Source organism: Bacteriovorax sp. HI3, assembly GCF_059738875.1.
In genome coordinates this window covers 747,804-805,474 of record NZ_AP026946.1, presented here as the reverse complement: position 1 = coordinate 805,474, position 57,671 = coordinate 747,804, and the positions used below count along the sequence as shown (strand labels likewise).

Here is a 57,671-nt window from a genome sequence, read left to right as displayed (position 1 = left end):
AAAGTCCATAGACTTTAAAACTTCTTTGATGATTTCTACATTGTATTTATCAAGCGTGCCGTTTTTAAAAACATCCAACAGGATTTCATAGCTGTCAGAGTTTAACTGCATTCTTTCTTGAATGTTTGAAACGCGCTTAAAACGATCGAGGAAGAATCCACTTAAAATTTCATTGGCCGCTTTATAGTCTTCCTGAGCAACATAAAGCTCTCTTCCCCCACGAACCAGCAGGCGGTCAATATCTGCGCGGGTGACTTTTGTTCCGCCAGCAATCTTAACGTTGTATTCAAACCCTTCCCCTTTTTTTACACGCGAGTATAAATTGAAATCCATCTTCGTCTCTGGGAGAGCGAGGAAGTATTTCATACTGATACCAATGTAAACAGGAGAGCCTGTTGGATCGCCGGTTTTTCTAACTGTGGGTGGTTTTTTTTCCAGGAAAGGAGATCTAAAGACGGTCGTTTTATCGCTGTTATCTTCTTCGCCGTTATCTGGAATTTCTTCTTTCGCTTCTACAGGTGCAGGCATCGGTGTTGGCGCCGCAGGTGGTGGTGCCTGGGGCTCCTCTTCAAAGCTCTGAGGGGAATTTTCTTTTCCCATCACAAACCCTAAGTGAGCAATGACTTTCTGAAAGTTCGCTTTATTGGGAATAAAAGAAACGTGTGGATACTTGCTTTCTAGTTCTCCAAGAACTACGACCTTTACTTCACTTTCAAAATTTTCTTTATTCTTGATCAGGTAATCAAAAATTCTTGGTGCGAGTTTATCGCGGCAAACAATCATTTCAATCGCCGGAAGAATATCGAGCATGGAGATGGCTTCACTCACCCCATTGCGCACGAGAACTTCGGTGCCATATTTTTCGAACAGGCCGTTTTGAATTACACTATTAACTTTTTGGTCTTCAGTAAGAACGAGTATCTGGGTCATGCATTTATAGTAGCATGGAGCGGACTTTTGGAATAAAAAAAGCCCCTTACGGGGCCCTTTCTATTGAAAATTACTTTCAATTAAATAATTTTTAGATGGCTTTATTAGTTGGCAACTTCCATTCCTCTTGCCCCTTCCACCACAGTAAGACTTGGTGTAACGGCCTGAAGGAATTTTTCTGGATTCGTAAGATCAAGGGCTACTTTTAGAACTTGATCTACGTGCTCACATGGATGGATGTCAAGGCCTGCCTGGATTTCTTCAGGTACCTCAGCAAGATCTTTTACGTTTCTAGCTGGGATAATAACCGTCTTCACACCTGCATGTTTAGCAGCAAGAAGTTTTTCTTTTAATCCACCGATTGGAAGAACGCGTCCTCTGATTGTCACCTCTCCAGTCATTGCTACGTTCTGGTGAACTGCAATTCCTGTGATCGCTGATGTCAGTGCCGTTACCATTGTTACACCCGCAGATGGACCGTCTTTTGGAGTCGCTCCTTCTGGTACGTGGATATGGATGTCGTTCTTTGTATACCACTCAGCACTGATTCCAAGTTTTGGTGAGATTGCTCTTACGTAAGACAGAGCTGCTTTCGCCGACTCTTGCATTACTTCACCAAGTTTACCTGTAATCTGGATTTTTCCATTTCCTTCTACTGTCACAACTTCAATGTGAAGTAGCTCACCACCAACCGAAGTCCATGCCAGACCGTTTACCAGTCCAACTTGTGCTCCTGCTTCAATATCTGTGTTATCGAATCTTCTCGGCCCAAGATATTTAGAAAGTTGTTTCGAAGTGACATTGAATTTCTTCCCTGCCGGTACTTCTTTAGTAACAACTTCAGTAGCGATTTTTCTTACAACAGTGTTAACTAGTCTTTCGAACTCACGAACACCTGCTTCTTTTGACCATCCACGTACAATGTCGATCATACATGAATCGCCAATTTGAACTTCGTGCTCTGTTAACCCGTTAGCTTTAACAGCTTTTTTCAGAAGGTAGCGCTTCCCGATTTCCAGTTTCTCTTGTGGAGTGTAACCAGAAAGGTGGATGATTTCCATACGGTCTCTTAATGGACCAGGAATCTTCCCTAGATCGTTAGCTGTCATAACGAACATAACTTTCGATAGATCGTATTCAACTTCGATATAGTGGTCAGCGAAATTCTTGTTTTGTTCAGGGTCTAGTACTTCAAGCATTGCAGCTGAAGGATCGCCACGCATATCAGATGACATTTTATCGATCTCATCTAATAGGATCAGAGGGTTTGATGTTCCGGCCTTTTTCATGGCCATCATGATCTTACCTGGCATAGCTCCTACGTATGTTCTTCTGTGTCCACGGATTTCAGATTCATCACGAACACCACCAAGAGCGATTCTTTGGAAACTACGTCCTAAAGACTCCGCTAATGACTTCGCGATTGACGTCTTACCAACTCCCGGAGGACCTGAAAGACATAGGATTGTTCCTTTACCTTCTTCTTTAAGAAGTGAACGAACCGCTAGGTACTCTACAATTCTTTCTTTTACATCTTTCATTCCGTAGTGGTGGTCATCTAAGATCTCTTTTGCTCTCGCAACAGAGTTGTTATCTGTAGTGTACTCATCCCATGGAAGTGAAAGCATCCAGTCTACATAGTTTCTCACAACAGCTGATTCAGCTGACATTGGGGACATTGACTTAAGCTTCTTAAGTTCTTTAGCCGTTTTCTCACGAGCTTCTTCTGGCATTTTCTTAGCAGCAAGCTTCTCTTCCATTTCCTGGATATCAGTCTTACCGTCGTCTTTCTGGCCAAGCTCTTTTTGAATCGCGTTCATTTGCTCGTTCAGGTAGTACTCTTTTTGAGACTTCTCCATCTGAGTTTTAACACGAGTTCTGATACGTCTTTCAACGTTGATGATTTCGATTTCACCTTGCATCTTTTCAAGTAGAAGCTCTAGTCTTCTTCCTACTTCAACAGCTTCAAGGATTTCTTGCTTCTCAGCGATCTTCATAGTTAAGTGAGCAACCATGATATCAGCTAAACGAGAAGGGTCCGTAATCGAAGAAATGCTCATCAGAAGTTCAGGCGGAATTCTCTTATTAAGCTTCACATACTGTTCAAAGATTCCTTTGATGCTTCTGATGGTAGCTTCAAGAGTAACTGGGTCTTTTGTTTCTGATACGCATTTCTCGACTTCAGCAAAGTAGCCTTCGCTACCTGATTCAAATTTTTTGATGCGTGCACGGTACTTCCCTTCGATCAATACTTTTACTGTATTGTCTGGAAGACGAAGCATTTGGATAATGTTTACCACCACACCCACGTCGTAAATATCTTCGCGGTCTGGGTTTAAAACACTAGCGTCTTTCTGTGTAACAAGAAAGATTTCATTGTTGTTTCTTTGTGCTTCTTCAAGAGCAGAGATTGATTTTTCTCTTCCGACGAAGAGAGGTACTACCATGTGTGGGAAAATAATCATGTCCCTTAGCGGTAATAACGGGAACTTTTTAGACTCTGACCAACCTTGCGACATAGTACCTCCTGCACTATTTGTTACTTCTCCCCAATCCCTAGGTATCACTTCTTGATTTCCGTAGAGGACTTGGAAGGGTCTAATAAAATCATGACATGAAATTCGATTCTTTTGCAAAATAAAAGAAATGGTATAAATTGCTTTTTTTCTTAAACAAACTCCCACTATGGGGGAAAAATTTTATAGGGTATTTCGTGTCACCAAGACCTAACTCTAAGTATTTCCAAGAAACATTCGTAGGGGCACTTTGTAAGGAAGTGTAAGTTGAAAAAAATTCAGCAGGATAGGTGCAAAAATGCACCTATATCCGAGTGAATCTTTCGGATTATTTTTTAGATTTTTCTTCGTTTGTAGTGTGAAAAAATCACCAGCTCGACCTGAATAAAGAACCTAAAGGCAATATTAAATCTCTTTTTAGTGAGCGAATATTTTTGACCTCTCATCGCCAGTAAAACTATTATCTCTTCAGTTAAGTTTTTATTTGGCAATTGGCCTCTTGTGATTGCAATCCATGTGGAATCTGAAATGAACCTGGTATTATCCGTTCTTCTTCTCTTCTCCTCTGCCCTCTCGGCAAAAACGCTAAAAGTAGCTTTTGGAGAAAACCACCCCCCTTATGTTTTTTCAGAAAACGGTGAAGTCAAAGGCATTGAAGTTGACGTCGTCAAAGAAGCCCTTCTGCAATCAGGACATACTATAGAATTCTCTACTCTCCCGGCCAAACGCCTGGAGATGGCCAACAATAAAATGCCCTTCGATATTGCCGTAGGCGTTTTAGAACAAAGGCCCAATCTTTTCTACTCTACAGATTACTTGCAAATGAAGTACTACGCTGTGGCCAAACTCAGCAAAGAAGTCCGCCTGGAGAGAATCAATGACCTGCAAAAGTATAGCGTCGGTGCCTGGCCTTTTGCCTGGAAATACTGTGGCGATGAATACCGCAGGCTTTATACTCCCAAGGCCGATGGCTCTTTTGCCTTCAACTACACTGAACCTGTTAGCAGCGAATCGCAGAATAAAATGTTCTGGCTCAACCGCTTTGACGTTAGCATCACCAACAAGGTGACCTTTAACTATTATAAAAAAATACTTTCATCGGCCTATGACACTTCAGTCGATATCAGCTACTATGACATCATCCCAGAAGAAGTGAAATTCTCCGTGGCCTTCAAGGACGAACAAATCAAAAAAGATTTTGAAGCTGGTCTCAGTCAACTAAAACGCAATAAACGCTTTCGCAGAATTTTCGATAGCTACATAAGATAATGGAGACCGTGTGAAAACCCTGATTGCTCTTTGCCTTTTAATATTAAGCTCGCAGGCCCTGGCAGCTCCCAAAAAAGAACTGCTGATTGGTGGAGCTTATTACAAGAAAATCATCCGTACAAAGGATCTCATTGCCGACATCATGCCTCCGCCGGCCTTTATCATTGAATCCTATCTCACGACACTTCTGCTCTTAAACGAAACAGAAATGGCGATGAAGGACAAAAAGATTGACCCATTGGAACTAAGAAAAATCAAAAATATGATCGAAGAGCTTAGGATGCTAAAAGAAGGCATCAGTGGCAGTGATGAAATCGAAGGTTACTTTGAGAGAATTAAAATCTGGAAAAAGGATTTGCCTGAATCTCGCTTAAAAGAGCTGATTGTTGTTCACTCCGCTCAGGAAGCAAAGAACTTCTACTCCATCGCTGAAAATAAGTTCATTCCCCTGCTTCTAAAAGGCAATGTCCGCGAAGCCAAAGTTATTCTAGGTGAACTAGGCAGTGCCTATAACATGCATAAGACAATTGTCGAAGATGCCGTTCAGCTGGCCCGTAAAGACATTGAAGAACTGGAAAAAGAAACACTCAAATCTAAAAATCAAAAAGACAAAATGATTAAGAGTGACGCCTATACAAAAATTCTTCTTTTAAAAGACTTAATCTCAGACATCCTTCCTCCACCTGCCTTTATCATTGAGTCCTACCTCAATGATCTGGAGATGATTTATAAAGTCGAAAGAAATGGCGGCCCTGGAAAAGAGTTTGAGGGGCTTAAGAGAAAAAGCGAAGAATTGGAAAAGACCTATGTGACTCGTTTTGATTACTGGAAAAAAAATCTGGATGACAAAAAATTAAAAGACACCTTCGTTTCTGGAAATATGTCAGTCTTTTTTAACATCCAAAAGAATACCTTCCTTAAGGCCTTGAATAAAAATGACCTGGTCGAAGCCAAAAAAATTTTTAACAGTGAGCTCTCGCCTCTGTATGAGCTGCACAGGCAAAACATCGACTCAATAGTGATCCTGGCCGATGAACAAATGCTGGTCCTGGAAACTGAAATCGTTTCCAAACTTTCAAAATAAAAAAGGCCCTTTTCAGGGCCTTTTTATTTAAGCAACTCTTCCTTCAATCGTGTATTTTAAATCAAGCACCAGCCCATTGAGCTTTCGTGCCTGTCCAGAGAGCTCTTCCGAAGAAAGGGCCATCTGTCTTGAAGAATCTGCATTGATCTGAGTGGCCTGATCCAGCTGCCCCATCGCGCGGGAAATCTCACTGATCCCCTTACTCTGCTCTTCCGAAGCGACTGTGATATCAGAGACCATTCCGTCGACATCCCCAACGTGAGTAACAATTTGATCCAGAATTTCATTGCATTCATGGGCCACACTAATACCACGCTCCACCTTACTCTTTCCTTCAACCATAAGAACGCCAACTTCTTCTTTGGTTTTATTAACGATGCTCTCAACTTTAGCTGTGCTTGCTGTGAGCATGTCTGAAATTTCCTGAGCGGCATTTCCACTCATCGTTGCCAGGTTTCCAACCTCTTCGGCCACCACGGCAAAGCCCTTTCCTTGCTCCCCTGCTCTGGCCGCTTCAACTGAAGCATTAAAAGAAAGGAGTTTTGTCTGAAAAACGATCTCGTTAATGACTTTCGTTTTATTAGAAATCTCATGGATTACTTTAATAATCTCTTCGATATTTGCGTTGTTGTTATCGACTGTTGTCATCATCTTTTGGTTTGAGTGATGAATGTCTTCAATCGCCTGGATCATCTGCTCAACCGAGCGCTTCCCGACCTGTGCAGACTGGGCACTCTTTTTTGAAACAGCATTTGATTGCTGAGCGTTTTCTTGATTCTTTTTAACCATCGCCGAAAGCTCTTCCGTTGAAGCCGTCGTCTCTTGAATAGCTGCGGCCTGCTCATTTACACTTGAAGAAAGCTCCTCGCTCGATTGAGCGATATTATCTGAAGCTTTGGCCACGACATCGGCCCCTTCAGAAAGACTAACCGTCAGCTCTCTTAATTGAGTCGTAAGTCCAGTAGAGATGAAATACGCGATAAAGGCCCCAAAAATGAACCCAAGGCCAACTGTTACCATGGTTATCATATCCGCCATATTAGAGGTTTTAGCGGCCATATCCGCCCATTTATGAGACTCATTCACCTGGAACTCTGTCAGAGTGTCCAAGGCCTTAAAAAAGCCATCTCTTGAAGCTTTTAGTTCAGTTCGGTAGATATTCCCAAACTTCACCTTATCTTCCATTTTTGAAGAGCGGGCATACTGAGGCATCTCTCTAAAAAAAGGCTGCATCTTAAGCCAATTTGAGTTCACCTCTTCGTAAAGGGCCGCTTCCCCTTCCACAAAAGGAACAGCTTCATACTTCTTTCTGTATGTTTCATATTCTTCGAGGTGCTTTTTAATAGAATCATCAATACGGGCCATATCTTCCGGAGTATTCCCTTCAATCGTATATTGAAGCATTCGTCTTAAAATCTCTCTGGAGCTTGAATCCAGGTGTTTTAAGATAATCGAGTTCTCCAGGTTGATCTTGGCCACGTGATCGTATTGAGAAGTCGTTTTATTCAATAAATGAATATTCACGCCACCAACAAAAAGTAAAAGAACAATAAGCGCTCCAAATGAGGCCCTTAATTTGAAATTGAGACTTCTAGATTTAAACATGCATTCCCTCGCTGTTAAACCTATTATCGAGAATAATTAAGCAGAATCTAACTTAATTGATTCTTAATTTAAAACCATGCTTATCAGAATAAAAAAGGCCACCCGAAGGTGGCCTTTCATTTGTTAGAAATGTGTTAGAAAAATTAAGCCGACTCTACCGTTTTTTTCGTAGCAACAGTCGCTGTTCCTGTAGCTGGCGCCGGAACTTTTCTTGGACCTTCCACTACTTTTGGAGACCCTTTTCCAGAAACGGAATCAACTGTTACAATAACCTTACAAACCTTTTCGTTTGCCGGTACATCATACATTACGTCAAGCATAGACTGCTCAAGGATCGCGCGAAGACCGCGGGCCCCTGTTCTTCTATCAAGCGCCTGGCGAGCAACTTCTTTAAGAGCATCTGGTTCGAACTCAAGTTCGATTCCTTCGTATTCAAAAAGTTTTGCATACTGTTTTGTAAGAGCGTTTTTTGGCTCTGTTAAAATTGAAACTAATGCCGCTTCATCAAGTTCAGTCAGCATAGCGTTTACCGGAAGACGTCCGATGAACTCAGGGATAAGACCGAATTTTGTTAAATCCTCAGGCTCGATCCCTCCAAGCTTTTCAATCATTGATTGCTCAGCTTCTTGTTTTTCTGCCATTAGACCCATTGGTCTTTTTGTCATTCTCTTCTCGATGATTTTATCCAGACCTACGAAAGCACCGGCACAGATGAAAAGAATGTTTTTTGTATCAACTTGAATGAATTCTTGTTGAGGGTGCTTGCGTCCACCTTTTGGTGGAACTGAAGCGATTGTCCCTTCTACGATTTTTAGAAGTGCCTGCTGAACACCTTCACCCGAAACGTCGCGAGTGATAGATGGGTTTTCAGACTTTCTGGCAATCTTATCGATCTCATCGATATACACGATTCCGCGTTGAGCGCGCTCAACATCGAAGTCACAGTTTTGAAGAAGGTTCAGGATGATGTTTTCAACGTCTTCCCCTACGTACCCTGCTTCCGTTAATGAAGTTGCATCAGCGATTGCGAATGGAACGTTCAAAAATTTCGCCAGAGACTGGGCAATTAACGTCTTACCAGATCCCGTTGGACCCGCTAAAAGAATGTTTGATTTAGCTAGTTCTACAACATCACCCTTGCGAGTGTCGCCCGACTTGTGAGCAATTCTCTTGTAGTGGTTGTGAACGGCAACCGAGATAATTTTTTTCGCTCTATCCTGTCCGATAACATAGTTATCCAAGTGAGCTTTAATCTCGTGAGGCTTAGGCACATTATCAACAACGGCCTTTGCATTATTTTTTTGTGAGTCTTCAAAGATAATATCGTTACAAAGCTCGATACACTCGTCACAGATATAACATCCAGGACCAGCAATCAGTTTCTTCACTTCTTTTTGTGACTTTCCACAGAAGTTACAGTGAAGAGCACTTCCGAAATTCGCTTTTTCTTTTGTCATTTTGATTTCCTTTCTCTAAATCCACTGACCTATATTTTATTAACTATTTTTTTAGTTTTCTTCCGCTCTTATCAATAACAACGTCGATTAACCCAAGCTCAATGGCCTTGTGTGGGTTTAGATAATTATCACGGTCAGTTTCTTTTTCAATACGCTCCATAGTCATACCAGCGCTTGAGTGGCGAACATAGATCCCGTTTAGTTGTTTTTTTAGGTCCTGAATCTCGTTAGCTTGGATCTGAATATCAGAGGCCTGTCCACGAGCACCACCCAATGGTTGGTGAATCATAATGCGCGAGTGTGGCATTGAGTGTCTGAACCCTGCTGCTCCCGCCGTTAAAAGAAGAGATCCCATTGATGCCGCCATCCCCACACAGTATGTGTACACTGGGCAAGAAATGTGTTGCATAATATCGTAAATCCCAAGACCAGCGTAAACCGATCCCCCTGGGCTATTAATGTAAAAGTGAATTGGAGCGTCTGCATCAGACTGCTCTAGGAAAAGCATTTGCGCAATCAGTAGGTTTGCTACTGTATCGTTAACTTCTGTCCCTAAAAACACAATACGATCTAGAAGAAGTCTTGAATAAATATCGTACTGTCTCTCCCCTCTCGCTGTTTGTTCAATAACAATAGGGTTAGGGATATAGGCTTTTGGATCCATCTTTCTCTCCATAAGAAGTTGATTCGTTTAATACATTTCGTCTCTTTATCGGCTCGAAGGCCTTAAATCTTTAACTATTTAGCTTACTCTTAAAGCAAAAAAGAACAAGGCATAAGTGTGCGTTATTTTTGGTTTTTGTCAGGTTTTTTAACCTTGATCTCTGAGCTTTATCCATTTAAAGTTAGCCTATATTTTTTTATTACCACCAACCTAACTATTTTTTATGGAGGCTCACATGTCTAGATTAGTTGGAAAAATTGCTCCGGATTTCACTGCAGAAGCTGTTGCTAACGGCGAAATCAAAAAACTTTCTCTTCACAAAGACTTTGCAGGTAAGTGGAAAGTTCTTTACTTCTACCCGCTAGATTTCACGTTCGTTTGCCCTACAGAAATCACAGCATTCGAAGACAACCTTGCAAGATTCAAAGAACTAAACTGTGAAGTTATCGGTTGTTCTGTAGACTCTGCTTTCTCACACCTTGCTTGGACTCAAATTGAGCGCAACAAAGGTGGCCTTGGAAAGATGGCCCACCCTCTTCTATCTGACCTTACAAAGACAATTGCACGCGATTACGACGTTCTTGCTGACGACGCTGTAGCTCTTCGTGGAGTATTCGTTATCGACGATAAAAACGTTATCCAAACATGCACAGTAAACAACCTGTCAGTTGGACGTAACGTTGAAGAAGTTCTACGCACAGTTGAAGCTTACCAATACACAGCTAAGCACGGTGAAGTTTGCCCTGCTGGTTGGACTAAAGGTTCTAAGACAATGAAGGCAGATCCAAAGGGATCTCAAGAGTATTTCGCTACGCTAAAGTAATATTTTCATAGGGCGGGGGTCCAAATCCCGCCTTTTTTCTCTGCTTTTTATTTATCTCCACCTGAATTAATTACATCCCCTCACAATAAATTTGAAAAGTCGTGTTTAGTGCCTTAAAACGCTCAAAATCTTTGGGGGATGGGAAAAATGAATATCGACGGTGAGAATCTAGTCAGTCTAGATCAATGGAAAACGCAAAAGAGAGAAGGAAACTTCTCTGATTACCTTAAAGTTTTAAGCTTCAATGATCTTATGAATGAATCAGACAGCCTGATGGATCAGTTGAAGAGAAGCGAAGAAATGGATGACCTTTTCTCAAAAACGCGCGTGATGATGAATGAATTCACGAACCGTCTGGAAAAAGAATCAAAGCATTTAGCAGACTCTGTAAAAGACCTTAAAAAACAGATCGAAGACAAGCTTCACTAGCATGAAAATTCTCTTCTCTTGAGATGGCCTAAGAGAAGAGAATTTCAATTATCCTAAAACACAAATCTCGTCTTAATTAAGTTAAACTCAAATCCAAAAGTATTTCCAACACCACCAAAAATATTTGTCCCAGAAGACTTAATATCTCCAGAGAATCGTCTATAGCTAAACTCTCCGCCAAATCCAATTAACAGCTTAGGATTAACCTTAAAAAGGACATCTAGTGACGGCTGGAAAACAAAGGCAAAGCCTTCGACACTGGCAGTTCCCGACTCTGATTTTTCATAACTTCCACCGATCTTATTTGACTGCTCCATAATTAACTTGTCATCATTGACTAGTTCAAAAGAAGCGTAGAAGTAAGGATAAATAATAGTGCTTCTTATTTCCTCTTTAGCGATCTGAACGTTATTGCTCTTAGCTGTCGCCTCAGCGTCTGTTACGTTCAACCCCAGTCCTCCTCCAAACTTGTGTCCGTTTACTTTTGCATACACAGCAAGCTCAGAACTCTCTTCTCCATCTTCAATCTCAACTTCAGCAAAGCTTCCCCACCCTTCATTCTCAAAGCCAAATTTAAAGTCGAGTGGCATAAGTTTTAATTTAAATTCACTTCCCTCAAGCTCCAGCTCCGGGTTATTTTGCATTGTATTTTGGTTAGATTCAAAATCCACGTAAGTCCCGGTCATTCTCAGAGGATTGATTTCCAGGAAGAACTTTGAGCCTTTAATCTCATGGTAGATTTTATCTACTTTAGCCACCGACACCTCCACTGCTGACTTTGGCAAAGGCTCTCTTTGGGCAGGAAGGGCAACATCCATTTCAAGGGGGGCCGGAGAAATAACGGCCGCAGGCGCTTCATTTTTTTCTGGTGTGGGTGGGGGCTGAATCACTACAGACTCCTGCGCGGTAACTGATGCAGAAAAAAGTAGAGATAAAACGAGGGTCGTTTTCATAATCATTCCTTGATAAAACTCTTGATAAATTATCTAGTTAGTTTGACTTACAACCCGATTTAAATCAATTAAATATTCTTTCAAGAATAATCCCGCATATTTTCGTCTAGTTTTTTTACACCCCTGGAGTTTTTTACAAAACCCCCCATTTTAACCATTAGCTAATCCATAATAAGGAAATTAATAAACTCACGTGCTGACTATTGTATGACAGAAAAAATACAGCAGTCTCATGCCTCGATTGAAGTCCATCCAGCTTTAATCTATTTTGTAGGAAATGGAGAAAACTATGAAACTAACAAAATTTGTAATTCCTATGATGATGACTGCTCTACTACTAGGGCAAAACCTAAAAGCAGCTGAAGAAATCACTCTTCCTGTTATTACGAAGCCGGCCATCCTGGATGAAGGGACACAAAGAGTGCTTTCACCTGATCAAATTGCAGAGCTTCTTCCATGGGCAAAAGATTCAAAACTATTTTTAACTGATGCGCTTAATGATCTAGACAGCATTCCGATGTCTCTAAAGGTTGAAAGACTCCTGCAATCAATTAAGCAAGTCGTTCAAGACAGTGGTTCAAAAAACTCTGAACTATTTATGAGATACATTCTAAATCGTGGTCTGGCAGTTAACGATATCCTAAGTAAAGAAGTGGATATGGATGCTATCGGTAGTATTGATGCCCAATTCAGAATCCTGAGACAGACAGTTGAGATGGCCATTAAGTATTACGACATCGATATGACTATCATTAACAAAAAAGGAACGGCTCCTTTTAAGGATTTTGGGGTTGAGTATTTTAACTTCCTGACAAGTCTTAATAACTCAATCTTCGATGCTTCTGCTCAATACAATATTCAAAGAACGGCACTTGAGTTTTTACAGTGGGACCTTTACCGCGACTTAAACAACAAGTCGTTTGCTCCTCAGATTGTAAAAATCAATAATAACTTAAAATTTTTCCCGGTAAGAAAGATGCGTGATGCTGAGTCGATCGCTCTTATCCGTCAGATGAAAAAAGTGACAGTGGGAATGGAGCTTGGGATTCGCAAAGAAGAGCGCTCTAATGAAGACACATACAAACGCCCAGAGGGATCGACATCAACAGAAACAAGAATTGATGATAACTTAAAAATCGGTGACTCTGTTTTAGTTAGCGGCTACCCTGGCTCAATCGTTGCTGTCCGTGCTGATGGCTCTATTATGGTTAGAAAAACAAGCGGAGAAGTAGTCACTACAACAACGTCTGCAATTGGGTACGTAAAAGGATGTGTTGATGGTTTTTGCGTTGGCGAAAGAGTCCTGGAAGGTGGATATGATGCTGTCATCACAGGAGTAAAGAAAAATAAAGAGATCCTGATTTACAGGTCTGGATGGTCATACTCTGAAAGCAGAACATCGGCCAACCTTGGAAAAAAAGATGGCTGTAACAATGAAAAATTTTGTGTCGGGCAAAGTGTTATTGATAACACAGGTTACCCTGTGACAATCACAGGTATCAGAAAAGACAATAAGCTTTTTGTTTTCCAAAAAGGCTGGTCTTACTCTGAAATCCGCGACTCTTCATCTTTAGCTAGAACTTCAGGATGTGCCGGACGTAATGTTTGTGTAAAGGATGCTGTTTATCTTTCTAACGGACAATTAGCAACAGTAACAGGAATCGTAAATGCGACAACTGTACGAGTGATTGTTTCTGGATGGAGCTACTCAGAACTACGCACTGTAGAATCATTAGGGCTTACAAAATAATTGTATTATAAACTTTCGAGAGACTGATAGTCATGGAGGACTTTCGCTCTTAAAAGAGGAATTTTCATTCGGCGGTCATAACCCAATAAGTGTGCCACTGTCCTCAATGTCTCAAGCTGCTCAGTCCTGTTTCCAAGCGATTCAAACAAACTCAAAAGATAAACAGTATTTTTCGCGAACGTCTCAACGTATTGGAAGATTGTCAGCTTAAAATCAGCTGGTGGATTATAAAACTCACACCCAATGAAATTGATAAAAACACGGTCAACATTAGACTGGTTTTCAAACGATCTCACCATGCGCACTTTAGTTTTTAAAATCACACGCGGGAAATCTTCGACCGAAAGCTGCTTTAATTCATCCAGCGGCATCCCGTGAAAACGCGGATACTGAATAACATTTAAAGCAATTGGAAGAGAATTGATTTCGGGAATATGAGGGAGTTCCGATAAAAGAACTCCCCCTTCTGAAATGTTTAAAATGCGGGCCTTGAAAACGTGCTCATCGTCGACATAAAGAGCTTGCGACTTTAATGGGGCACGTAAGTATTTTCTCTGCAGTCTAGGATCGGCCATTTTCTACTCGATCACCTATAAAAGTTTTGAAGCCACTTCTGAAAGTGGAGATCTCTCACCAACTTTTAGAGTTGTGTGAGCGATGATTTCTTCAGTTTTTAAACGCTCTACTACATAAGCAAGACCGTTATTAGTCTCATCTAAGTAGGGCGAGTCAATCTGCTGAGGGTCCCCTGTTAAAACGATTTTTGTGCCTTCCCCTGCTCTCGTAACGATTGTTTTGACTTCGTGTGGAGAAAGGTTTTGCGCTTCATCGACAATCAGGTATTGACCAGGAATTGAACGACCACGGATATAAGTTAACGGTTCAACGTGTAACATCCCTTGGTTGATCAGCTCTTCATAAGAAGTTCCGGCCTGTTTTCTATTTTGGTTAAAAAGGAAATCCATGTTATCGAAGATCGGCTGCATCCATGGAGCAAGTTTTTCGTTTACGTCACCAGGTAAGAATCCCAGGTCGCGTCCCATCGGTTGAATTGGACGAGAAACTAATAAACGAGAGTATTTTCCTTGAACGATCGCCTTCTCTAATCCGGCCGCGATAGCTAGAAGAGTCTTTCCTGTTCCGGCCTTACCAACCAGGGAAACCAGTGCCACTTCATCATTTAATAAAGCATCTAGAGCAAACTGCTGCTCGATATTTTTTGGGTAGATTCCCCAAATCCCTTCTCTTAGTGAGATCAGAGGGACAATTCCTTTTTTACCACCGTGGTATCTTCCCAGAAGTCTTCTTCTTGGGTTGTGGAATTCCTGAAGAATAAAATATTCGTTCGGGAAAACTCCCATCTGCTCTTCTTCATCAAAAGCAAGGAAGCGGTTAGCTTCATACTCTTTTAATCTTTCGCCAGAAATTTCGTGAACACGTTGACCAGCATAAAGCTCTTCAAGTGTAACATCGACCTGACCGTAATCTTCGGCCTTAATTCCCAGCATGTCTGCTTTAAGGCGAAGGTTGATATCTTTAGTAACCAGGAAAACATCATCACCTTTTTGCTTTAAGGCCAAAGCAGAAGAAAGAATCAGGTTGTCGTTTAATGTAACGTCGATCGGAAGGGCCTTGTTGTCGACAAAAAGGTCAACAGAGATAATAAGCGTTCCGCCGCTTTCAAGTACAACACCTTCTGCAAGTGAGCCCTGAGTTCTTAGGTCATCAATGAAGCGTGAAAAGTTTCTGGCATTTCGTCCGTTTTCGTTTTGGTCTTTCTTAAAACGGTCAATCTCTTCGATTACAATAAGAGGAATAAAGACTGTGTTCTTACCGAATTTTCTAAAAGCGCTTGGGTCAAAAAGAAGAATGTTAGTGTCCAGGACAAAAGTCTTTTTCAACAATACCTCCGTGTATTAAAGACAGAGCGAAATAGTCGGATTTCCCTTATTGGTATTCGATGTCTCTTGATAAAAATTGTAGAGAATTAGATATCAAAAGAAAAGTCGAAAAGACTTAAATAGACGACGAATCTCTTAGCTTCTTGTTCGCGGAATTTAGAACCCACTTCGACGCCGTAGAATCCGGCAGTGAGTTTAACTGGCCATAACTTAAGTGAGCCACCATAAGAAAGATACCCTTCACTCCAACCAGCGTTAAGCGATAGCAATGGGAGTGAAAGTTCTGTTCCAAAGTGGAATTTGCGTGAAATATCAATTGTACTGGTTAAAGGACGAATATCGGCAGATAAAGTGTAATCAAAAAGACCAAAGTCCTGCTTGTAGGCCACACCGGTATTAACCGTCATATCCTGATCTGGAACTTCTCCAACCCCTTCTGTTTTTGTAAAACGAGTTGTCCCGACATCTAAGATAGAAACGCCGGCCGTAAAAAGACTGCGGCCTGAAGAATACGCATACTCCGCTCCTAAATCTACTCCCCAAGCTTTACCTTTAGAATAACCGAGAGCTTTTTTAAGATCGTTAATATCTGTGTTTCCCGAGTTAATTTTATTTAAAAGTGTCGTCCCAAAAAGATCGTATTGATCCGCCATCCCTTCGCGACCGACGTGTTTGACAGCGATCCCGATCGAGAGACGTTTACCTGAATTGATTTTTGTTTTAGAAGATCTTTTATTGATGCGTGAAGAGTAGGCTCCACTTCCAACGTTGTAAGCAAAACCAGCGATAAAACCGCGGTCATAGCGATAATCTACATCGAGAATGGGGTGAATCGCATTTCTTAACACCATATTGGTTTTTGAACTGGCAAAGAGGTTAAAACCAAACGTGGCCATTTTCAGCCCAGGAAAAGTCGAGGCCTGAACAGAAACCGGGTAATTGAGAATTCTATTGGCGATAGCGGCCGGATCACTTTTGGGGAAGTCTTTAAATTTATCCGGGTCATCAATAACATTTGACCCGCCAAGGTTAAAGGCAAGCGGAGTAAAACTCACTCCCTTATTTCGTCCAAGAGCGGCCGGATTGTAAAATAGTGTGTACTCGTCATCAGCAATGGCCGTGTAAGCGTCACCCATGAGTTGAGCGCGAGGGCTTCTGCCGATATAACCTACTTCCTGAGCAAATGCACTCAGGGAGATTAAGGCGATGAATAGGCTAAAAAACCTTTTACTCATTTAACTAAAGACTCAAAAAAGATTGCATAATATGAAGAAAGAGTAACTTCAGTGATATCTGTCGAAGTTTCACAGTTGGTTTGACTCAAAACATTCATTGTCGCTGTGTAGCTTGAGTCCATAGACGCTAATTCATCTTTTTTCTCTTGAATATCATTGGTCATATCTTTAATTGCATCTAGGTCTCCCCCACCGGCTGTTGCCACAATATTTGGCAAGAGATCCAAAATAGCATTCAACAGGACAACCCCCTCACACAATCTTTTTCTACGACCGCTTACCCCCAGAGCGAGCTGTGGATGTGATGAATTGGCAGAAGTGCAGGCACCTGTTTCTCCCAATCCTAAATAAGCTTGCACAGTAGAAGCATCTGTCGTCGTATAATCAGTAAAGCAGTTATTCGATCCAGAACCTCCTCCCTTTACACCAGAAGAATTTGCATCAGAATAAACTTTCATTAATTTGCCAGTTTGAACTAAAACCATAAACGCAAGTTGAGTGTTGATATCTCCTGCTTGGTTTACAGAGAAATATTTTAATCTTTCTGCTGAACTTGGCTCTACTGTAGAAGCAATTCCACCAGCATATGCAAGAATATCAATTGCTGTCTGTAGATCTCTAAACTTAGAATCATCTGTTAAAGGTGAAGTTGCGGTGACCTGTGAAGTCGAATAAAGGGTCATTCCCCCGAGAGGAGCTGGCGAAGCCGTTTTAGAAATATCATCAGCAAAAAAAGTGATGGTCGAATACCCTGCTCTACAAGCATAGGCACTCGATAAGGCCTTCAGGTAATTCGCATTTTTATTTTGTCTTCCCATGCCTTCTAAAAGATCAATGGCCGGCTGACACTCTTTTCTTGAAAGAAGAATGTTGGCGCTTAAAACAGCGTCCTTCACTTCCTCTTCCGTGCTTTTTCCACACGCCACAAAAAGCGTGCAGGCAAGAATGAAAAGAGAGTTGTTAATGAGAGATCTGAGCATGGTAAAATTCCCCTATCTAAAATTATGCCTTTTTGAGGTATAAGATGATATCAGGGGCAATTTTTGTCGCTCTTATCCGTGCAGGAACTTAACGATTTTTTCAATGGCCTCAGAAAACACTTCTTTATGCAGTACCAGACTTATTCGGGCGGAATTACTCATTCCAAAATCAGTCCCTGGAACAATCACCACTCCCAAATTGTTAAGCATGTCTTCGCAAATTTGGATGGCGTAGTCCGTGGTGTCTGTTTTGTCTTTTTGGTATTTTTTAAAGACCGGAGTCTGAGTGAAATCGATCATAAAATAAAAAGCAGAAACTGGTTGATACCAGCACTTCATCAAATCATTTTCTCTTAATTTCTCTCTGATAATCGTCGCATTATCGCGCAGGTGGTTTTTAACGGGTGTTAAAAATTGAGCAGAGTTGGCGAAGTTGTAATTCATCATCGCTCTCTGCACCAGCGAGTTTGCACTGCTGGTTAACTGTCCCTGAAGATTCTCAATCCCCTTACAAATATTTTTTGGGGCCACACAATAACCAATGCGAAGACCTGTTGAAGCGAAGGCCTTTGAAATACCATCAACAATAATTGTGCGCTTTAAAAGTTCAGGTTTCTTCTGGTAAAAATAAGTTGGTTTTGGATCGTAATAACATACTTCAAAATAAATTTCGTCACTGATAACTGCAATTCCCGGATGCTCTAAAAGCAAATCTGCAAACTCACTCATCCACTCATCTGAGTAATGAACTCCCGCCGGGTTATTTGGACTATTGATAATAATCGCTTTTGTTTTTTCTGAAATCGCCTTCCTGATTTCTGCAAGCGGTGGAGTGAAAACATCGAAGATTGACGACTTGACTTCAACCGGAACCCCACGGCAGAACTTGATCATTTCAGGGTAAGAAATCCAGTAAGGAGAAATGATGATCACTTCATCTCCCGGGTTAATTAAAGCTCCCAGGATATTTGAGATCGAGTGTTTTGCACCGTTAGAAATCACACAATCAAAATCAACACCATCTAAAACGTCAGCAGAAAAATTAATTCCTCTGGTCTCTTCAATGTGCTGGATAATTTTTTGTCTAAGATCGACAAATCCGCCAACCGGCGAGTATTGATATGATTTTAAAAAATCGAGTTCACTTCTAATAGCATCGATAAAATCTTGTGGTGGTCTGAAAGGAAGTTGTCCCGCTGTCAGGTTGTAGACTTGTTGACCTTTTTCAGCAAGCTCCACTGCTTTTGAGTTAAGCTTCAAGGTCACACTTTCGGCCATGCCTTTTACACGCGAACTAAGTTCCATAGCAAATCCTTCGACAAATCTTTTGTCTTAATGAGTACTATTTAATTAGAGCATACTTTAAGGAAGTTGGGGAAAATTCGTGACAAAGATATAGCTGTCGCCCTGCTCGTAAATCTTCTCTGCTTTGAGTCCCATATCACTCAGGGCCTCTTTAGGAATCCCTTTTTTCGGATCGGACTCGACCCAAAGTTGACCAAAAAACCATGGCTCTGCCTGGAGGTATTTGATGACGTCGATATAAATATTTTTTTCTGAATAAGGTGGATCGAGAAAAATCACCGTCTCTTCTTTTTGAGCATCAGTAAGTTTTTCATAATCAACTCTAAATTGTTTAATGAGTTTTTCCGCAGGGAAATGGCTGCAGAGGATCTCACCATTTTTTTTATGGTGATTGCGGACCAGTAAATTTTCGCGGTTTTCTTCCAGCGTTTTTAAAACGTGGCGGTTGACTTCATTGAGATAAATGCGAAAAGCACCTCTCGACCATGCTTCAAAACCCATCGCTCCTGAACCAGCACAAAGATCGACAAACGTCACACCATCCATGTCTTGATAGAAGTCGTAAATTCTACGTCTGAGCATGACAGAAGTTGGTCTGATTAAATCGCCTTTGGGTACAGCAAGAACTTGTCCGCGGGCAAAACCGCCCAGGATTTTTAGGCTCAAAAAAGCATCTCCACTTGTAAGAGTTAAGCTGCTTTCTTTTTAAGCGAATTTGTTTGTGTCGACAAAGGAATTGTGAACTTCATTCCATTTTCCATCGAAACTGTGCATCCAGAATCTTCGCTGATACAAAGTTCCACTCCGGAAACTGTCACGACCAATCCTTTGACAGGGTCAATCGTAAGTTTTGCGCTCTCTTCCCCGACTTTGAAATCAAGGTTAAGGGCCATTGAACCCTGCGCCTGGAAAGACACACCAGACGTCGAAGTTGTCGTCGTCGTTGTGGCCACAGGTGCTGGTGTTGTTGGTTTTTCAAATGATAAAACTTGCGCTACTGGTGCCACCTCTTCGACTGCGGCCACAGCTTCCATCACGTCCATAGCTTCAACTTCTACTGCCGCTTCAGCGACTGAAGTCTCAGGTGTCGTTTCTTCAAATGATCCCATCTCCATTTCCATCGCAAGCTCTGCTTCGATTTTATCTTGAAGACTCATGACCTTCTCTTCTTGCGTAAATTCTTTTTCGAGGTCTTCAATTTCAGACATGATGTCCTGAAGTTCAGACTCGTTGAAGTTCTTATCTTCTTCAAGACCCTCTTCTGCGGCTAGAATTGCATCAACATCATCAAAAATATCACTGGCCATAGACGCCCCTCGTAAAAACAAAATAAACGCTAATGAAACTACGCAATTAACGCGACTTTCATGGTTTCTTATCGACTTTAGGGATTAATATCTTTAGATGTTTCTCATATCCCAGTATTTTCGGTAGGTTCCATTAAAAAAAACTATAAAAAAACTGCACTTTTTCCATGACTTCCTGTGGGGTGTTTGTCACTATTTTATGCCAAAAACAAATTGAATTGGTTGGTTATTTTTTAGGATTAAAAAGTTGGATCACAACAGTAGACCACAACAGTCTTGGATGAAAGACAGTTTCTCATCGTCAGTAATTGACGAGACGGCGTCGCCTACCCAATTTAATCCTTCTGAATTTTTTATCCCGGGCTGGAAAGGCGAAGGCCTGATTACGGCTTCGGCCATCGTTATCAAAAATACTCTAAGCAATCTTTCAATCGACGCTCAAGCACTGTTCAAAAAATCGTGCTCAGTCAACAAGTCGATGAAGCTTCAGACGTACCACGAATTCATGCACTTTGCTGAATACGCTAAATTAGACAAGTCTCTTCTGGGACAGCACCAGGATTTCTGGCTGCACTTTCAGGATGAGTCTTCTCCCTTAAAAAAACACATCGACGACTTTTTAAAAGTTCACTGCTTCAGAGCTGTTGCTATTTATCTTTTCCGTATCAAGTTCATCATGGACCTGGCAAAGGAACAAAGACTAGTAGTGACAGAAGACGTTCTGATGAACCCACTTTCTTTCCTGGGAAAGATCTTCGTAAAAGACAGCTCGACTGAGCTTTTATGTGACTCACTTCAGATTAACCAGTACAGCTGGTACCGTCCAACTCTCGAGTACAAAGACTCTCTGTTAAAACTAAAAGTCGCTTTTGAAAACGTGACACTGACAGAGCTGATTAAACTGATCTCAACTCCAAAAGATGACAAGATCTACTCTATCAGAAATTACTCTCACTCACTGTCTCACTTAACGTTTGGTCTATTGGTTAATGAACTTTTAATCAAGTTCCCAACCTGGCTAAAACCAGAAAGCAAAAAGAAAACATTTGCTGGCGAAAAAGTATGCATCCTTCCTAAAACGATCAACACTCGTTTCGTTGGAAACCATGTTTCTTCAATGGCCCTGTCTCACTGGCTAGCTCAAGAGACAAACGTAAAAATCTCTCAATGGAATAACCTGATTTGTCCGGAGTTTGAAGGCTCTGAATTTATCGATGGCCAATTCCTTAAAATCTGCCAGGAGCTTCAATTCCTAAGCTTCCTGACAAGAATTGCCGCTGAACACAGGTATGAAATTGTCCCTTTCATCTGCAAGATCATGCGCGAGAAATACAAGCAAGATCCAGTCGATGGCCTGGGCCAGGCTTCGTTCTTTAACTTAGGCGAGCTTCCAAGCGGCGATACACTTTATAACCGTATTGTTTTAAATTTAACTGAGCTTCCCAAGACTAACCCACACCACTTCCTGGTTCAGCAAATCCTTGCTCAAAAAGCGATGCTGAAAAAAGATGCGATGGTGTATGTCTTTACGAACCAGAAACTTTTCGTTCCAAGCCAAAGCGAGCGCGTAGAGCAACTTTTAAAAGATTTTAAAGTTGAAGCTGCTATCAATATGGAAGAGCTAAAAGGAAAAGGTGAAATCGCTCACTTTGCTTATATCCTGACGAGAAGAACTGCAGAGCCTGTGGCCAATAAGCACTTATTCGAAGTCAGCCGCAAAACAAAAGAGTCTTGTCTTTCATTCGAATTTAAAGGAAACCTAACTCGCTTTAACAAGTTCAACAAACTAGTTGAAGAACTACAAAGTTTTATTAAGCACAAGAACCCGATTACGACGCCGATTTTTGTCAGCGAAGTAGAAAAAGATATTTTCTTTGAGTTTCACCAGGATGCCATTATTGGTGGAAAACTTGTATCTTCAGTATCAAACAAAGAATCAGGGCATCTTCCTCACCCAAGCTTCTTTAAAAACCTGACGAAGAGTTCAACATCGCTTGATACATTCTTTGCTATTGAGCCGATTGTTCCAGAAGACTTCACTCAAGGGAAAAGAAGCCTTTCAAGTGAACTGCTAGGTCTGAAATTTGGACCTGAAAAACAATTCCCTCTTCTTCTGATCGTTAACCAAAATGATCCAATGGACATCAGAATCGAATTAACACCGATTGATGCTTACCGTGGGAAGCTAGAACAATACGGGACGGCCTTCTACCATTACTTTGGTCTAACACCGAAACACCCGGCCATTAACCTGAACGTTTTTAGAGAATACTTCTCTTCAATGCTTGGTCACCAGATTATTCAGCTTCAGCTCTCTGATGGACCGACAAAATTAAAAGCAAAACTAAGATCACTGCTTGTTCCAAGTTTCTTTGCAAAAGCGCACTTCATGCCGGAAAGAACAAAACATGCCTTCAGTCTTCTGGACCTAGATGCACGCGAGATCAAAAATCTTCACCCGCTTGATTTAAAGCAAAGATTTGAAGTTTTAAAAGGCCAGCTAGCACGCGAGGCTGCAGAGTACCCTTGGCACCTGTTAAGCCTTCTGTCGCACTTTAAACTGCAAATGAAGTCTCTGGTTGAAGAACTGGAAGACGGCAAACCGCAAAGCTTTAACTTTGGAAACTCTCTGATTTCAAGCGAGCTGGTAAAACTTAAAACATACGCCATTTATCCTAAGAATGACGATGTGTACGTTGAGTACAAAATTAAGAGCAACCAGGACCTTCAACTTCCTCTGTCTTCTCTGCATATCAAGACAACAGACGATTCGACTGTCCTGATTTTCAAATTCCAGGATAAGGATATTATTCACCTTCACGCCAATGCGCCGATGATCCACTTTATTAAGTTCATCCTTCAAGGCGCTGTCGGAATTAAGATTGCTGATATTCTTTTAAATCTAAGAATCCCAAGCTCTCACGACCTGGAAATGGCGACGAATAAATTTGAAGAATTGAAATCAACCAAGATCGCCCTTCTGAAAGATACAGAAGAGCTGATCGCTGGCATTTTAAGAACTGAAGTGAGTCGTTAGTTTATTTGGCCGTTTCCTGCAGCAAATCCCGCAAGAATTTCTTTTTTACTTCCCACTTTAAGGTCAACAAGTTTCCCTTGAGTAGAAGAAGCAACTTGAACTGCTGTTCCCGCTTTAAAGATGATTTTCACTCGTCCACCAATCACGTTTCCGTTTTGGTCCATCTTATTATCCAGCTGAACTTTTGCCTGGATTTCACTTAGAAGTGACTGACAAATTTGTAGATCCAGATCCAGGTTCCCGTTTCCGTCACTTAGTCCCGATCTCTGCTTCAAGATGGCCTCATCAAAGCCGGCCCCAGAGTGGATCAGGTCAAAGGCAACCACGTCACCTAGTTTATGAGCGAAAACAGAAATGTTCTTTTCGCCGTTTTCTGATTGAGTTGAATTAATCGCATAAGCAAACAGGTGATAAAGAGTCTGCTCCATATCTTCCTGGCGCCCTTTAATCATCAGGTTCTCAGGAATGTTAATATCGATCTGTACACCTTGAGAGAAAAGTTTTTCAGTTAAAAGATCTACAACAGAAGAGCTCAGTTGCTCCAGGTTAATATCATTAAGTTGCGTATTCATAGTGCTATCGGCAGAAACTCCAATCGAATCGTCTTCCCAAATTTGGTCAATATTTTTAACTGAAGTAGAGGCCACTGCTTTTGTCATTGGAGTGACAAGTGTCTCAAGTGACATCTTGTTTTTCCCTTTTTCCAGTGTCGTGTAAGCATGGAAATTAGCAAAAAGCTTCGAGCAATTGATCAAGTCGTTTTGCTCTAAAGCTACGCGGATAATCTCCCCTACTTTTACGCTGGTCGCCCCTCCGTTATCCAGAAGTTCGGCCTGCGCTTCTTTCTCACGTGCATTGTTTGAAAGACGACGGCGAGTCAGACTCATGTATTCAGCTAACATTAGAATAACTAAAAGAGTCGCTGAAATATAGAAAATATTTTTCTGTTGGTTTAAAGAATTTGTAATTTCTGCTTTAAATGAGTTTGTCGATTCTAGGATCTCATCTTTAGTCGTTTCGATTTTTTCAAAACGAGTTCCTACATCTCTCGACTCACCATTGGTGGCCATCGACTTCGCCCCATTAGGAGCAAGAATATCTTCATGGAACCAGTGAACGTTTGAAGCGAGGTTAGAAAGTTGTTTTGCTGCTCCTGAAAGCTCTTTTGAAAAAGAGTTTTCAACAGTCAAAATCCCCTCTGCTAAACATTCTTCTGTTAGATTTTGGAAATTCTGTGTCAGGTAAGTTGATCCTGTGTCACCTAGAAGGTTCGCTGTGTATGTTTGGTTCACACGCGTAAAACACGTTTGAATTCCACTTTCAAAGTTTGTTAAGCGCTTGATCTGTCCCGAATTTTCCTGAATTCTATATGTTGTGAAAATCAGTCCTGCCAGAAGGCAAAGCCCGGCGATACTTCTTTTGCTTTCGAGAACGTTGGCTAGCTTTTTCATGAAATTGCAATCCTTGCAAAGTTTTGAGATCCAGGGCACTCTTGCCCAATATAATTTTACTCCGTGACGGATCAGGGTCAACATATAGGATAAAAATACCTGTGTTTTCCTAGGGAGAAGTTGTAAGATATCGAAATGATCAGGAATAAGGATTCAAAGTCCAAATATCTCATCTCTTTTCTCGCCGCTATCGTCCTGCATGCGGCAATTCTTGCCTTTGTGAAAGGCGATCTACAGAATATTGAGTTCTTAAACCAGCTTTCGCAAACGACAAAAAACTTAAAGACTCCACTAAGGCTTGATCAAATTAAGATCATGAAACCTGAAGAGGTCGAGCCCTTTAGAAGAGTGGGAGTCAAAGATGGTAAGAAAAAAGATTACCGCCCTGATCTTTCTTTTCAAACAAAGGCCCAAAGGCAGACTTCTCCAACTCCACAACCTCCTACAAAGCCGACACAAGGGGCCCCTGGAGCTCCTCAAAACCAGCTATCAATGGCCAACCTTGCTCCCGATCTTCCAGGGCCTAAAGCTTCTGGAAATCAGAAACCAAGTTTTTCTGCGAGTGATCTGATCAAGGCCCCTACACCTTCTGTTAACGACAGCGGAAATCACTTTTACTTCAATCCAAAAAAGCAGTCTTATATTCCTAAATCGAATGAGCAGGAAATTATTAAAAGGGAAGCGGCCAGAAACTACACACCTCCACCCAATAGACCTACACAAAGAATTTCTAACCTAGAAATCAGATCTGAGCGTCCTGAAGGAATTTCAGAAGATGAACTCAACTCTGATGAGAAGGCCAATTACAGCTTCTATGTGAGAATGTATACGTCATACGCTTCTAAAATCGAAGCGACCTTCGACAAGATCGCCATTGAGCGCCCAGGCATCATGCGCGCTTTTGATAAAAAAGATTTTCTATTGGGAAAAGTTGATTACGATGAAGAAGGAAACATTATGGTGGTCAAGATTCTTAAATCTTCAACCAACGATGACCTTCACTACTTTTTTGAAGAAACTCTAAAACAACTCAACCTTCCCAACCCTCCTAAAAGTTATAAGAAGGGAAAGAAATTTTCCATTTTTTACCAGATCAATATTAATTAAAAAATTGTCTCAGAATAACAAAGAGAACTGCGCCTAGAGCGTAGGTCTTTAGCATATTTTTTGAGCCCAGATTTTTAACAAAATCCAATCCGGCCATGTCGATTTTTTTGAAGTTTGATTTGATCTTTTTTCTCAAACGAGTTTTTTCATTGAGATCAAAAGTTTTAAAAAGCTCGTGCACCTCACTCTCAAAAACCATTTTTGTCTCCGAATCAATTTGCGGCTTCGGAATAAAAACTTTGATTTCCAGATTCTTTTGCTCGAATTTTCTAAAAGCACTTTCACAAACCGGACAAGTGTCCATGTGCTTTTTGATCTTATGAAAGCTTTCCTCTTCTTCTGTTAAATCTAAAAGAGAGAAAACATTTTTTGCATGAATACAGTTGTCACTTGCAGGTCTTAAAACTGGTGCTGATACAATTACATTGCGCCTACTACTGTCCAATTAATAATCCTTAGTTGTGGCCTCGTGGGCCTTGAACGAACGCCGTTTGCACCGAAGTCAATTCTGAGACCATGGCGATACGGGCTGAATATAAATGAGCGAGAACTTCCGTTTTGGTTTTCCCAAGGATGAACTCCATAATTTCCATAGAAAAATCAGTTCTTTCTTGCAGGAATAGAACCGCTTTATCGTCAAACTCCAGGGCAAAAAAGCCAGAGTTGTCCTCTACATTCTTAAAACTCATGCGTAACTGGTGATAGCGTTTTTTCGACATCTCATACATCAACTTATAAAGTTGAATCTTGATATCTTCTGTACTGGCCAGCAGATGCGATTCACCTTTTTTAGTCAGGCTCTCAATCAAATCCTTTTTTTGGATCATAAAAGCACTCACTGAATCAATCATCAGCTGTGTGGCCTGCAGGTCATCGGGGATTAAAATAAAAGCGAAGCTGTAGAGGTCAGTGCTTAAATTTTGAATGTATTTTTCTAGGTCTAAAGTTTTCATCTTGATTCTTACGCCAAAACCATCCATAGGTTTGGGTCTTTCTATTCTACCCTTCCCCTAAACTGTTTACAACTGGGCTGCCGATGTGGAATCAATGACTTAAGTTCAATGAAAGGATGTTTTGGCCCAAGATTTATATAATTTTCAAGAAATTTACCAAACCAGTCGAATAGACAATGGAGAAACTTAAAAACCCAGGGTTTTTTTATGATGAATATGAAAAAAGTGTCCTTCCTTGTATTACTCCTTTCGACCGTTGCGGTTACAGGCTGTGGTCAGAAGACGACAGGGAAATCAGTGACAAATAACTATATTACCAATCCTTCGACTGACAATGGCTCAGGAACAAGTACGGGAACGGGATCATCTGGGACAACTTATACATTTAGCACTGCTCTTCCAGATCTAACAATTCAAGGTCCGGGAACAAATAGCTTGTATTGGTCATCGGCCAACAATCTTCCTTCTTATATTGATCCTAATTCGTTTCAAGCTGATGCAAGATTTGCAGTAAGAATCAAGGCCTTTAGAGTTACTGGTGGAACAGCACTGGCCAATCCATCACATGCGGCAAAGGCTTGTTCAACATTTACCACTAACAATTTCTCTAAAATGCAAGTTAAGCTGATGTTGAGAAAATCTGGATCAAGCTTAGGTGAAACACAAACTCTGGTTGCTGATGCTTCAACAAGTGCATACTCTTCTGTCGCTGAATTTACTGTTCCAAGCGGAAGCTCTAGCCCATTTATCCTGGAAGTTGTCGAAGTGCTTACGGATCACAGATGTAAAGCATCTAGTGGAAAACTATATTGTCCATATGCAGACATTCCATACAACTCAGGTGGACCAACTGAGTGTGTTGGATTAAAAGTTGAGTACGCTACATTATAAAAAAACTGATATCAAAAAAATAAAAAAGGAGAGGTTCACCTCTCCTTTTTTTTTGCCTTTTCCATGCAAGTAAAAATCTGCTTAGAATAAAACAAATAAAACTATTGACCTTATGCTTACCTAACAACTTAATTTTTGCTTCATTATGCATTTTTAGCTCTCAAACTCAACAGTTTTTCCGTATTCGATTCGATATATAAGCACACATTTGATCTCAACCCAAATAGGAGCACACATGAAATTTTTTCTGAGCTTAATGTTGTCGACTTTTCTTATGGCCGGTGCATTTGCAGAAGCACTAACACCAGAACAAACAGCTGCGCTTAACAAGCAAGTTGAAGAAATGAAAAAACTGGCAAGCGATCCGAAAGTAGTCGATGCTGTAAAAGCAGTTAATGCTACAGCACTGGCAGACTACAAAGACATGACTCAAGACAAGTGGAAAGACCTTCCAGTTCTTGACCCAAAAGTTCGTTACTTCTCTAAGAACCCTGCTGGTGAATATTTAAAAACAAAAAAGAACGACATGGTTACTGAAATTTTCGTAAATGCTGCTGATGGGACAAAAGTGGCTTTCCTTTCAAAGACATCAAACTGGTCACACAAAGGAAAACCAAAGCACGATGACCCAATGGCCGGAAAAACTTGGCAAGGATCAATTGAAATGGATGAGTCGACTGGACTAAAGTCTATTCAAGTTGCAGTGCCGGTTATGGATGGTGGTAAGCCAATCGGTTCAATGACTGTTGGTTACTCAATCACAAAATTAAAATAATTCGTTAATAACAGTAAAGAAGAGAGAGAATATCAATGCTAAAGAAACTAGGATTACAAAAATACCTTCTAACCGTGGTCTTTGGGGTCGTGGTGATCAGCTTCTTATCCTCTCTCTTTACTGTGACGAGTATTCAAAAAAACATGGGGAGCTTACTGAAAGCTTCTCAGGAAAGTGCAGCTTCAAGCAACAGCATCATTGCCCTTTCGATTGATATCTCTTCTATCCAATCAGGAATTTCTCCACTTATTACGGAGAAAGATCCGGATAATCTTGAAGCTGGTATTACCAAGCTTAAAGATAAAATGAAGGAAGTTCAAAAAGATATTCAAGAGTGTAAGTTCGACTGCCAAAAAATTTCTGAAATTGATAAAAGCTACGAAGAAAAAGTAAATCATCTCGTAGATAAGATGATTCTTCTGGGAAAAACATCAGAAGCTATCGAGTATTTTATCGGCGATGTCAGCCCCATCTATCTTCAGGCACTGCAAGAACTGGAAACTCAGGGTGATGGTGTTAGACAAAAAACTCAAACTTTTATTCAGGAATCAGAAGCCCAGGCCGTCAAGCTGAAGTACTCTGTGATCGCCGCAAGTGTTTTAATGATTCTTGTTATCATTATTGGAGGATTAAGTTTCCGCAAGGGGCTTGTTCAGGTCTTAAAACAAATTTCAGAGCAATTGAACTTAAGCACGGTCACTCTTAATGAAACATCAGCAAAAGTAGCGACAACCAGCGACTTCTTGTCAGAATCATCGACAGAGCAAAACGCAACAATCCAGGCGACCTCTCAGGCCGTTCAGGAAATTTCTCAAATGACGGACATCAACCGCAACAATGTCCAGATCTCTACTAAAAATGCAAAAGACAGCCAGGTCAAGATTGCAGAAGGAAAAGAGGCCATCGCCCAGATGCTTGCTTCAATCAATCAGATCAGCCTGTCAAATAAACAAATGGTCGATCAGATCACTAAAAACGACAAAGAGTTCGCTGAAGTGGTCAACGTCATTCAAAATATTGATGAAAAGACAAAAATCATTAATGATATCGTTTTCCAAACAAAACTTCTTTCTTTTAACGCTTCAGTAGAAGCGGCCCGCGCCGGAGAACACGGAAAAGGGTTTGCAGTTGTGGCCGAAGAAATTGGAAACCTGGCGATCATGAGTGGTCAGGCGGCCAATGAAATCTCATCTCTTTTAGGGACGAGTGTTTCTCGAGTTAATGACATTGTTAAAAAATCCCAGTCATCAATGGTAGGAATCGTTGAAAGCGGTCGCCATACAATCGAAGAAGGAAATAAAAACGCTGAAAACTGTAACGTTATTTTCGATCAGATCAGCTCTGAATCGGAAAACATCTGCAATATTCTGGAAGAAATCAATGCCGGGACTCAAGAGCAGAGTAAAGGAATTGAAGAAGTGAATAAATCAATGCTTCAACTCAACGATGTGGCCAATAAGAGTGAACAGGTCGCTCAGGAATCGCTGCAAATGTCAGCAAAACTCAATGACCAGTCTGAATCCCTGGGGAAAATCGTTGATGACCTTGTGATTATGCTCGACGGGAAAAAGAGTTAAAGCGCTTTAATAATATCCAGGGCCAGGTTCTTTTTGTGGGCGAAACTCACTTCCACTAAAAGGCCTGGGCACGTGATATTAATTTCAGAGACATTGTCCCCCATAATATCAAAGGCCACCCAATCGACACCCTCTTGTACGAGTTCAGCACAAATGCGATCGCATTCTTTTTTTACTGACGGTGTAAGCTCAATTGCATGAAAAGCTGCCCCCTGAGCAATATTGGCCAGGAACTCTCCCTTCTTTGGAACTTTTAGAATTGAACCCAACTCACGACCTTTGAAATAAAGTGAGCGGATCTCTCCGTTAACGACTTCTTTGCAAAATGGTTGAGCGACGATGGCGCCATTATTTTCTTTTACTTTTTCCGAAAACTTAAAAGCAAGATTTGGTTCACTAATACTCACCTTTTCCACTCCAAAACCCTGGTAAAGATCCAGAGGTTTTAAGATCAGGTCCTGATGATCTTTTTTCATCAGTTCAACAAACCCCATAAAACCTTCCACACTGCTTCCCACATAAGTTTCCAGTGAAGCTTTTTGCGTATAAGCGTGAAGCTTTTCATTGTATTTCAGGATTCCATCTGGTGAGTTCATAACTTTAATGCCGTGAGTGCTGTAATAACGAAGCATCCACAGGTAACGAAGATAGCGAGTATCAAAAGGAGGATCGATGCGCATATGGATCACATCCCCTTTATTCATTTCAAGGACAACGGGTTCTTTTAGAGCAAAATGCTTTAAATAAGCACCGTCTTCATAAAAATCACCTTCAAAATCATAAAGCTTGAAGACACTCTTAGCTTTGTTATTGATGTAGAAATCTTTTTCAAAAAGAAGGTAAACGTCCATCCCTTGTGCTTTCATCGTTGTCGCAAGCATCAGAGAGCTGTCTTTTTTTGGATTTAATTTTTCGATGGGGTCGATGAAAAGGACATGTTTCATAAGAGGGTCCTACTTAAAAAGGTAAACTTCGAAGTCCTCCTCCTCATTTTGATTTTGGAAGTCTTCATACTTTTTGACTATCCAATTATAGTAGTCTTTTAGAGAGAGCCCAAGTTTTTTTTGAAGAGTTTCAAGGCTCATGGACTTCTTCTCGTAAGTTAAGAAAGCTGCAAAACTTGCGTTATTCCACGAACGGTTTAACGGGAAGCAGTCCTTAGGCTGAATGTCGAGTGCTTGGCACTTTTTCATAACCTCAACCTTGAAGCGCTCTTCCATAAATTCATTCAAAATAGCCTCTGCCTCTTCTTTCGTTTTTGGCAGAAGACTTTTGTACATCGTCTGTAGTTCGTTGGCCAAAAGAACAACCAGGTGTTTAATTTTTTTATCGCTCTCATCTTTTTTCTGTTCGAACACTAAATAGTCTGCCCGCCCAATAGAAAGGAAATACTCCGGCAACATTCTCTCCGAGAAATACATCGCCAGGTTCTCATTTAGATCCACCTGATTTTTCACAAAAAAGATGGTGTGATAGAGCTCGTGGAAAATAAGTTCGGCCAGTTCATAGTCGTCATATTCAAAAAATGAAGAAAGAATCGTGTCTGTGAAATACCCCAGCGTCGAATAAGCATAAACCGGACGAATCCAGGTCACGTATTCTTCCGCTTCTTTTTCTTTAGCAAATTTTTTGGCCGATTCCTGATTAAAAAAACCTAAATAAGGAAAACACCCCATTAAGGGAAAACAGTTATCCACTGCTTTAATTTCCTGATAAGGAGAAGCGATCACCAGATAAGTGACGGCCCTATTTTTGAGCATTGTAGTCTGAGAATAAATCCTGGTCTCTTTTTTGTCCCAGTATTTATAAAAATACGATTTTAATTCCTGAATCTTTTTAATTTTTTCTTTCTGAGTTTTCGGAACGCGCACACTTTTAAGCACATCCTTATTCTCCTTTCCCTGAGCAAGGAGGGTCATCTGCCCCATTCCCTGCTCATATAGATACTCAAATTTAGCGCATCCAGAAACAAGAGAAAGTAGCGAGAAAAAAAGCAGTGTCTTTTTTAGAACACCCATGAAAACCCAATAGCGTACTTCACGTTGTCGCGGGCCTTATCTAATTCGAAGGCCGGGAATAATGTCTTAACCGAACCTTTTAATGACAATCTTTCAGTCATTCGCAATTGAAGCGACAACGTCCCAAAAACTGAATCAATTCTTTGTTTAGTTGTTCTTCCTGCAAGATTTGTCCTCGCCTTTGTCGATGTATCTTCAATCGTCAGGTCCGAGTTGTAATTTAAAAACTGCTTGGCGTACCCGATAGAAATACCGGGAATCAACCTTGCCGTTCTTGGAGCAAACATCTGCTTAATCCCTATTCCGTAGACATTAGAAGTCACTCGGTTTTGCTGACCAACCACATCGATACCTGTTGTGACATTGTAACGCTCATTTTCTGTCGTGATGTCACTTGATCTCGAAGCGTTTAAATCAATCGCCGTGTAATCAAAAATGTAAGTTGAAAGGGCCGCTGAATAAGTGCGGTTCACACTTGAGTTCTGCCTTTGCAGACCATAAATCTGGCGATCGTACCCAAAATCAAATGCGACTTCGTTAACGATAGCAAAACTTGAAAGAGGAAAAAGGATAACAAATAGGACTAGTAGAGACTTCATAGAATCACCTCGATTCTATTCTACCAATTTGTCATGTTGATTAAGATGGAGGGGAAGATTTTCCCCTCCTTTTATAAGTATAATTTATTGTAATAACGACGGTGGTCTCTTTCCAAGATCAGCAATAAGCTCTCCTTGGCAAGAAAGTGATGTGGCAGATGTTACTTTTACGTCTACCCAGTGCCATTTCATATCGATTTCATCATTAACCGGTACAAAGTGGACAATTCTGTTACAGTTTGTACGGCCTTTCCATTTCTTCACTCCACCCATATTTCCAAAGTCTTCAACCAGGATTCTGTATGTTTTCCCTACCATTGTCTGGCGGATTTTATCCTGAATCTTTAATTGATGGGCCTGGATTTCGCGAAGACGTGCACCTTTAATATCATCTGGAAGATTGTCTTCCATTTTTGCCGCGCGAGTCTTAGCTCTTGGTGAATAAACGTATGAATAAATGAAATCAAACTGAGCTTTTGTCAGAAGATCCATTGTTTCTTGGTGTTCTTCTTCAGTTTCGTTAACAAATCCGGCGATAATGTCCGTTGATAGGACAATTTCTGGTTGAGCTGCACGAAGTTTATCCAGAAGTCCAAGGTAGTGCTCTGGCGTATATTCTCTATGCATTCTTTCAAGAACGCTTGCCGACCCAGATTGAACTGGAAGGTGGAGATGTTTTGAAAGTTTTTTAGCTTTTCCATGAACTGCGATAAGTTCATCGCTAACATCGTATGGGTGAGACGTTGTATAACGAATCAGCTCCAGGCCTTCGATCTTATCTAACTCCATGATCAGCTCCGCCAAGCTCTCCCCGTTTTCTTTCCCGTAAGAGTTTACGTTCTGACCTAAAAGAGTCACTTCCTGAATGCCCTGGTACTTCACTAGCTTTGTTACGTCGGCCACAACTTCGGCCATTAGACGGCTTCTTTCTTTTCCGCGAGTATAAGGGACGATACAGTACGTGCAGTACTTATTACAGCCTTTAATGATGTTTACGAAGGCCTGTGGTGAGCCGACAGGGATCTTTGTTTCGATCGAAAAGTTCTCGCTTCTATCCCATGAGTTGATCGTGAACTTGTTGTCACCGGCATAAACTCTAAAAACCATATCGTTGATTGTGTCGATAACATCTGTTCCAAACGCGAAGTCCAGGTGCTGATACTTTTTCACCAGCTCTTTTCCTTCAGTTTGGGCCACACATCCACCGATACCTACGACTAGTCCATTTTTCTTCTTTTTAGCGTGTTTGATCTCACCTAGTTGTGAGTAAAACTTATTATTTGAAAGGTCCCTTACCGCACATGTGTTAAATAAAACCATGTCGGCTTCATCTAATTCTTCTGTTCTAGTAAAGTTTAGATCCTCAAGATGGGCCGCGATTCGGTCTGAATCGTGATAGTTCATCTGACAACCAAAGGTTTTCATCCAAACTTTGCGTGGTGGGAAGGTTAAATCTCCCATAACGACTGTTTTTTCACCTGTAACTGGATCAATAGAAATTTGTTCGCGAGGACCATTGCCTCTAGTACCAAGACCTGCTGCCATAAGTTTACCCTGTTAAAAAGCCTTATTGCTCGATTGAATATGAATTTAGGCGCAAAACTTAGCAGGATCAGGGTTGGAAGTAAACGAATCGGGGTCTTTTTTCACGGATTTGGAAGAAAATGAGGCGGATTTTGGACTAATTGGAGAAAGATTCGGTCGGCACAAATAAAAAAGGGACCCGAAGGTCCCTTTTTTAACTAGATCACTTAATTAATTAAGCTTTCTTAGCAGCTTTTTTAGTAGCTTTTTTAGCAGCTTTCTTAGTTGCTTTCTTAGCTACTTTTTTTGTAGCTTTTTTAGCTACAGCTTTCTTAGTTGCTTTCTTTGCTACTTTCTTAGCAGCTTTCTTTGTTGCTTTCTTAACAGCCATAAAACCCTCCAAAAGTTTTTATTCTTTTTTCAAGAATAATCATTTTTTTATTTTCGTGCAAACAAAAAATACATCTTTGTTTTATTTTTCGTAATTTTTTTCAAATCCTTTAATTTTTTTTTTCACGTTTTTCATCATCGAGCATGTGATGAAGTGATCAAAGAGGCCGCAAACGTTGTTTCACCCGATCGCTTTCTCCCTCTGATAGAATCGCTGAAATGCTTTATTCATCGATATTTCGTTCGTTTTCCACAATTGGCATGAGGCTTGAAAAAATAAAGAAGGCAGACCCTGAGGTCTGCCGAAAAAAAATTTTAATGGGGTTAAAAAAAAATGAAGAGGACCTAAAAAAAGTTCATGGCAAGGCCCGAAATTGGGCAAAAATTAACCTAATCCTGGAATCTGAAGACGATTTTCTGCTCTTTTTCATCCAACGACACGACAACAACGCCACCTTTTTCAAGTTTTCCGAAAAGAATTTCATGCGAAAGTGGCTTCTTGATCTCGTGATCGATGATTCTGGCCAAAGGTCTGGCACCCATTTGTGGATCAAAGCCCACTTTTGCCAGATGTGCACGTGCCGATTCTTCAACAATCAGCTCTACATTCTTCTCTCCAAGCTTCGTTTCAAGCTGGATAAGGAACTTGTCGACGATTTTTAAGACTTGTTCATCAGAAAGCTTGTTGAAATGGACAATGGCATCCAAACGATTCCTAAACTCTGGTGTGAAAAAGTTTTTAATGGCCGAATCGCGCTTGAAAGCTTGGTTGTCCAGGCCTTTTCCGATGCCGATTGAGCCGGACTCCATCTCTTTTGCGCCAGCATTTGATGTCATAATAATGACGACGTTCCTAAAATCCGTCGCTCGGCCTTGTGAATCCGTCAAAGTTCCATGATCCATGATCTGAAGCAGGATATTGAAGATATCTGGATGGGCCTTTTCGATTTCGTCCAAAAGTAAAACGGCGTGTGGATGCTTTTTGATCACATCAGTAAGCTGTCCTCCATTATCAAATCCAACATAACCCGGAGGAGCGCCAATTAATTTTGCCACCGAGTGCTTCTCCATATACTCCGACATATCAAAACGCTCGAGGTGAATCCCAAGCTCGCGCGCCAGCTGCTTAGCGAGCTCAGTTTTCCCTACTCCAGTTGGCCCGGTGAAAAGAAATGAGCCCATCGGCTTTTGGTCACTCGATAGTCCTGATCTTGAAAGAAGGATCGCATCGGCCACTTTTTCCACGGCCTGGTCTTGTCCGAAAATAAGAAGCTTCAGGTTGCTCTTTAGACTTCTAAGCTTATCGCGCTCATCAGTGGCCACTGACATCTTAGGAATCTTGGCCATCATCGCGATGACTGTTTCAACATCCTTCTTAGTAATATTTTGGTGGCGCTTGGATTCTGGAAGAATCCTGATCATCGCACCGACCTCATCAATAACATCAATTGATTTATCCGGATTCTTGCGGTCAGAAATATGTTTAGTTGAAAGATCGACGATCAGCTTAATGATCGCATTTGAGTACTTAACATTATGGTGCTCTTCAAACTTCTGTCTTAGGCCAAGAAGAATTTTAAGCGTGTCTTCCGGACTAGGTTCAGCGACATCAACTTTTTGGAGTCTTCTATTAAAGGCAGAGTCTTTTTCGATAAACTTGCGGTATTCCTCATAGGTTGTGCTACCGATGCAACGAAGCTCACCACTGCTTAGAGCAGGCTTTAATAAGTTTGAAGCATCCATTGATCCACCGCTGGTTGCACCGGCCCCCATGATGGTATGAATTTCATCTATAAAGAGGATGGCCTCATTTTTTCCGCCCTCATTATATGTCTTTAATTCTTTCATGACATTTTTCAGTCTTTGCTCAAAGTCTCCGCGGTATTTTGTTCCGGCAAGAAGGCTTGCCAGGTCTAAACTAAAAACGACGGCATTCTTTAAAAGTTCCGGCACATCACCTTGAACAATTCGGTAAGCAAGCCCTTCAGCAATCGCCGTCTTTCCTACTCCCGCTTCTCCAACAAGTAGCGGATTATTTTTTCTTCTACGGGATAAAATCTGAGCGACTCGCTCGATTTCACTTTCTCGTCCGACAATCGGATCAATTCTTCCCTTGGCCACTTCTTCATTTAAATTAGTGCAGTACTCTTCGAGCGCATTTTGTTTTTTCTCTGGCATATCGCCCAACTCAGTGCGGATCGTTTCATGTAATCCCGAATCTGTATTAACAGAGCGGTCCACTCCATGAGCAATAAGTTTGACGACATCAAACTTTTCGACTTCGTGGGATTCAAGCAAGTAGCAAACAAAACTTTCGGGCTCATTAAAAAGGGCCACTAATAAGTTCACCCCTAAAATATCTTTTTTTCCTGATGACTGAACGTGGATAGCGGCGCGCTGAATGACACGCTGTAGTCCCATGGAAATTTCAGGTTGATAACTAATGCCGTTTTCACGGGCCAGTTCTCTTAATTCTGTATCGACGAATTGCTTGCGCGAAAGCTCTTCAATCGCCTCTTCCGACAACAAGCTAAAATTGTCTTCCGTGGTGATAAAAGTATCGAGCTCTTTTTCCATCTGCGTGAGATTCACCCCACAGCTCTCCAGAATATTTCTAACTTCGCCGTCTTCCAACATGGCCTTAAACATAATTTCCAGCGTGAGGTACTCATGCTTTAAGATGTTAGCCTTGATGACCGCCGAGTTGATAATGGCCTCTAGTCTCAGGTTACTTTTTCGATTGCTTCCAATGCTCATAAATGATGTCCTTATTCAGGTTCGATCGTACATAAAAGAGGATGAGCGTGCTCTTTGGCCATTCGCTCTACTTTCCTCGCTTTACTCTCCGCGATCTCATGGGTGTAGACTCCACAAATCCCAGTTCCTTTTTTGTGAACTTCCATCATGATTCTTTCAGCTTCTGGAAGTGCTTTGTGAAAAACATTTTGCAGAATGAAAATAACAAACTCCATAGTCGTATAATCGTCGTTGTGTAACAGGACTTTATATTTCTTAGGAAGTTGTACTTTCTTTTTAGTGATGGTGGCCGTGCCACCTTCTTCATCATGTTGGTGATTGTGTTCAGTCATAGGTTAATTATCGCTCTTTTTTAGTTAAAGACGCAAGACTTCTCTCGTAGCATCTGCAGGTAGTTATCAGGCACACTCACACCACTTTTTAGCGAGCACATAATGTTAGTGTCTTCGGCGGAAATCTCATAGTATACGAGATCACTCTTTTGACCGTCATAGAATTCTGTATAACAATCCGGGAAACCTAAAACATGACCAAACTCGTGGGCAAGCACCTTTTTCTGCGTGATTGCGTCTAAAGATTGGCTCAAATAAACCTGAGTGTTGTCTTCATCGGGAACGTAAGAAATTCCGCCGTTTGTAGGGATAATTTCTATCACATCGCTTCCCTTTTCCTCGACTAATTCAATCGCTAATTGAAAAGAACCGCGGGTCCACATCTGACTGACATACGATAACATTCCACGAAGTTTCTCAGTATCCCATCCGTTACTTAACACCTTGAGGTTCATTGTCACGGCCTGTGCTGCATTCTGCTCACATTGAAATTTCAAGTGCGAATCTCTCAATACAAAAAGCTTATCGTAGCGCTCTTTTTCAAAACGCTTTTGATAATGGCTTAACAACGTTGAAACTTTCCTATTCTTACTTTGAACATTATATTGGGCCTGGCAATTTGTATTACTCGGGTCAAAAGACCTGCACATTTTCACAACTCGCTCTTGAACAAATTGGGCCGAGGGTCCAGTGAGTGCATCAATTATCTTTGGCGAGCAATCTTTTTCACGGCAATAGTCTTTCATTTCAAGATATGGCCTAGTGTCGTTGAATTGTTTTTTCATCAGCATCCCGAACTGACATTTTTGCCCTTCATATCTCATACTATGTTGATAAAGATAAAAGAGATCACTTGCCAGGCCAGAGAGATTTTTACTAAGCATGGCTTCGTCCAAAGCCTTTGCCTTAAGCTCAGCGAGCTTTTTTTCCATATCATCGACATTGATAATAAGCGGGATTTTATAGTCGTAAAAACGCTCAGGAATAGAGAAAAAGGCCATGGGAAAACGCGCTTGAAAATCGGCGTACATATAGGCTATTTCTCTAGTGACCGGCTCCTGGACTATCTGGTTTCTTGCACACTGATTTTCCAGCTGCAAATAACTTAAAGAATCACTCTCAAAGGCCCCACCTGCTTCAGGATTGATTTTTCTCCCACAGGCAACCAGCGCCAAGAGGAGCATTCCTAGGAAGATGGTTTTAAGAGCAATACGCATAAAGTGTCTCATTTTTTGACAGCCGTCTAAGAAAGAGAAAAATCCATTTTCTCATTCCTCATATTTAGGGGATTTCCCCTGCCTATAACATCACTTATTACAAGGCAGATGCCATAAAATCCCATAGGCAAAGGTAGGCTTTTTTTGTAGAGTTTTAACATGAAAAAATTAACATTCTTAGGCCTCTTGGTTTTATCGTTTCCACTCTTTTCAGCAGAAATCCCTTTTACAGTCTTTCACACCAATGACCTCCACTCGCATCTTGATGGAGTCAAAGTTCCTTCAGGTGAAACCTATGAAAGACGCGGAGGATTTGCCCGCCTGACTTCAGTGATCAGCGAGCTGCGCGAGAAGAAAAAAGATGAAATCGTCATCGGTGTAGATGCAGGGGATTTTTTCTCCGGAACTATTTTTTCTGCCATTGGAGTTTCTGCATTAAAAGACTTTCCTGAATACCAGTTTTTCATGGAAAATAAGTACGATCTTTTGACCTTCGGAAATCACGAATTCGACCCGCTTAATGACGGGCTGGAAATCATGCTCAAAAAGATGCTGGAGACTCCGGGGAGAACTCCACTTGTCGCCAGTAACCTTTACGTCAACCACGATTCTCCTCTGAGAAAATACCTGGAAAATCCCGAATTGGTAAAACCTTACCTGGTTAAAGAATTTCAAAGTCCCAAAGGCAATCTGCGCGTAGGATTTTTAGGAATTCTGGGACCAGATGGATGCCTGGTGAGTCGTTCGACAAGAGGCGATGTTCATTTCATTGGATTTGACGATGAAAAATCAAAGCAAAAACTAGGTGCTCTGGCCGATCATTTAAATAAACTCATTGTCGAATTAAGAAGAGATAAAAAAGTCGACATGGTGATTTTATCTATGCACGGAGGAGGAAAAGAAAGCCACGAACTGGCCAGCAAGCTAAAGGGTCTGGATGTTTTTGTTTCCGGGCACACTCACAAGCAAGAATTCGCGATCGTCAATGGAGTGCCGGTTAATCAAACCGGTTCATACGGCGAAAACCTGGGGCTGATGGAGTTTACTTTTGATACAAAACTTAAAAAAGTAAAAATGACCAATCCTGCCGGCAATCACGTCATCACTATCAGTGAAAAAATTGCTGAAAATAAAGAGTGGAAAAAACGCATTGACCAGTGGAGAAAAAAGTCGTTTGAACTAATGGGTCAGACAACAGACCCGTCTGAAATTATTTTTACTCCGAAAAAAAGCTATATCCGCTCAAGTGCTATCCCCAACCCAATGGGAGAGCTGGTCACTCACGCCATTCTCACAGAATTAAATGACACTATAAAAGATGATAAGATTGATGCTTATTTCACTTCAATGGGGCTGGTGCGTACATCTTTCCACAAAAACACCCCTTACTCGCGAGCAGAAATCTTTGAAGCCACATCAATTGGCTTTGATAAAAACAAAACTCCTGGAGTGGATGTTGTCTCTTTCTACCTCTCTCCTAAAGACGTCAAACTGGTGATCAATTTCATGGAGATTTACACCTATATTTCCACGTCTTTTTCCCCGGCCATCTCCCCTAATTTAAGCTTTAAAATCAGGAAATGGGGCATCCCTTTTATCAACCGTATTCACGATATAAAGCTCAATGGAAAAGCGCTTTCTGATTACGACAGGCCGATTAAAATCGCGACGAATAAGTTTGTAGTGATGAATATTGAAACCGTGAAGAAAATCACCCGTGGCTTTGTTGATTTAGTGCCTAAAACGAAAACGGGTGAACCTGTAAAAGACTACGTGGTTCACCCGAAAGAATATTTACTAATGATCGAGCACTTTAAAAAGCACCCGGGTTATTATTAAGCTACGTCTTCATCCTCGTTGTAGTCTGTCCAAGCAGACTCAGGATCTAGAATCACAACATCAGATGTCTGACGGTGCATTTTGTTGTATTTTTCTTTCTTTTTGAAAACTTGTTTTTCAATTTTTTCCACTGCTAAATCGATACTGTGGTAAAGATTTTCAGAGAAGGCCTTTGCGTGGTATTCGCAGTGTGGGGCGTGGTAATAAATCTCAGCAAAGTGCTGACCATTTTTTACATAACACGACCATTTCATCGTTCCTTTATCCTTGAAAAACTTTTCAAGCTTTGCCGAAGCTTCTTGAATTTTTGCATCCAGTGCAGCTGTGTGTTCTAAGTGTAAAAATGATGTAGTAATTTTCATAAAATGCCCTTCTTTTCGTTTTTGTCTTTGCCCCGCAAAGACAACATGTTCGTAATAGAAAACGCTTTTGTCAGATAACTCAATCTTTCTGCTTTCGTTTCGATGAAGGTTCGATTCCTAGCATCTCACGGTACTTCGTTACAGTTCTCCTTGCTACAGTAAGGTTCTCTCTTGCCAAAATCTCCACAACCTTTTGGTCAGAGAGTGGCTTCGCTGGATTTTCTCCATCGAAGATTGCCTTAATTTTCAATTTCAGTACTTCACTCGCAATGTCAACACCGCCGTCTTTACCTCCAATACCTGTGTTGAAGAAATATTTAAGCTCAAACGTCCCTAATGGGGTGTGCATATACTTGTTTGTCGTTACCCTTGAAACCGTCGACTCGTGCATTCCGATTTCATTGGCAACATCTTTTAAAACCATCGGCTTTAAGTGCTTTGGACCTTTCTTAAAGAAGTCCTGCTGTTTTGCCACGATGGCCTTCGATACTTTCTCAATGGTTTTTTGTCTGTTTTGAATAGACTTAATCAACCACTCAGCAGCGCGAAGTTTGTCCTTTACGAACTCACTTGCCTCATCGGTTTTATGGCCGGCACCTTTCTTAATCATTTCCTGATAAAGCTTAGAGATTTTAAGACGAGGAATCCCTTCGTCGTTAACCTGAACCACAAACTCTCCACCTGCTTCCACTACATAGATATCCGGAAGAATATAATGAGTGTCAGGTGTCGCTACTAAACGCCCTGGCTTCGGGTGAAAGTTCTGAAGAAGAAGTGAAGTTTTCTTCACCTGCTCAACAGTCACCGCCAGTGCTTTTGAGATTTTTTCAAAGTTTTTCCCTTGAAGATCTTCAAGGTGATCGCGGATAAGTTTTTCCAGAAGAGGTGATCTCTCTTCTGCAATTCTTGCCTGGGCAAGTAAACACTCCTGCAGGTTGCTCGCTCCACACCCTACCGGGTCTAAGCGCTGGATAATTTCCAGGACATCAAATGCATCTTCGCGATCCAGACCACTTTCAGCAATCAGGTCCTCGAAGTTTACGTCCAGATAACCGTCGTCATTAATGTTCCCGATAATAAGATGAGCAAGTTTCCACTCTTCATCTGAAAGAGTTTCCATTTTTAACTGCCACTCTAAGTGCTCAGCTAAAGTCATCCCTTTTGAAACAATGTTTTCGTAGCTTGGCATTTCATCAGGATCTCCTGATGATGTGGCCATATTTGGTGTCGATGAGTTTGAGTTGAATGAGTCTGCATATGAGTCCCAGTCAAAATCATCTTTTTCTTTCATGAGTGGTGCTTCAGAAAAATCCTCTGAAGTTGCTTCTCTGACTTCGTTGTCGCCTTCAGCTTGCGCTTCAACATCAACTTCGCCACCTGCCTCTTCGAGCATTGGGTTCTCAACCATCTCTTCTGCAATCACATTGGTCATTTCCAAGTGTGTAAGAGTTAAGAGTTTGATCGCCTGCTGAAGCTGGGGTGTCATCGCCAGGTTCTGAGACTGTTTTAAGCCCTGTGAAATTTTAATGGCCATAAGCCCATTTGAATTACATCCTGAATTCTTCTCCTAAATAGAACTTCCTTGCTCTTTCATCGTTAATTAATTCGTTCGGTGTCCCGCTCACTAATAATTCTCCACTGTTCATAATGTAAGCGCGATCCACAATTCCTAATGTTTCGCGAACGTTGTGATCAGTGATCAATACTCCAATATTCCTCTTCTTTAGCCCGTGAATCAGTTGTTGAATATCAGCTACGGCCAATGGGTCAACCCCTGCAAACGGTTCATCAAGAAGAACAAACTTCGGCTCAAGCGCCAGTGTTCTGGCAATCTCTACACGTCTTCTTTCTCCTCCAGAAAGGGCCGATCCTTTCGAAGTTCTCACGTGATTTAATTTAAAGTCCTGAATCAGATTTTCCATGGCAGTCATTCTTTCACGTCTGTTCATAGATCTGTTTTCCAGTACTGCTAAAATATTCTCTTCAATTGATAAGTCTCTAAACACCGAAGCTTCCTGAGGAAGATAGCCGATCCCGTTGAGTGCTCTGATGTGAATCGGTTCTTTCGTCACATCTTTTTCGCTCATTTGGATCTTGCCTTCGTCTGCTCTCACCAGACCTACCATCATATAAAACGTTGTGGTTTTACCCGCACCGTTGGGTCCCAGTAATCCTACAATCTCTCCCTGGGCCACTTCTAAACTTACGCCTTTAACTACTGTTCTTCCGCCATAAGTTTTCTTTAAATCAAAGGCTTCTAATTTCACTTCATCCATTAAAGTTTTTCCTTCTCACGTTCCAATGTGATGTTTGTATTGGCGTCGTCAACCTCAACTGTCTCAATATTCTCGCGAATGATGATACGGTTTCCTTTGATGACATCCCTGCCTTGAAACACTTTTGGAAGTCCTGTGAGCACTACGCGTTTCTCACTAATAAATCCTTCAAGTTTCTCGGCAAAGGCCTTCCTAACCAACGGTTTTCCGTCCATAGTTAGGGTCTCCTGTAATCTCACATCGTCAGAAAGTGAGTAATACTTGAGTTTTTTATTATAGTTTTCCAGGAATACCGTGCCTTTATTAGATGAGGCGTCTAAGTTGCCTTTTTTAAAGGCTACATTTCCCTTCATTTCCACCAGGCTTTCCGGGGCAGAGAGGGTCAATAAATCTGTTTTAAAGGTCACATTCTCTTCATATTGGCGCGCGCGCTGAACCTGGCCTCTGACGTTCTTTTGGTATTCAAAAAACTCTTGTTCCGGACGGTAGACGGCAAAGTCAGAAGTGATCGAGAGTCGGTCATTGGTTTTGGCATCAAAGCTACTAGTCTTTACATTGCCAGTGGCTTCCATGTGCTTGCCACCGTTGTAAATGTTCATCTTATCTGATTTTAAATTTGAGGTGCCGACTTTTACATCAACTGTGTCTTCTAAATAAAGTTCTTTATTAGTCATCAGTCCGCGTGAATTTTTAGCATTAAAAAAAATAGGTTCTTCTTCGAGACCTTTTTGGTTTCTGCGATAAATAACACCATTGGGGTTGAATCCAATGACGACGGTATTTTGCGCTGAAATTGTCAATTCACTTGCCTCTAATTGTAAAAATGGTTTTCCACCATCGAGCAAATAGTAATCTACAACTTTAAAATAACTCTCATCGCTTTCTTTATTTTTTACAGGTTCAGAACTTTTTTCGGCAGAGTTATTTTCACTCTCATCAAAGTGACCAACCCAAGAATAAACCGAAAGCCCTGCGGTAATCAAAACGAAAAATGCGATGATTGTATATTGGCCTAGTTTCAAGCGTATTCCCCCATCACATATCTTATCGCATTTCCTGGCCTAAATCCTTATAAAATTAAGCATTTATTTTTTCAAATCAGCTCTTACATTCCTTGCTAAATGTGCTTAATTTCAGGTACACTTGAGCATATTAATCAAGCTTTAAACAAGGTTGTTTTGTGTCATTGAAAGACTTACAAGCGATTGTTGATTCCGGAACAAAACTGACTCCGATGATGGATCAGTATTTTCAAATCAAAAAAAATTATCCAGATACGCTTCTTCTTTTCAGAATGGGCGATTTCTACGAAGTTTTTTTTGAAGATGCTAAAACAACAGCGCGCCTTTTAAACATCACTCTCACTCACCGTGGAAAAATTGGCGACACACCAATTCCAATGGCGGGAATCCCGCACCATGCAGCTCCTGTTTATATTGACCGCATCACTAACCGCGGTTTAAAAGTGGCCATCTGCGAACAGATCCAAGACCCGAAAGACGCTGTCGGAATTGTTAAACGCGGAGTCACTCAAGTTGTTTCCCCGGGAATGCCTTTTGACCTGGAAAAAACTCAAGGACACGATCACCGCTTTATGGTGAGCGCGTTCAAAAAAAATACGAAGTACTATTTAGTCGCTCTCGACTTCACCACTGGAGATTTCAGTGGATATAAACACGATAACTTTGAAGAGTTCGTTGAGAACCTGCGCATGCTTGCTCCTCGCGAATTTATCACTTTCATGGGCCAGTGGAACGAAGGTCAGGAAGCTAAAGACATTGAAGCGATTCTAAATCACTACGATGTTTTAAAGACTCACCTATCAGAAGAATACTTCAATCCAAAGTTCACTGATATCTACATTGAAAAAATCATTCCTGGATTTAAGCGCGATAAAATCATCAAGCTTGATGAAGATGTTTTAAATCCAATTGGTGCTCTTGCTTACTACGTTTGCTCGACTCAACTTTTAGAGAACTTTATTCACATCCGTCCGTTTAAGATGACTTCACAAGCGAACGTGATGAAAGTGACTCTGCCTACTCTCGTAGGTCTGGAAATCCTTCCTAAGTCGCGCGAAACATACCGCGAATCACTTTTAGGATTTTTTGATAAAACAGAAACAGCAATGGGTGCCAGATACCTTCGCTCACTGTTTTCAAATCCACTCTTTGATATGAACGCGATCACTGAGCGTTTAGATATCGTTACAGCACTAACTGATAACGACTCACTTATTAAAGACCTTAAAGTTGAGCTCTCAAAGATCCGCGATATCGAGCGCATCCTGGCAAAAATCTCAATGAACAAAGGTTCTGCTTCAGATCTTTTAAACCTGGCGACGGCGATTAACTCGTACACGCAAATCTTAAAAGAAGTGAAGGCCCTTCCTATCAAAGCGGTTTTAGCTCCAGCTGAAATCAAAAAACTAAGTGCGATTGCAGAAGACATCACCAACACACTAAACGATGAAATCGGAGCAAGCCTTGAAAAAGGAAACCTGATTAAAGAAGGTGTAAATAAAGACCGCGACCGTTTAGCAAAACTTCACCTAAACGTGGCCGAAGAGTTATTAAAAATGGAAAACCGTCTAAAAGATGAGACGGGCATTTTAAAATTAAGAATTAAATCAAACAATGTTTCCGGCTTCTTTATCGAAGTTTCAAAAGGAAGCACGGTTAAAGTTCCAAAGTCTTTTGAAAGAAGACAGACTCTCGTGAATGCTGAACGCTACACGACTCCTGATCTGATTCAATTAGAAAAAGACACGATTACCGCTCAAACAAAACTGGAAAAACTAGAAAGAGAAATCTTTAAAGGTCTTATCCAGAGTGTTGCGGACATGAACCACTCTGTGCTTTTAATGAGTGAGCACATCGCTTTCATCGACTCTTTCCAGGGTCTGGCGGCCATTGCTCTTTCTGAAGGGTTCACTCGTCCAAACATCAACGAGAAAAAACAAGTTCTGAGTATCAAGCAAGGGTTCCACCCGCTGATTAAATCTTTGATCAAAGACCAGTTCGTTTGCCACGATTTAAATTTAAATCAGGACGCCTACTTTGGTTTAATTACCGGTCCCAACATGGCCGGTAAGACAACAGTCATGAGAGAAGTCGCGATCATCCAGCTTCTGGCACAGATCGGCTCTTTTGTTCCTGCAAAATCAGCAGAGCTTGGGCTTTGCGATTTCCTTTTCAGCCGCCTTGGTGCAAGTGACGACATCCTAAAAGGCCAGTCGACATTCATGGTTGAAATGGCAGAAACAGCAGAAATTCTTCGCCACGCGAGTTCTAAATCACTTATCATCCTGGATGAAGTTGGAAGAGGAACATCGACTTACGATGGTCTTTCAATTGCCTGGGGATTAGTAGAGCACTTCATCGAAAAAACAAAAGCACTCACTCTGTTTGCCACTCACTACCACGAACTAATTGATGTAGTTCAAGGTTATAAAACAGCTAAAAACCTGACGGTTGAAACAATCAATCACAATGGAAATGTTCAGTTCCTTTACCGTTTAATTGAACAACCAGCTTCACAGAGTTTCGGGATTTACGTTGCAAAACTAGCCGGTCTTCCGGCCTCAGTTCTTGCCCGTTCAGAAGAGATCCTTCACCAACTGGAGAAGAATCACTCTAACCCAATTGCTCCTCCTGCAGAAGCGATGAGTGCCGCGACTTTAAAACCAAACAAGAACGCTCAGCTATGCTTCTTCGACGGCATTATTGCTGAAGTAGAGATCCCTGAGCACCTAAAACAGCTGGAAGCCGACCTGCAAAAGCTGGATGTTATGAGAATGACTCCAATTGATGCCCTTCTAAAGCTCAATGAAATGAAGAAAAATCTAGAAATTCAGTAATCTTTTTCTCATCTTTTAGCGCCTTATTTCGATAAGAAAGTAAGGTGCTATCAGAGGAGGAAAGCATGATTCAAGATATGTCAGTATTAAAAAAACGCGTTTACGCTTTCACTGCCGATCTTTCAATCATCGTTGTTTCCAACTATTTTTTAATGGCCGCTTTCACCCACTTCGTGCAGACAGTGTTCTTTCACTTTCCGATGAAAATGCAACTATTCCTGATTAATAAAATGGGTGTGATGTCATCAATTTCTTTGATGTCTTTAACTTTCGCTTATTTCTCACTATTTTATTTTGTCACCAATGGCCGCACTATGGGCAAGACTTTAATGGGTCTAAAAGTAGTGAATGCAGACAAGAGCGAAATGACTCTTGGGCAGTCAATGTTCCGTGCTCTCGCCTATTTTACCTGCGCGATGTTTGGCTCATTTCTTTTTGCCCTTTCTTATATTAGAAAAGATCAAAAGAGCCTGGCCGACGTTTTCTCCGGAACACATGTCACTTTAGACACACCAGATGAAGATGCTGGAACTGAATTTGAACTAGCATTAGTGGAAGCAGGAGTCGCAGAAGCGACAATCGACAAATCTTACTATGATGAAAAAGAAGCCGCTTAATATTGGAGAGATAAACAGAAGTTTATCTCTAGTCTCGATGATCTTAGTAAAAACATAAAATCATCCGGCCCAAAAACAAAAAAGCCTCCCACAAGGGAGGCTTTTTATTTTTGTCATTATTCAAGCATTGATCTTAACATCCAAGCAGCTTTTTCATGGTCATTCATTCTTCTTGTTAGAAGATCAGCTGTTGGTTGGTCATTTGATTCTTCAACTACTGGGAAGATACTGCGGGCAGTTCTTACTACCGCTTCTTGTCCAGCAACAAGTTCAGCAATCATTTGCTGAGCATTCAAATCACCTTGTGGTTCTTTAATTGAAGACAGTCTTGAAAACTCAGAGTATGTCCCTGGAGCTTTAACACCAAGAGCTCTGATTCTCTCTGCCACTTCATCGACAGCAAGAGCAAGTTCGTTGTACTGACCTTCAAACATAGTGTGAAGAGTTTGAAACATTGGTCCTGTTACGTTCCAATGAAAGTTATGAGTCTTTAAGTAAAGTGTGTAAGTATCTGCTAGAAGTCTTGATAAACCTTTTGCAATTTCTTCACGGTTTTTTTCATCAATTCCAATATCAATTTTAGTTTTCATAACAAGTGTTCTCCCATCGTTGTTATCAGTTGGTTGGTATTATAGGTTATTAAAGATAATTACTAAAGCCATTCCGCTTAAAAAACTTGGTTTCATCAGGAAGCGGTAGCTCCCTTCTTTTAATTTTTCTGCGAGCTCTCCAAGAACAACGCTCATCATTGCTCCACCTGCGAAGGCCATGAGAATCGGAAGCACGCCATCAATTTGTGAACTCATATATCCACCGATGATCCCGCCAACTAATTCAACAACACCAGTCAACATATTGCCAAAAAAGGCCATGAGTGGGTTTACCCCGAGGGTAATAAAACTAAGCGCTGTCGTGAATCCTTCTGGTACGTTCTGCATAGCAATCGCACTAAGAAGAGAGACACCTTGAGAGCCAGGTAAAGTCATTGATGCCCCTGAGGCCAGCCCTTCCGGAAAGTTGTGCACCATCATAGCGATAACGAACAACATGGCCTTTTTATTTTCACGAGCATTTTCATTATGTCTTAAAAGATACTCTAAAAATTTTCCTACGGACTTGATAAAGATCACTCCTCCAACTAAAGCAAAGCTCACCATTAAGAGTTGAAATGATCTCTCTGGACTGAAGTAAACTCTTTCATAGGCAGGCCAGATCAAAGAAAAGGCCGCCGCAGAAAGCATTAACCCGGTAACGAAGTCCATATTAATGTTTTTAAGAACCTTTCCAATTTTAGAATCTTTGATTAAGATCGGAGCACCACCGAGTGTAGTTGCTAAACCAGACACACCACCACCAATTAACCCCAATAATAAACCGCTCATTTTTCCTCCAACCATCAATCCCTGAAAGCTCTTTTATCTTTCCCCATAATCACTATCGCACCTTTCAAGGTTTCGATAAAATCAATTGGAATGATAAAGTGATAAATACAAACTATGATCATTTCGCTCCTAAAATCGATATTTTGCGCTCAATTTTTAGACGCAATACACCTTCTGATCTTAATGCAATCTAAATACCCTCCTAACTAATTAAAACTCTGTGCATTCAGTGAGTTATCAAACCAATTTTTCCTCGAAAATAGTGGCAAAAATCCCAAATAGTTGAGGACGTTAAATAAAATTTAAGGATATACTTTTCACCTAAACCGAACTTATTGAGATGGATTCATAGGACATGATGCACACAGAGCAGGAAAATTCAGAACGCACAGAAGCGCTTGCGACGCTTGCGAATGAACTTTCTATTGCCCATCAAACCGTAGAGTCAGAAAGACAAAAATTCGAGACTCTCTTCAACAGCACACCTGCTGCGATGGCCATTTTAAAAGGGCCGAATTTTATTTTTGAAAAAGTGAACGAAGAATACTCCAAGATGATCGACTACCGCCCGGTAATAGGGTTGCCGATTCTTGAGGCCCTGCCAGAAATTCAAACGCGTCCAGAATTCTTTACTAAGATGCAGGATGTTTATCAAACTGGGGAAAGTTATTCAGTCAAAGAGGCAAAGACAATCTTCTCAGCTTTTGCTCACAAAGGAAAAGAGCATTCACAGTACGCCGACATCACTTATAAAAGAATGATGGATGGGAGTGGAAATCCTTACGGGATTTTTATCTTCGCTACAGACGTCACTGAAAAAGTTCATGCCAGAAAACACATTCAGGAAAGTGAAACTGAATTCAGGGCCCTTGCTGAAGTTATGCCGCAAATTATTTTCACGGCCAACCCTCAAGGAGATATCATTTATTTCAATGAGAGATGGGAAGACTACACAGGAGCTTCTGCTCAGGAAGGTCTAGGAAATGGGTGGTACCTCTTCCATCACCCCGATGATATCAAACAGGCCAAGCTTGCCTGGAGAGACTCTATTACGAGTGGAACTCCCTACCAAATTGAATTTCGTTTGCGCGGAAACGACGGGAAATTTAGATGGTACCTGGCGCGTGCGCTGCCAATGCGTGATGAAAATGGCATTATAAAAAAATGGATTGGAACTAACACTGATATTCACGAGCAAAAAGAACTTTCACAAAAACTAGAAATAGTTCTTGATGAAGTTAAGTCTTCAAAGCAACTGGCAGAAAGTGCCAACCACGCCAAGAGTGCATTCCTGGCCAACATGAGCCACGAGATCAGGACACCACTAGGGTCTATCATGGGGTTTGTGAACCTGATGAGGAACCCAGATCTATCACAACAAGACTTAAACAAATACATTTCTATCGCCGAGAAAAACTCAGAGCAGCTTCTGCGTATTATTGACGACATCCTTGATCTCTCAAAAGTCGAGGCCGGAAAACTGGTGATCGAAAAGATTGATATGAATCTTCCAGAACTTCTGGCCGATGTTGCCTCTTTAATGGAATTCAGGGCCCAGGAAAACGGAATTCGTTTTGAAATTAAAGCGATGAACGAACTTCCGGAAATTATCAACTCTGACCCTACTCGTATCAAACAGATTCTTATGAACGCTGTTGGTAACGCCATCAAATTTACGATGAAAGGAACGGTGGAGCTGCAGGTTGGTTTCTGCAACTCTCGCTTGAAATTTTCTATTATCGATTCCGGCGTAGGGATTTCCGAACAGCAGGCCACTCAACTCTTCCAGCCATTCACTCAGGCCGATGTTTCGACCACGAGAAAATATGGCGGAACAGGTTTAGGCCTAATCCTGACTAAGCGTTTATGTGAATCAATGAACGGTGAATTCTATCTGCAGCGAAGCCAGCTGGGTGTAGGAAGTACCTTCGTGGCCACAATGAAAGTTGATATCGTTGATGATACAAAATTTTTCAGCGAGCCTCGCTCTCACTTCTATAAACCTTCTGAAAAGTTTGCTGATAGAAATGCACTTAAAGGAAAACATATCCTGGTCATCGATGACCTGGAAGATAACTTAACATTAATCAATGTGATTTTAAGTGATGTTGGCGCGAATGTGACCACCATCAGTGACCCTTACCAGGGAATTAAAACTGCATTGGAGAATAACTTTGATCTCATCCTGATGGACATCCAAATGCCGCTCATGAACGGCTATGAAGTCACCAAGAGAATCAAACAATCCGGAAAGACTCTGCCGATCATTGCGCTCACTGCACACGCAATGAAAGAAGAGCGCATGAGAGCATTGAACTTTGGGTTCTCGGGATTTTTACCGAAACCAATCAACGCCAATGAACTCATCCAGACCATCCTCAAACTCATCAACGATGAAGTAAGCGACGAGATCCAGGAAAGGAAAGTTGCCATTGTTGAGGACGATCCGGATTTAAGAGATTTACTTGAAGCGATTCTTCGCAACCAAAGACTTGATGTCCATTTCATGGAGACCGCTGAAGAATTGCTCGAGCATTTAAAAGAGAACTCTATCCCGGATCTTATCCTGGTCGATCTCTTCCTGCCTAAAATGTCGGGCTCGGAGCTGATTCCTCTGCTGAACAATAGATTAGACCGCGATCAATTTAAGGTGGTTATTGCTTCAGGTTCAGATGATATTTCAGGGAAGGTTAAGGACTTGAGAGCTGACGGCTATTTGAAGAAGCCGTACAACTCTCGAAGTATTGTCGATTCAGTAAAAGCGTTTCTGCTTTAAGCTTTAGTTGTCCAATTGAAATGAAGTTCTTTTAACTGCGCTTCGCTTGGACGAGACGGAGCTTGTGACATTAAATCACTCGCTGATGCTGTCTTAGGGAAAGCGATAACGTCTCTGATTGAGTCCGTTCCAGTTAAAATCATAATCAATCTATCTAAACCAAAAGCAAGACCTGCGTGCGGAGGCACTCCGTACTTAAGAGCTTCAATGAAGAAACCAAACTGTGCTTTTGTTTCTTCTGGAGTGAATCCTAAAACTTTAAACATTCTGTCTTGAACAGCATTGTCGAAAATTCTCACTGACCCACCACCGATTTCGTATCCGTTACAAACAACGTCATACGCTTCAGCTGTTAGAGTTCTTAGTGGCCCATTTGGATCTGTATGATCAGCGTTCATAAAGATATCCATTTTCTCACGAGACGGCATTGTGAATGGGTGGTGAGCAGCTGTAAAACGTCCCGGCTGTCCATTCTCCCCTTCACTCCACTCAAGAAGTGGGAAGTCATATAACCATAGGAAAGCATCTTCTTTCCCAATAAGGTTTAATTTGTGTCCAAGATTTCTTCTTAGAGCATCAGCACTTGCGTGAGCAACCGAGTGGTTGTTATCAGCGAAGAACAACCAAGTTCCGTCACCTTTTTCTTCAGAAAGTGCAAAAAGTTTTGCTTCGATTTCTGGCGTGATGAATTTAGAAATACCTGTTGATCTCTCACCTTTTGAAAGCTTGTAGAAAGCGACACCTTTACCACCGTAAGGTTTTACGATTTCAACAAATCCATCTGTGTCTTTACGAGTAAACTGCCCCATCGCTTCTGGAACAAACATCGCCTTAATAATACCGCCGTTGTCACCAACAGAAGCAAACGTTGCGAAGTCTGATCCTTTGAAGATGTCTGTAACAATCATCTGCTTTAAACCAAAACGAAGATCTGGTTTATCACATCCATAAAGGTTCATGGCGTCTACATACTTCATCGTCTGAAGTTTGAAGTTGTCGTCTTTTTTGAAAACCGCTTTTAAAATCTTCTCAACCAGGTTTTTCATATACTCTTGAGTGGCAAATGAAACCTCAATATCCACCTGAGAGAATTCCGGCTGGCGGTCAGCACGCAAGTCTTCATCGCGAAAACAACGGCAGATTTGGAAATACTTATCTGTTCCACCAATCATTAAAAGCTGCTTAAGCGTTTGTGGTGATTGTGGAAGAGCGTAAACTTGTCCTGGGTGAACACGTGAAGGAACAATATAGTCACGCGCTCCTTCCGGAGTCGATTTGTAAAGAATTGGAGTTTCCACTTCGATAAAATCTAAATCAGAAAGAAGACCACGAATCGTGTTCATCGTTTTTGATCTAAGCTTTAAAATGTCCTGAAGTTTTTTCGTTCTTAAATCAAGGTATCTGTATTTAAGGCGAAGGTCTTCCGTCGCTTCCACTGCACCAAATGGTAAAAATGGAATTGAGTCGATATCTGATTTTGAAAGAAGTGTGAGCTCTTCAACTTGCACTTCAACCATCCCTGTATCCATTTGTGCGTTTTGCGCTTCTTTCGGACGCGCTTGAACAACACCTTTTGCCAGGATAACAGATTCGAGTGAACATTTTTTTAAGTCTTCGATGTTGCCTTTGAAATTAACAAATCCAAGTTGTGTCACACCGTATTTATCACGTAGGTCGATAAAGTGAAGTGAGCCAAGATTTCTGTATTTGTTAACCCATCCGCAAAGAACAACTGTAGAGCCCACGTCCGAATCTCGCAACTCTCCACAGTGATGAGTTCTTAAGAGTCCGTGGATTTTCGAGCTAGACATTTGCATTCTCCTTCAGTTTTAGAGACAATTCACTGGAAACTATTCCCAGGAATGCTAATGATCACTATATATCAAAAGGCTTCAAAGCTCATTAAAAATTTCGCACTCCTCACTGCGCTTTTACCTCTGATAGCTTGGTCAAATGTCACTTACCAAATGGCCAATCCTGAGAATAAAAAAGTGACTGTGCGCCTGGCCTTAACCAGAGCAGAACACCAACAGGGTCTAAGCGGAATTAAAGATTCTGATTTTCCCGTAACGGAAGCGATGCTTTTTGTTAATGATTCCATGGGGACACGTCGTTTTTGGATGCCCGATACCTACTTCAAATTGGATATTATTTTTTTAGACTCACAACTAAAAGTCGTGGGGATTGAAAAAGATGTGCCGTTTCATCCAGGGCTGGCCGAACCACCTGTTATTTACCGCACCAAATCTTACGAAGCGCAATTTGTCCTCGAGACTAAAGGCAGCTCGCCCTTTTCCAAAAAACTTAAGGTTGGGGATAAACTAAAATGGATTAGTCCTATCTCTCTTTCGGAAATAGTACTAAAAACTCGTCGCTCGCAATAAAGCCCAGGTTGTCGCGAACCAGTCTCTTTTGAAACCCTGAATCTGATCTCATGCGCTCGATCTCACGAACCAACTGCATATTTTCTTTTTTAATGTTTGCGAGCTCTGCAAGCTTTTCATTCACTGTGCTTTTTTGTGAATAGAAGTCCGTCACTCCACCATTGGCGAAGATTAGTCTTAAAATCATTAATGCACAGAAAATCCATGAACCTTTCACTAACCATGTAACGTATTTTGGGTCTAGGCTCTTTTGCTTCTTGCGAGAAGTTGCAGATGAAGTTGTGTAACTAATTTGTGAGGCAACTTTGCGAGTCCCACGCTTAACTGGAACAAACTCTGTGTCTTCTGGTTTTGCCACTGAACGGCGGCTCACTACACTTGTCCCTGCAGGTGGAGGTGGAGGCGTTGTCGAAACGTTCTCTCTTACTCTCACGCGAGGTCTTCTCGGCTCTTCTGATACAGAAGAGATGGGAGTCGCTTCTGCGACTTGAGCTTCAGCTTGTATTGTTTGAGGACGAGCGTATGGTCTTGGTTGTTCTTCAACTGGTTGATTAAAAAATGAAGCTTGCTGATGCTCTTCTTGAACTGGCTGTGATTGTGGTTGTACAGGAGGAGCTTGGTATTGAGCTTGCGGCGCTGCTTGAGCTCCGGCCATTTGTGGTTCCTGACGTGAAGCCTGCTTAGCACGGTTTCTTTCAATCGCTTTTCTTAAGCGTTCATTCGCAATCGTCGATGGATCAACCGTATTTAAATCCGGCCCCGGTCTCACGCCCGCATTTTGTGTTGCTGACTCGGCAACTGCTTGTGGCTGAGGCGGCGTCTGCGGTTGTGGCGCAGCTTGAGAGGGAGTACGTAAATGGGCATCTCTTGAACGATCAAATGAAAATTCCAAGGCAAACATCCTGTAGTTAAGGAACTAAAACAAAACATCCTGTTGTTTTAATCCATTTTAACCGAGCTTGGTTTTGACTTCAATCCAAAACTTGCGCACGATGGCCAGTTCGTGGAAATAGTAAAACAGGGTGCGCCCCATAGAATTGTCGGGGAAATTTTCCAGTTCAGTATTGTTGATACCTTCCAGGAAAATGTTCTTGAAAGAAATGAAACTTAAATGGTCAGGCTTTTGTGAAGCCACAGTAAAACTTTTATCGTCACAAGAAAATTCGCTGATCGGAAATGAACTGCGAAGTAACGTGCGCGCCTGGTTCATTCTTAAGGCCGCCACACTTCCGTCTCCGATAGGACCAAGCTGAATATATTTTTCAGCACGATTGATTCCATGAGAGCGGAAGAAAATCTCAAAACGCCCTTGCTTGTGCCCGTTTTCATTAGCGTCACTCACATCCATCCACCAGCTAAACCCAGGGTCGCTGATGTTGCAAACGGCATCTTCCTGGTGTGGAAAGCGACGGTTGATGATTTGCTCTCTCACCGCTTCGGCCAGCTCAAAACTTCTGGTCTCAAAAAACATGACCTGTGAAAAATCGTCTTCACGCGAAAGTTTAAGAATTGGTCGCTTGCTTGATTCGCTATTGGCCAGTTCCTGGAAAGCTTCTTTGATATTGGCAACTGAATAGCCGCGCACACAAAACGTGCTTGGCCCGTTGTCGATCTTATAAACGATCCCCGGAGTTTCCGGATAAATTGAAACCACAGGAGCAATAATTTCCACTTGAGTAACCGGCTCAGGAATCTCAGACGATACCGGAGCCGAAGTCGTGACTTCCGCCTCATCGCTGATCATGCTGTCTGCCAGGTCTAATAAATAATCAGTGTCATCTTCTTCAGGTAAAAAAGAAGTTTGCACAGGGTCTGTATTTTTTTGAGGTGTATTTGAGCGCAGGTACTCAGAGAGCGCCAACGTTTCTTGTAAAAGTAAATCCAGACTTAAATCATTTTGGTCCATTCAAATCCTATGAAAGGAAGGTTTTTAATCTCAGTAATAATTGTAAAATTAAAATGAATCTAATGACAAGATTTTATCTGCAGATTTCTCACCATAGAAATGAAAAAATTTCGACGAAGATGTAGAGAAGAAACACAACCACGATGGGAGAGAGATCAAACGGCAGCCCTTGGGGCATATATCTTCTAACCGGGTCACATGTGTAATCACAAATTTTCTTAAGTTTTTGTCTCCACTGATACCTGTTTGTCTCAGGGAAAAAGCTCAGGATTGCATCGAGCATAAGAAGAATTGTATAAAGTCTGATGATGAATCTTATCATAGTTCCTCTTTAATACCTGCGAGCGGCCAGCTCTCTTCTCTGGCGGTACACATGACAAACACAGGCCCCGTAAAAGAAAAAGCACATTAAATAGAATAACCAGATAACCCCGATCACCGAAGTATAAAGGTCACCATAATTTCTCATCAAACTTCCGCGAACGTAGTAAATGTAAATCCAAAAAAGAGATTTCCCGATAAACACCGAAGTTGAAAAGGCCAAAGCGGCAATGAAAGCTTCTTTTAACTGAATTTTCCACGAGAACAGCCAGCGGTAAAGCACCGTGAAGTAAGCAATCATGATCGTAATATGCAGGAAGCTTGAGTTCAGCCAGTACGATCTTCTTAAATTGATCTTCTTGATAAACGTCAGAACCGGGCGAAGGAAATCAAAATTCTCATAGAAAAACTGAGTGATGATATTGGTCTGGATAAACTTCACCACGTAAATAATTACAGGTGGCAGCATGAAAATGAGCATCACCATGACAAGAGTGATCCCGATAATGACGAATCCCTTTAAAATCCTCCAGATCGAAAGAATACTTTTGTCTTCCGTGATGAAATAAATCCCCATCCAGATTGAGTTTAAAAAAGTAATCGTAGACACCGCTAAAACAAAAAAGTTTAAAACAGTGAACTGAGTCCCGGCGAAAAGCGGTCCCTTAATCATATTTTGCAGAGTCAGAAGAAACTGTGGTGCCACTTCCGGGAAGAAACGTCCACCGAGAACGAAGAGGTATTTCTGCACGCGGTTGATGTTTCCTAAAAAGTACCCAAGACCTCTCACAGTCAAAAGTAAAAAAGGAATCACTGTAATCAGTGCATAGAAAGTCGACGATGAAGCCAGTGTCGTCCCCTTCTTCTCATGAAACAAAAGAGCGCCTTTGTACAAATTCTTTGCACCATCTTTGGCATTTCTCATAAAATCGTGAATCGGCTTCATAACTCTATGCTAACTGAAAGATTAAAAAAGGGAAAGCTGAGGGCCGCGCATTTCTTCAAAACTTTTTCCAAAAAGTCCCAGAATACTATCGGCAATCGGAGCAAGCTGGCGGTCAATATAGTAATCGTAATCGATATCTTCGTGAGGAAGCTCCACAGGAATGGCCC

Annotated in this window: 51 protein-coding genes (2 of these 51 cut by a window edge); 15 read left to right on the top strand and 36 right to left on the bottom strand. The window is 41.3% G+C overall.

The features are described from left to right. Both AC6JA8_RS03785 and lon read right to left on the bottom strand, forming a co-directional pair. Positions 1 to 930: the 5' portion of an HD-GYP domain-containing protein gene (locus tag AC6JA8_RS03785; protein WP_497975822.1), read on the bottom strand. 588 nt of this gene lie to the left of the window's left edge; only the first 930 of its 1,518 coding nucleotides appear in the window; it begins with the start codon at positions 928 to 930; its stop codon lies off the left edge, out of view. A gap of 104 nt (positions 931 to 1,034) precedes the next feature. Next, a complete protein-coding gene (gene lon, locus AC6JA8_RS03780; RefSeq protein ID WP_497975821.1) occupies positions 1,035 to 3,449 on the bottom strand; it encodes an endopeptidase La in 2,415 nt (804 codons plus the stop codon). Positions 3,450 to 3,974: 525 nt separating this feature from the next. On the opposite strand from lon, the gene AC6JA8_RS03775 reads away from it, so the two are divergent. Next, positions 3,975 to 4,715: a substrate-binding periplasmic protein gene (locus AC6JA8_RS03775; protein WP_497975820.1), complete on the top strand. Its 741-nt coding sequence runs from the start codon at positions 3,975 to 3,977 to the stop codon at positions 4,713 to 4,715. 10 nt (positions 4,716 to 4,725) lie between these two features. Then, positions 4,726 to 5,799 carry a hypothetical protein gene (locus AC6JA8_RS03770; protein WP_497975819.1) on the top strand — a complete coding sequence of 358 codons (1,074 nt, stop codon included), beginning with the start codon at positions 4,726 to 4,728 and terminating at the stop codon, positions 5,797 to 5,799. Positions 5,800 to 5,826: 27 nt separating this feature from the next. Here AC6JA8_RS03770 and AC6JA8_RS03765 read toward each other — a convergent pair whose 3' ends face one another. The 3 genes from AC6JA8_RS03765 to AC6JA8_RS03755 all read right to left on the bottom strand — a co-directional run bounded on the left by AC6JA8_RS03765 (position 5,827) and on the right by AC6JA8_RS03755 (position 9,525). Continuing rightward, positions 5,827 to 7,404 (bottom strand): HAMP domain-containing methyl-accepting chemotaxis protein, encoded by a 1,578-nt coding sequence (locus tag AC6JA8_RS03765; RefSeq protein WP_497975818.1) that lies wholly within the window; start codon positions 7,402 to 7,404, stop codon positions 5,827 to 5,829. Between the two features lie 143 nt (positions 7,405 to 7,547). Beyond that, positions 7,548 to 8,861 carry an ATP-dependent Clp protease ATP-binding subunit ClpX gene (gene clpX, locus AC6JA8_RS03760; protein ID WP_102242524.1) on the bottom strand — a complete coding sequence of 438 codons (1,314 nt, stop codon included), beginning with the start codon at positions 8,859 to 8,861 and terminating at the stop codon, positions 7,548 to 7,550. A gap of 43 nt (positions 8,862 to 8,904) precedes the next feature. After that, on the bottom strand, positions 8,905 to 9,525 hold the full coding sequence (locus tag AC6JA8_RS03755; protein WP_102242523.1) for an ATP-dependent Clp protease proteolytic subunit: 621 nt from the start codon (positions 9,523 to 9,525) through the stop codon (positions 8,905 to 8,907). 235 nt (positions 9,526 to 9,760) lie between these two features. Here AC6JA8_RS03755 and AC6JA8_RS03750 point away from each other — a divergent pair, with 235 nt between their 5' ends. Both AC6JA8_RS03750 and AC6JA8_RS03745 read left to right on the top strand, forming a co-directional pair. After that, the gene (locus AC6JA8_RS03750; RefSeq protein WP_497975817.1) at positions 9,761 to 10,348 is read left to right on the top strand and encodes a peroxiredoxin; all 588 of its coding nucleotides are present in this window, start codon (positions 9,761 to 9,763) and stop codon (positions 10,346 to 10,348) included. Between the two features lie 138 nt (positions 10,349 to 10,486). Next, positions 10,487 to 10,777, top strand: a complete 291-nt coding sequence (locus AC6JA8_RS03745; RefSeq protein ID WP_497975816.1) for a hypothetical protein — start codon at positions 10,487 to 10,489, stop codon at positions 10,775 to 10,777. A 53-nt stretch (positions 10,778 to 10,830) separates the two neighbouring features. Here AC6JA8_RS03745 and AC6JA8_RS03740 read toward each other — a convergent pair whose 3' ends face one another. Next, complete coding sequence (locus tag AC6JA8_RS03740) at positions 10,831 to 11,730, bottom strand: hypothetical protein (protein ID WP_497975815.1); 900 nt, start codon at positions 11,728 to 11,730, stop codon at positions 10,831 to 10,833. 289 nt (positions 11,731 to 12,019) lie between these two features. Here AC6JA8_RS03740 and AC6JA8_RS03735 point away from each other — a divergent pair, with 289 nt between their 5' ends. Next, on the top strand, positions 12,020 to 13,480 hold the full coding sequence (locus tag AC6JA8_RS03735; RefSeq protein ID WP_497975814.1) for a hypothetical protein: 1,461 nt from the start codon (positions 12,020 to 12,022) through the stop codon (positions 13,478 to 13,480). A 5-nt stretch (positions 13,481 to 13,485) separates the two neighbouring features. On the opposite strand, the gene AC6JA8_RS03730 is transcribed toward AC6JA8_RS03735, so the two are convergent. From AC6JA8_RS03730 to AC6JA8_RS03700, 7 genes are all read right to left on the bottom strand, one after another. Further along, positions 13,486 to 14,055 carry a PilZ domain-containing protein gene (locus AC6JA8_RS03730; protein ID WP_491634143.1) on the bottom strand — a complete coding sequence of 190 codons (570 nt, stop codon included), beginning with the start codon at positions 14,053 to 14,055 and terminating at the stop codon, positions 13,486 to 13,488. Between the two features lie 15 nt (positions 14,056 to 14,070). After that, positions 14,071 to 15,381, bottom strand: coding sequence for a PhoH family protein (locus AC6JA8_RS03725; protein WP_102242516.1), 1,311 nt, complete (start codon positions 15,379 to 15,381; stop codon positions 14,071 to 14,073). Between the two features lie 86 nt (positions 15,382 to 15,467). Beyond that, positions 15,468 to 16,616, bottom strand: coding sequence for a hypothetical protein (locus AC6JA8_RS03720; RefSeq protein ID WP_497975813.1), 1,149 nt, complete (start codon positions 16,614 to 16,616; stop codon positions 15,468 to 15,470). Beyond that, entirely contained in the window at positions 16,613 to 17,596 is a 984-nt protein-coding gene (locus AC6JA8_RS03715; protein WP_497975812.1) for a hypothetical protein, read from the bottom strand. The genes AC6JA8_RS03720 and AC6JA8_RS03715 overlap by 4 nt, the downstream gene beginning before the upstream one ends. 72 nt (positions 17,597 to 17,668) lie before the next feature. Then, positions 17,669 to 18,901 carry a pyridoxal phosphate-dependent aminotransferase gene (locus AC6JA8_RS03710; protein WP_497975811.1) on the bottom strand — a complete coding sequence of 411 codons (1,233 nt, stop codon included), beginning with the start codon at positions 18,899 to 18,901 and terminating at the stop codon, positions 17,669 to 17,671. Between the two features lie 57 nt (positions 18,902 to 18,958). Further along, entirely contained in the window at positions 18,959 to 19,567 is a 609-nt protein-coding gene (locus AC6JA8_RS03705) for an RsmD family RNA methyltransferase (RefSeq protein ID WP_102242512.1), read from the bottom strand. 23 nt (positions 19,568 to 19,590) lie between these two features. After that, on the bottom strand, positions 19,591 to 20,208 hold the full coding sequence (locus AC6JA8_RS03700) for a hypothetical protein (protein WP_497975810.1): 618 nt from the start codon (positions 20,206 to 20,208) through the stop codon (positions 19,591 to 19,593). Positions 20,209 to 20,455: 247 nt separating this feature from the next. On the opposite strand from AC6JA8_RS03700, the gene AC6JA8_RS03695 reads away from it, so the two are divergent. Next, positions 20,456 to 23,245 (top strand): hypothetical protein, encoded by a 2,790-nt coding sequence (locus AC6JA8_RS03695; protein WP_497975809.1) that lies wholly within the window; start codon positions 20,456 to 20,458, stop codon positions 23,243 to 23,245. On the opposite strand, the gene AC6JA8_RS03690 is transcribed toward AC6JA8_RS03695, so the two are convergent. Then, complete coding sequence (locus AC6JA8_RS03690) at positions 23,242 to 24,696, bottom strand: ATP-binding protein (RefSeq protein WP_497975808.1); 1,455 nt, start codon at positions 24,694 to 24,696, stop codon at positions 23,242 to 23,244. The two genes, AC6JA8_RS03695 and AC6JA8_RS03690, sit on opposite strands and share 4 nt — an antisense overlap. 135 nt (positions 24,697 to 24,831) lie before the next feature. Here AC6JA8_RS03690 and AC6JA8_RS03685 point away from each other — a divergent pair, with 135 nt between their 5' ends. After that, positions 24,832 to 25,803, top strand: coding sequence for a hypothetical protein (locus tag AC6JA8_RS03685; protein WP_497975807.1), 972 nt, complete (start codon positions 24,832 to 24,834; stop codon positions 25,801 to 25,803). On the opposite strand, the gene AC6JA8_RS03680 is transcribed toward AC6JA8_RS03685, so the two are convergent. Both AC6JA8_RS03680 and AC6JA8_RS03675 read right to left on the bottom strand, forming a co-directional pair. After that, positions 25,796 to 26,248 (bottom strand): hypothetical protein, encoded by a 453-nt coding sequence (locus AC6JA8_RS03680; protein ID WP_497975806.1) that lies wholly within the window; start codon positions 26,246 to 26,248, stop codon positions 25,796 to 25,798. The two genes, AC6JA8_RS03685 and AC6JA8_RS03680, sit on opposite strands and share 8 nt — an antisense overlap. Positions 26,249 to 26,258: 10 nt before the next feature. Then, positions 26,259 to 26,756, bottom strand: a complete 498-nt coding sequence (locus AC6JA8_RS03675; RefSeq protein WP_497975805.1) for a hypothetical protein — start codon at positions 26,754 to 26,756, stop codon at positions 26,259 to 26,261. Between the two features lie 207 nt (positions 26,757 to 26,963). Between AC6JA8_RS03675 and AC6JA8_RS03670 the strand changes: the two genes are divergently transcribed. From AC6JA8_RS03670 to AC6JA8_RS03660, 3 genes are all read left to right on the top strand, one after another. Beyond that, entirely contained in the window at positions 26,964 to 27,647 is a 684-nt protein-coding gene (locus AC6JA8_RS03670) for a hypothetical protein (protein ID WP_497975804.1), read from the top strand. 235 nt (positions 27,648 to 27,882) lie between these two features. Then, entirely contained in the window at positions 27,883 to 28,422 is a 540-nt protein-coding gene (locus AC6JA8_RS03665) for a hypothetical protein (protein ID WP_497975803.1), read from the top strand. A 35-nt stretch (positions 28,423 to 28,457) separates the two neighbouring features. Beyond that, positions 28,458 to 29,999, top strand: coding sequence for a methyl-accepting chemotaxis protein (locus AC6JA8_RS03660; RefSeq protein WP_497975802.1), 1,542 nt, complete (start codon positions 28,458 to 28,460; stop codon positions 29,997 to 29,999). On the opposite strand, the gene AC6JA8_RS03655 is transcribed toward AC6JA8_RS03660, so the two are convergent. From AC6JA8_RS03655 to AC6JA8_RS03620, 8 genes are all read right to left on the bottom strand, one after another. Next, entirely contained in the window at positions 29,996 to 30,943 is a 948-nt protein-coding gene (locus AC6JA8_RS03655; RefSeq protein ID WP_497975801.1) for an ATP-grasp domain-containing protein, read from the bottom strand. The two genes, AC6JA8_RS03660 and AC6JA8_RS03655, sit on opposite strands and share 4 nt — an antisense overlap. Before the next feature lie 9 nt (positions 30,944 to 30,952). Continuing rightward, positions 30,953 to 32,017: an aminopeptidase gene (locus tag AC6JA8_RS03650; RefSeq protein ID WP_497975800.1), complete on the bottom strand. Its 1,065-nt coding sequence runs from the start codon at positions 32,015 to 32,017 to the stop codon at positions 30,953 to 30,955. Next, positions 32,005 to 32,616, bottom strand: a complete 612-nt coding sequence (locus AC6JA8_RS03645) for a hypothetical protein (RefSeq protein ID WP_497975799.1) — start codon at positions 32,614 to 32,616, stop codon at positions 32,005 to 32,007. The genes AC6JA8_RS03650 and AC6JA8_RS03645 overlap by 13 nt, the downstream gene beginning before the upstream one ends. Positions 32,617 to 32,700: 84 nt before the next feature. Then, entirely contained in the window at positions 32,701 to 34,161 is a 1,461-nt protein-coding gene (gene miaB, locus AC6JA8_RS03640) for a tRNA (N6-isopentenyl adenosine(37)-C2)-methylthiotransferase MiaB (protein ID WP_102242499.1), read from the bottom strand. 214 nt (positions 34,162 to 34,375) lie between these two features. After that, positions 34,376 to 34,531, bottom strand: a complete 156-nt coding sequence (locus tag AC6JA8_RS03635) for a hypothetical protein (RefSeq protein ID WP_158649552.1) — start codon at positions 34,529 to 34,531, stop codon at positions 34,376 to 34,378. A 389-nt stretch (positions 34,532 to 34,920) separates the two neighbouring features. Beyond that, complete coding sequence (gene clpA, locus AC6JA8_RS03630; protein WP_497975798.1) at positions 34,921 to 37,287, bottom strand: ATP-dependent Clp protease ATP-binding subunit ClpA; 2,367 nt, start codon at positions 37,285 to 37,287, stop codon at positions 34,921 to 34,923. 11 nt (positions 37,288 to 37,298) lie between these two features. Further along, complete coding sequence (clpS, locus tag AC6JA8_RS03625; protein ID WP_497975797.1) at positions 37,299 to 37,619, bottom strand: ATP-dependent Clp protease adapter ClpS; 321 nt, start codon at positions 37,617 to 37,619, stop codon at positions 37,299 to 37,301. A gap of 20 nt (positions 37,620 to 37,639) precedes the next feature. Then, the gene (locus AC6JA8_RS03620) at positions 37,640 to 38,836 is read right to left on the bottom strand and encodes a hypothetical protein (protein WP_497975796.1); all 1,197 of its coding nucleotides are present in this window, start codon (positions 38,834 to 38,836) and stop codon (positions 37,640 to 37,642) included. A 159-nt stretch (positions 38,837 to 38,995) separates the two neighbouring features. On the opposite strand from AC6JA8_RS03620, the gene AC6JA8_RS03615 reads away from it, so the two are divergent. Continuing rightward, positions 38,996 to 40,675, top strand: a complete 1,680-nt coding sequence (locus AC6JA8_RS03615) for a bifunctional metallophosphatase/5'-nucleotidase (protein WP_497975795.1) — start codon at positions 38,996 to 38,998, stop codon at positions 40,673 to 40,675. On the opposite strand, the gene hpf is transcribed toward AC6JA8_RS03615, so the two are convergent. The 4 genes from hpf to AC6JA8_RS03595 form a co-directional block, all read right to left on the bottom strand. Further along, entirely contained in the window at positions 40,672 to 41,037 is a 366-nt protein-coding gene (gene hpf, locus AC6JA8_RS03610; protein ID WP_102242494.1) for a ribosome hibernation-promoting factor, HPF/YfiA family, read from the bottom strand. The genes AC6JA8_RS03615 and hpf overlap by 4 nt on opposite strands. A gap of 79 nt (positions 41,038 to 41,116) precedes the next feature. Further along, on the bottom strand, positions 41,117 to 42,571 hold the full coding sequence (gene rpoN / locus AC6JA8_RS03605) for an RNA polymerase factor sigma-54 (protein WP_497975794.1): 1,455 nt from the start codon (positions 42,569 to 42,571) through the stop codon (positions 41,117 to 41,119). A 13-nt stretch (positions 42,572 to 42,584) separates the two neighbouring features. Then, a complete protein-coding gene (lptB, locus tag AC6JA8_RS03600) occupies positions 42,585 to 43,313 on the bottom strand; it encodes an LPS export ABC transporter ATP-binding protein (protein ID WP_166637347.1) in 729 nt (242 codons plus the stop codon). Beyond that, the gene (locus AC6JA8_RS03595; protein WP_497975793.1) at positions 43,313 to 44,335 is read right to left on the bottom strand and encodes an LptA/OstA family protein; all 1,023 of its coding nucleotides are present in this window, start codon (positions 44,333 to 44,335) and stop codon (positions 43,313 to 43,315) included. Before AC6JA8_RS03595 ends, lptB begins: the two co-directional genes overlap by 1 nt. Positions 44,336 to 44,493: 158 nt before the next feature. Between AC6JA8_RS03595 and mutS the strand changes: the two genes are divergently transcribed. Both mutS and AC6JA8_RS03585 read left to right on the top strand, forming a co-directional pair. After that, positions 44,494 to 47,172: a DNA mismatch repair protein MutS gene (gene mutS, locus AC6JA8_RS03590; RefSeq protein ID WP_497975792.1), complete on the top strand. Its 2,679-nt coding sequence runs from the start codon at positions 44,494 to 44,496 to the stop codon at positions 47,170 to 47,172. A gap of 65 nt (positions 47,173 to 47,237) precedes the next feature. After that, positions 47,238 to 47,789, top strand: coding sequence for an RDD family protein (locus tag AC6JA8_RS03585; protein ID WP_497975791.1), 552 nt, complete (start codon positions 47,238 to 47,240; stop codon positions 47,787 to 47,789). 116 nt (positions 47,790 to 47,905) lie between these two features. On the opposite strand, the gene AC6JA8_RS03580 is transcribed toward AC6JA8_RS03585, so the two are convergent. Together AC6JA8_RS03580 and AC6JA8_RS03575 are read right to left on the bottom strand one after the other, a co-directional pair. Further along, the gene (locus AC6JA8_RS03580) at positions 47,906 to 48,379 is read right to left on the bottom strand and encodes a Dps family protein (RefSeq protein ID WP_497975790.1); all 474 of its coding nucleotides are present in this window, start codon (positions 48,377 to 48,379) and stop codon (positions 47,906 to 47,908) included. A 39-nt stretch (positions 48,380 to 48,418) separates the two neighbouring features. Beyond that, positions 48,419 to 49,171 (bottom strand): ZIP family metal transporter, encoded by a 753-nt coding sequence (locus tag AC6JA8_RS03575; RefSeq protein WP_497975789.1) that lies wholly within the window; start codon positions 49,169 to 49,171, stop codon positions 48,419 to 48,421. Between the two features lie 355 nt (positions 49,172 to 49,526). Between AC6JA8_RS03575 and AC6JA8_RS03570 the strand changes: the two genes are divergently transcribed. Then, positions 49,527 to 51,947, top strand: coding sequence for a response regulator (locus tag AC6JA8_RS03570; RefSeq protein ID WP_497975788.1), 2,421 nt, complete (start codon positions 49,527 to 49,529; stop codon positions 51,945 to 51,947). Here the strand turns inward: AC6JA8_RS03570 and aspS are convergent. Further along, a complete protein-coding gene (gene aspS / locus AC6JA8_RS03565) occupies positions 51,944 to 53,758 on the bottom strand; it encodes an aspartate--tRNA ligase (RefSeq protein WP_497975787.1) in 1,815 nt (604 codons plus the stop codon). The two genes, AC6JA8_RS03570 and aspS, sit on opposite strands and share 4 nt — an antisense overlap. Positions 53,759 to 53,815: 57 nt before the next feature. On the opposite strand from aspS, the gene AC6JA8_RS03560 reads away from it, so the two are divergent. Continuing rightward, positions 53,816 to 54,331, top strand: coding sequence for a DUF192 domain-containing protein (locus tag AC6JA8_RS03560; protein WP_497975786.1), 516 nt, complete (start codon positions 53,816 to 53,818; stop codon positions 54,329 to 54,331). On the opposite strand, the gene AC6JA8_RS03555 is transcribed toward AC6JA8_RS03560, so the two are convergent. The 5 genes from AC6JA8_RS03555 to AC6JA8_RS03535 form a co-directional block, all read right to left on the bottom strand. Continuing rightward, positions 54,285 to 55,223, bottom strand: coding sequence for an FtsB family cell division protein (locus AC6JA8_RS03555; RefSeq protein ID WP_497975785.1), 939 nt, complete (start codon positions 55,221 to 55,223; stop codon positions 54,285 to 54,287). The two genes, AC6JA8_RS03560 and AC6JA8_RS03555, sit on opposite strands and share 47 nt — an antisense overlap. Before the next feature lie 57 nt (positions 55,224 to 55,280). Further along, a complete protein-coding gene (locus AC6JA8_RS03550; protein ID WP_497975784.1) occupies positions 55,281 to 56,237 on the bottom strand; it encodes a hypothetical protein in 957 nt (318 codons plus the stop codon). Positions 56,238 to 56,325: 88 nt separating this feature from the next. Then, complete coding sequence (locus tag AC6JA8_RS03545; RefSeq protein WP_491634107.1) at positions 56,326 to 56,559, bottom strand: YggT family protein; 234 nt, start codon at positions 56,557 to 56,559, stop codon at positions 56,326 to 56,328. A 9-nt stretch (positions 56,560 to 56,568) separates the two neighbouring features. Continuing rightward, positions 56,569 to 57,504, bottom strand: coding sequence for a YihY/virulence factor BrkB family protein (locus AC6JA8_RS03540; protein WP_497975783.1), 936 nt, complete (start codon positions 57,502 to 57,504; stop codon positions 56,569 to 56,571). 21 nt (positions 57,505 to 57,525) lie between these two features. Further along, a protein-coding gene (locus AC6JA8_RS03535) for a DNA polymerase II (RefSeq protein WP_497975782.1) crosses the window boundary here: on the bottom strand, positions 57,526 to 57,671 show its 3' portion. The gene runs 2,137 nt beyond the window's last position; only the last 146 of its 2,283 coding nucleotides appear in the window; its start codon lies beyond the right edge, outside the window — the gene reads right to left on this strand; the stop codon is at positions 57,526 to 57,528.

Excerpts from the sequence above, each read along its gene's own strand:
- lon (WP_497975821.1), bottom strand. The coding sequence starts at position 3,449 with ATGTCGCAAGGTTGGTCAGAGTCTAAAAAGTTCCCGTTATTACCGCTA.
- AC6JA8_RS03775 (WP_497975820.1), top strand. The coding sequence starts at position 3,975 with ATGAACCTGGTATTATCCGTTCTTCTTCTCTTCTCCTCTGCCCTCTCG.
- AC6JA8_RS03765 (WP_497975818.1), bottom strand. The coding sequence starts at position 7,404 with ATGTTTAAATCTAGAAGTCTCAATTTCAAATTAAGGGCCTCATTTGGA.
- clpX (WP_102242524.1), bottom strand. The coding sequence starts at position 8,861 with ATGACAAAAGAAAAAGCGAATTTCGGAAGTGCTCTTCACTGTAACTTC.
- AC6JA8_RS03755 (WP_102242523.1), bottom strand. The coding sequence starts at position 9,525 with ATGGATCCAAAAGCCTATATCCCTAACCCTATTGTTATTGAACAAACA.
- AC6JA8_RS03750 (WP_497975817.1), top strand. The coding sequence starts at position 9,761 with ATGTCTAGATTAGTTGGAAAAATTGCTCCGGATTTCACTGCAGAAGCT.
- AC6JA8_RS03745 (WP_497975816.1), top strand. The coding sequence starts at position 10,487 with ATGGGAAAAATGAATATCGACGGTGAGAATCTAGTCAGTCTAGATCAA.
- AC6JA8_RS03740 (WP_497975815.1), bottom strand. The coding sequence starts at position 11,730 with ATGAAAACGACCCTCGTTTTATCTCTACTTTTTTCTGCATCAGTTACC.
- AC6JA8_RS03735 (WP_497975814.1), top strand. The coding sequence starts at position 12,020 with ATGAAACTAACAAAATTTGTAATTCCTATGATGATGACTGCTCTACTA.
- AC6JA8_RS03730 (WP_491634143.1), bottom strand. The coding sequence starts at position 14,055 with ATGGCCGATCCTAGACTGCAGAGAAAATACTTACGTGCCCCATTAAAG.
- AC6JA8_RS03720 (WP_497975813.1), bottom strand. The coding sequence starts at position 16,616 with ATGAGTAAAAGGTTTTTTAGCCTATTCATCGCCTTAATCTCCCTGAGT.
- AC6JA8_RS03715 (WP_497975812.1), bottom strand. The coding sequence starts at position 17,596 with ATGCTCAGATCTCTCATTAACAACTCTCTTTTCATTCTTGCCTGCACG.
- AC6JA8_RS03710 (WP_497975811.1), bottom strand. The coding sequence starts at position 18,901 with ATGGAACTTAGTTCGCGTGTAAAAGGCATGGCCGAAAGTGTGACCTTG.
- AC6JA8_RS03700 (WP_497975810.1), bottom strand. The coding sequence starts at position 20,208 with ATGGCCAGTGATATTTTTGATGATGTTGATGCAATTCTAGCCGCAGAA.
- AC6JA8_RS03690 (WP_497975808.1), bottom strand. The coding sequence starts at position 24,696 with ATGAAAAAGCTAGCCAACGTTCTCGAAAGCAAAAGAAGTATCGCCGGG.
- AC6JA8_RS03685 (WP_497975807.1), top strand. The coding sequence starts at position 24,832 with ATGATCAGGAATAAGGATTCAAAGTCCAAATATCTCATCTCTTTTCTC.
- AC6JA8_RS03675 (WP_497975805.1), bottom strand. The coding sequence starts at position 26,756 with ATGAAAACTTTAGACCTAGAAAAATACATTCAAAATTTAAGCACTGAC.
- AC6JA8_RS03670 (WP_497975804.1), top strand. The coding sequence starts at position 26,964 with ATGATGAATATGAAAAAAGTGTCCTTCCTTGTATTACTCCTTTCGACC.
- AC6JA8_RS03665 (WP_497975803.1), top strand. The coding sequence starts at position 27,883 with ATGAAATTTTTTCTGAGCTTAATGTTGTCGACTTTTCTTATGGCCGGT.
- AC6JA8_RS03660 (WP_497975802.1), top strand. The coding sequence starts at position 28,458 with ATGCTAAAGAAACTAGGATTACAAAAATACCTTCTAACCGTGGTCTTT.
- AC6JA8_RS03655 (WP_497975801.1), bottom strand. The coding sequence starts at position 30,943 with ATGAAACATGTCCTTTTCATCGACCCCATCGAAAAATTAAATCCAAAA.
- AC6JA8_RS03650 (WP_497975800.1), bottom strand. The coding sequence starts at position 32,017 with ATGGGTGTTCTAAAAAAGACACTGCTTTTTTTCTCGCTACTTTCTCTT.
- AC6JA8_RS03645 (WP_497975799.1), bottom strand. The coding sequence starts at position 32,616 with ATGAAGTCTCTACTAGTCCTATTTGTTATCCTTTTTCCTCTTTCAAGT.
- miaB (WP_102242499.1), bottom strand. The coding sequence starts at position 34,161 with ATGGCAGCAGGTCTTGGTACTAGAGGCAATGGTCCTCGCGAACAAATT.
- AC6JA8_RS03635 (WP_158649552.1), bottom strand. The coding sequence starts at position 34,531 with ATGGCTGTTAAGAAAGCAACAAAGAAAGCTGCTAAGAAAGTAGCAAAG.
- clpA (WP_497975798.1), bottom strand. The coding sequence starts at position 37,287 with ATGAGCATTGGAAGCAATCGAAAAAGTAACCTGAGACTAGAGGCCATT.
- clpS (WP_497975797.1), bottom strand. The coding sequence starts at position 37,619 with ATGACTGAACACAATCACCAACATGATGAAGAAGGTGGCACGGCCACC.
- AC6JA8_RS03620 (WP_497975796.1), bottom strand. The coding sequence starts at position 38,836 with ATGCGTATTGCTCTTAAAACCATCTTCCTAGGAATGCTCCTCTTGGCG.
- AC6JA8_RS03615 (WP_497975795.1), top strand. The coding sequence starts at position 38,996 with ATGAAAAAATTAACATTCTTAGGCCTCTTGGTTTTATCGTTTCCACTC.
- hpf (WP_102242494.1), bottom strand. The coding sequence starts at position 41,037 with ATGAAAATTACTACATCATTTTTACACTTAGAACACACAGCTGCACTG.
- rpoN (WP_497975794.1), bottom strand. The coding sequence starts at position 42,571 with ATGGCCATTAAAATTTCACAGGGCTTAAAACAGTCTCAGAACCTGGCG.
- lptB (WP_166637347.1), bottom strand. The coding sequence starts at position 43,313 with ATGGATGAAGTGAAATTAGAAGCCTTTGATTTAAAGAAAACTTATGGC.
- AC6JA8_RS03585 (WP_497975791.1), top strand. The coding sequence starts at position 47,238 with ATGATTCAAGATATGTCAGTATTAAAAAAACGCGTTTACGCTTTCACT.
- AC6JA8_RS03580 (WP_497975790.1), bottom strand. The coding sequence starts at position 48,379 with ATGAAAACTAAAATTGATATTGGAATTGATGAAAAAAACCGTGAAGAA.
- AC6JA8_RS03575 (WP_497975789.1), bottom strand. The coding sequence starts at position 49,171 with ATGAGCGGTTTATTATTGGGGTTAATTGGTGGTGGTGTGTCTGGTTTA.
- AC6JA8_RS03570 (WP_497975788.1), top strand. The coding sequence starts at position 49,527 with ATGATGCACACAGAGCAGGAAAATTCAGAACGCACAGAAGCGCTTGCG.
- aspS (WP_497975787.1), bottom strand. The coding sequence starts at position 53,758 with ATGTCTAGCTCGAAAATCCACGGACTCTTAAGAACTCATCACTGTGGA.
- AC6JA8_RS03560 (WP_497975786.1), top strand. The coding sequence starts at position 53,816 with ATGATCACTATATATCAAAAGGCTTCAAAGCTCATTAAAAATTTCGCA.
- AC6JA8_RS03550 (WP_497975784.1), bottom strand. The coding sequence starts at position 56,237 with ATGGACCAAAATGATTTAAGTCTGGATTTACTTTTACAAGAAACGTTG.
- AC6JA8_RS03545 (WP_491634107.1), bottom strand. The coding sequence starts at position 56,559 with ATGATAAGATTCATCATCAGACTTTATACAATTCTTCTTATGCTCGAT.
- AC6JA8_RS03540 (WP_497975783.1), bottom strand. The coding sequence starts at position 57,504 with ATGAAGCCGATTCACGATTTTATGAGAAATGCCAAAGATGGTGCAAAG.